Here is a 54509-nt window from a genome sequence, read left to right as displayed (position 1 = left end):
TCCCGCAGCCCCGAGGGCTGGGCGTCGGTCGCCCCGGACTGGAGGCCGGCCCCTGCGCCGCAGCCCGGCGGCGAACTGGTGCCACCCATCCAGGCCGCGGTGAACTACTCCTTCACTCCCATCGAGATGGACCACCCCAACCCGTTCGGCGTCACCGTCGTGCTGATGGAAGAGGACGGCTACCGCATCAGCCTGACCGAAGCGTTCGCCCCCTGAGCCGGCGCATGAGAGAAAGGAGAATCCGTGCCCCGCAGTCTCGATGACGACGCACCCCGCCGTATGAGCGATGCCGAAGAAGCGCTCAGTGCCGAACAGCGGGAGACCGCCGACAACGAACGGACCACACTGCGCAACCTTCGACAGATCGTGAGGAACCTGGAACGAGGCGTAACCCGCCGCAGACGAAGAAGGTTCCACCAGTTCGTGATGCTGCTCATCGCAGCCGCTTCCTTTCTGACTGGTGCCCTCTGGACGGCCCTGTTCTGGGGCTCCCCTTCTGAGTTCGTCCGCGTCGACATCGTCTGCGGCGCGCTGCTGCTGCTTTCCGGTGCAGCAGCTCTCATGGCAGGGAAGGGCCAGACAAGCGCCACCCTGGGCGACCTTGAGGAAGCTCTGGACACCAACCGTGATTCCCTGCGGTTCTTGAGCGCGCTCTACCACCCGACCGTGCAGGAAAGGCGCAGTTTCTACAGGGAGGATGTCGCCGGAGTCATTGAGCAGCACCGGACCGATAGCCGCAAGTACCGACGTGTCCACAACACGCTGCAGAACCTCATCATGATCGGTTCCGCGTCCACAACGGTCGTCGCGGCTCTGGATACCCGCAACCAGTACACGTGGCAGAACATCACCATCGTGTCCATCGGCTTCACCGTCACGGTGGCAGCCGCGTTCACCGGCTACTACAAATACCGCGAGCGCAGCTACTTCCTACTCCAGACCGCCGACGCTATCGAGGAAGAAGCCAACGCCTTCACGCTTGGCATCGGCCCCTACAGCGAATACGGCGAGGACCGGGAAGCCGAGGCACTGAAGCTGTTCACCCAACGTGTCGAGGACCATCGCAACGAGCAGCGCCGCCGCCAGCAGCAGCTGGACCAGCCCGCCGACCATGCCGCCCCCTCAAGCCAGCCGCCGGCGGCCTGACCCGGCCTCAGCCCCGCCGCTGGCCTCCTTGGCGCTCGGACCGAACGGGCTGGGGCATCGGCAGGTCAAACCATGTACAAGCGGATGCGGTGGAGGGTCCCCCGGCATGCGGTGCGGCCGCAGCTGATGCATGCCGGGGTATAGCTACAGCAGCCTGCCCGGCTGCGCCTCCGGATGGCGGACGACCTGCCGCAGCCGCTTTTCCACCTCGTACCGGTTGAGACCTTGCGACCTTGCGTGCCTGGTGACAGCAGCCTGCACAGACTCAGCGGCGTCGAGCCACACCCGGCGCTGCCGGTCACGCTCCTCGTTGTCATCGAGCTGGTGTAGCTGAAGATGAGCGTCATCGGCCGCCTGCTGCAACGCAACGAGCTCATCGGGCAGACCGCTTGGGTGCAGCGTGGGGTTGGGGCCTGGCTGAGGACCTGTCACAGGCTGGACGGGTGCCGTCTCAGCAGGGGGAGGAGCATGCTGGGCCGGGACTCGGGCTGCGGGAAGCTCCGGGACAGAGGCCGGAGCCTTCGGGGCATGGGACGGCTTGCAGGTCGGCCGGTTACGGCTGGCATGAGCAGGGGTGTCGGGCTCCTGGATGGGCGGCAGCTTGGTGTCGTCGCTGCGTAGATCCTCGAGGCGGTCGCGGTCAGTGTCAGTGACCCAGAAGCGGTGGGTCGTGCCGCCGACGCGGAACTGCACCGGCACGACGGTGCCAGCCGCCGTCCGGCGCACCAGGTCATCGAACAAGACGTCACGCGGCTTCGGCGTGGCATGGAAGCGACCGCACCGGCGCACGCCGTCCGGGCAGGGGTACAGGGCGCGGATGTCGCAGCGCCAGAAGTCCAGGGCACGGAAGCCCGAGACGACGCGCAGATCACCGGTCTTGGCGATCACATAGGCGGGCAGGTTGTCACTGCGGGTCCACTGCGTGTCGTTGCGGCGTGCGTAGTCAGCCCGATCGGTGTGCCAGGCAGGAGTGATCCCGTTCTTCTCGGCCTTCCCCGCACGGGCCCGGACGCTGCGAGGCCCGTCGGTACCAGCGGAGGACAGCTGGACCTCCCAGCCGATGCGCAGTCCGTGGGCTCCTTCGACGAGCGTGTCGGTCTGGATCCAACTGCGGCCCACGCGGGTGCGGACCTCGCTGTCGCCGTGGAAGCCGCCTTCGACCGCGGCTCGCAGGATCCGTTCCTGGTACGCCTTGTGCTCGTCACTGACGGGGACGATGTGGCGCTCTTCGTCTTCTCGCCGTTCGTGAACGGCTTCGCGCCGACCGTTGGCCCGCAGGCGCAGGTACATCGGCGCCTCCACGCCGGCCTCCTGGCACACGCCTCCGCACTGCAGATCGCGTTCGGCGACCGGAACCCCGCGGGCGGCGTACATCTTGTCCATGCGGTAGACCATGTCCCAGAGCCCAGAATGTTCCTCGTGCCCGAGGTCATCCTTGTTCAGGTCCAGATGGATGCGCAGTTTCGTATGCCAGACGATGTTGGCCAACCCACTACCTGCCCTTCTGCATGAAATGCCAAGGGTGATCGGGCCCTCGCGGCGCTACCGGAAGGCCGGCCCCAGCCGCTACCAAAGCCACGGTAGGGGGCAGCACTGACAACGGGGCATGCCGTGTTACTGCGCATCGCCTGGCACCGTCTCCGGCGGAGGGACCGTGCGCTGGTTGAGCTGCGCCGTTCGTCGGAACCGGCGACCCACGCGGTCGCTCCCCGCACCCAGGCCCACCACCTCGGTACGAGTAGGGGCAGGATGCAGGTCGCTCCTCACACGTACGAGCCCGAGGGGGGCGGCTGCCGCCGCCCTGGGCTGAGCTCGCGCATCACCCGGCTATGCCGGTCGGCGGCCGGAGGCGCTGGGGTTCACCGCCCCAGCGAGGCGGCGTACGGTCTGGGGATCCGGGCGCGCCCAGGGTCGTTAATGGGAGGCTCGATGTCAGTGCCTCGTGTTTTGATCGCATCAGTTCGGCGTGGACACGCCAGCCGAAGGTGTCCCGCCGCTTCTGACCATGCGTCAAACACGGGGATACAAGATGAGAATGCGAGAACTGCTGTGTACGGGCGCCGTCGCGATGACGGTGCTCGGCAGCCTGACCACCGCACAGGCGGCGGACAACGGTTCGGATGATCTGCGGGTGGAGTCGTACGTGCTCCCGGTCGGAGCCGCGAAGCCGTCGCTGGAGGACCTGCAGAGCGGGCGGGGAATGGAGCAGCTGCGGCAGCTGGCAGGTCAGTCCGAGCCTGGGGTGGGTCTGGCCGCGGAGACGGTGGGGCCGGCGGCCTCGTACGCGCTGCTGTCCCGCAGGGCATCCGGAGTTCCGGCGCCGGTGGAGCAGACGCTGGAGGGGCCATCGGTAGGACCGATGGCGACCACTGCCCCGGAACCCGCGCGGACGATGACGTTCGAGGAGTGCAAGAAAGGACTGGGCAGCAGCAAGGCGTTCTACGTGAAGTCCCGGTTCGCGGTGTGCAACGGGGCGTCGTTCCTGCAGACCTGGGTGCGCAACAACCAGCCCGTCGGCGAGAGCATGTTCAACGTCCGGGTGGTCGGCACGATCGCCAAGAACAGCCGCACCATCAACTTCCAGTATTACTTCACTGACTTCGTCACGGCCGGCACGACCGGCGCGGCCACGATGCCGATCACGACGAAGGGCAACATCCCGCAGAGCTGGCCGGCCGGAGCACGCTACACCCGCGGCGGCAACAAGCCGGGCACACAGACGTTTACCCAGCTGAAAGCGCTGCGCACGTTCAGCGAGACGGTGAACGCCAAGCCGGGGCAGGGCCAGAAGGGAACGGGCCTGAAGGGCAAGACGGACTTGCTCTTCGCGGTGTACGAACCGGCCATCAGCTACACCCCGCCCGCGCCATGGACGCTGAGCGGGAGCCAGGGCGGCAAGCTGTTCATGCTCGCACCACGCTGGGAGACTGCGCCGTACCTGGCCAACTCCACCGGCGGCGGCAAACCAGACAAGAAGGGCGCGGCCACCTTCAGCTACGTGCCGACGCTCACCCTGAGCGCCAAGGCGGGAGCCGACGAGCGCGCTGAGGCCCAGCACATCAGGCAGGCGTTTCTGGTCCCGGAGGACACCAAGCCGTACATGTCGGCGAAGAAGGTGCCCGGTCAGACGGCCAAGGATCCGTTGCACCGGACGGTGAGCGCCGCCCGCATCGACAAGAACCGCGGAGAAGCAGTCAAGCAGTGCAAGCGCTACTGGGGAGCCAACTACACCGCCGGCGGGACGAAGGAGTGCGACGAGTACCCCTTCGCGAGCACCTATGAGGGGGCCGCGGAGAACTACTACGACGCGGAAGCGAAGAAGTTCAACTTCTCCGCGAAGCCGATCGCGAAGGACGACAACCAGGCAGGCGGGTCCATTCTGAAGAGCTTCTACGCCAAGAACCGCATCCTCGACGGCCTCGACGGCGTGGACGATCTCGACGGCTTCATCGTGAAGATCGTCAGCTGATCCGGTTCAGAATGCGGCGGCAGCGGGCCATTGACCGGGGCCTGCTGCCGCCGTCTGCTCACGATCGGGCCGGCCAGAACTGCACGAGGTAGCGCTCGACACCATGTCCGGTGCCCTCGCCCTCCGACAGAGCCGCAGCGGCGGCGCGGCCCGCACAGCTGACACGCACCCGCCACGATCCGCCGGAATCAGCCAGCGTGATCAGGGCATCAGTCCGGCCGGTGTGCATGGACCACACTGCCACCTCACCACTGGTGGAGGCGAAGTCGGCTTCGGCCTGCTTGTCCCAGTCGGCCGGATCCGTCGCTGCCGGAGGGCCGTCCCACACCTCGACCGTGACAGCGGCGGTGTGAGTGTGGCCGCCGCTGGTGATGTCCAGCCGCCCGGGATGAGTACTGAGAAAAGCATCGAAGTCGAAGTCGTCCGGGAACGGAACGGGCAGGTCGGCGTCATCACTTTCCTGCAGCCCGAAGGCGTGGAACCCCACATAGGCATCCACATGCTGCTTCCGGACAAGCTCAGCCACGAGCCCCCCTCACCTCAGACAACACGTCACCTTCAAAACTCTAGCCCCATCGTCGACTTCGCTGCGGCCGAGCAGCAAGCAGTCCTCGTACAGCCGTCGCCACGCTTCTTCCGCTGATGGAGCGGCAGCATCAAGCCGTGTGTTCGGCATGGCGCGAGTATCCGGGCGGCACTGACACCGGGCACCAGCGCCGCCCCGTTGGAGAGCGCCTTCGCCACGGGCACTGTCGCGAACGTGACGAGGTATCCGTCGCTACTCGTTCAGCGGTGTTTGCCGAGCGTGGGTAGCCCGCCCTGATACGGGTGGAACGCGCCGGCGTTGGCGCGGGGGTCGATGCCCAGCTTCTTCTTCAGCGCGGCCAGGTGATTGGCGTCCTCCGCGGCCTGCTTCTGCTCGTCTTCGGCGGCGCGGAGCCGGGCGGCCTCGGCGTCGGAGACGATCCGCTTCGGCTTGCCGGTGAGGTAGTGCTCGAGGGCCCACAGGTACTGCATCCCCCACTGTTTGTACTGCTCCGCTTGAGGGCCCGAACGTGATCGAACCCTCAGCCTGAGGCGCCCTCCAGCGGAAGGTGGTCACGGAAGTACTCCGACTCCAACCACTCCTCCTTCACGAACAGCGGACGGGTCAGGCGCGCTGCCCCGACCTGCTGCGAGCGCAGAAGAACCCCGATATCAGTCAGGGAAAGCGAATCATCAGACGTGTAGAGCAGACAGTTCCCATGCTCCGCAGCGTGGGACAGCAGGAACTGCTGGCCCTGCTCCGGATCGCTTCCCGCCAGCGGGAAGCCAGACAGGAAGACCTGCGGACCGGTGACCGCATCCAGCGCAACACAGGCGAGCTTGCCCGCGTCGTAGAACGCTTTCACTCCATCCGGGAAGTCCTCCTGTGCATACGGACCGCCAACCCGTTCCTGCGGCCCAGGGACCAAAAGCGCCTGGGCGACCTCGGCTGGAGACATCCCGAACCGCAACGGACCCACACCGGCTCCCGACCGCAGCTCCCAGCACTCCCGCTCCGCGTCCCCGCCCATCCACCCACTCCTACATTCCGACCGGTCCGGACCAAGCCGCACGCACAAGGCCATGGGCCAAGGTGCCAACTCAGCTGTACAAGTGCCAACAGGATTGCTGCGATCGACCGGAGTCATTCTGAAACGATCAGTAAGCACCAGGCAGCTGAAGGCCGCGCAAGGAGTCGACTTCGCGGATCGCGCCCCGCTCGGGTCCGAGTGCGCCGTACGGTCGCTTCTACGGATGGCGACCAGGCAGTGACGCCGGGTCAGGTGTGGGAGGGGATCCGAGGATGGTCAATGCCCGTACGTACCCACTGTGGCGGGATCTAGCGATGAGCGAAGACCTCCCCAAGGAAGCCCTCAAGACGGTGATCGGGGCCTTGTGCGCCCCGGCGACGACGCCGCACGGCTTCGACGCCCAGGCCGACCGGTGGCGGGAGGAAGCTCTCAAAGGCGCGCTGCCCGCGCTGCTGGCCCGGACCTCTGCCAAGCGGCTCCGCAGCCAGCTCCTGGTGCACGCCGATGAGAAGACGCTGGCCGCCCTGGTGGCCGACGGCACCGTGACCGCCGCCGACGTGCCCGCCATCCTGCGGCACCGTCGGGCCTGGGTCGGGTTGATCTCCGCGCTGGCACGGCACCCCCGGCCAGGTCGAGGCGGCCATCGCGCTCCTGCCCCGCCTCCCCCGCCACGAGGTGGAGCAGGTCGTCCGGGACTGGGATCCCGACCGCTACACCCGCGCCAAGGGCGCCGCGCCGGCCCCGCCCGTGCCACCAGAGCTGTTCGACGCCGTCCTGGAAGCCTGCCTCACCCCGCTCGCCGCTTACCTGCTCCACCCGGAGCCCGAAGAGGGCTGGGAGGCCGTGTCCGCGTTCTCGAAGGACTGGTCGCTGGAGCTGGGCGGCCGCGCCGACTGGGCGATGCTGTCCCGCTGCCCCCAGCGATGGGCACAGCTCACCGCGCACCCCGTGTTCGGGGCAGCTGTCCAGCACCTGCTGCTAGACCACGCCGAGACGCAGGCACTCGAGGACGCCCAGCTCCGCGCCGCCGACTCCGATGGCGAGGAACTCCACGCCGACCCGGCTCCCGCACTCAGCGAGGACCTGCTGCTCGCCTGCGTCCCGGCCTTGTGCCTGCCCGAACTGGACGACCTGCCCAACCCGCAGGTGACCGCCCGCCGGACCCTGCACCACATCGCAAACCGCGTCCACAACAACCCGCGCCTGGCCGAACTCGCCGCCGATCAGCTGCACGCGGCCGCCGACGCTCTCGTCGCCCGCGGCCAGCTGCTCACCTGGTCCGACAAGCAGGAGGGCGACCACGAGTTCGACGGCCGTGTCCTCCGCATCGCCGAGGACCTGGCCCTCCTCAGCGCCAACCCCGACCACCTCGCCGGGGCCTGCGCCCAGCTCGCCCGGCTGGATCAGCCAGCTGTCGTCTCCCCCAAGCCGAGCCGGACCCTGATCCGCGTCTTCGACAACGTCGATCCCGACAACGACAGCCCGGCCCGGCTCCTGGAACGCCACTCCGAGCACCGCCGGGTCCAGACCCTGGCCACCCTCGCCGCCAACCCGCACACCCCGCACACCGCCGTCGCCGACGTCCTGAACGGGCTGCACCCTGCCGAACTGGCTTGGATCGCCGAGAAGGCCGATGGCCCCGACTGGTTTCTGGCCGCGGCGGCCGCCGTCCCGGTACCAGAAGACGAGGACGACGGTGTGGTGCGGCTGCTAGACGACGATGAACTCGGCAAGTACCCCGACCCCGCGGCCGTCCTGCAGTCTTGGCTCGACTCCCCCGCCACCGGTGAGATCCTCTCCCGCTCCGAGGTCTACCGCGCCGTCGTGAAGTCCCGCTACCGCACCCTGGAGCACCTGCGCCAGATCCCCGCCGACGAAATCCTCGCCCGCCACGAACCCGAAGTCGCCCTGAAAATCCTGCTGGACCACTGCGGGCGCAGCACCGACCAGTGGGAAGCCCTCGCCACCGCCATGACCTTCGACTACGACAGCGAGAAGATCACCTTCGGAGAGCTCCTTGACTCCCTGGCCGGCGCGACCGCGGAAACATAGAGGGGGAACAGCACAGCGCCACGGCGCTCCTCTGGCCTTGTATCTCAGTGCGCGAAGTGACACAGCCACTCCTCACACGCGGGTACGGCCAGGGCCTCTTGCTCTGTTCCCACCGGTGCCTCCCAACGCGGCCGGGTGCACTCAGTACTCGTACCGGACAAGATGATCGTCCACGCCCGTCAGGCACTGTGGGACCACCGGCGGATCGCCGTCGCGCATGGCGCCGCCACCGCCCTGGCCGCCCTCCTCAGCCCGGACACACACCCTCACCGAGGGGAGGCGCCGGCACCGTCCACGCAGACCACCAGCTACCGGCCTGCCCCCGGTGAGAAGGTCGTCGTGGTCCTGTGCGGGGCCAACACCGACCCCTCCGACCTCGTCACCCACTAGAACCGATCCACCCGCACGAGGGGGCAGCCAGCCGGCCGGCCCGGCTGCCCCTCCGCCATGCAGTGGACAGGGGCCCCGCGTAATCTCCGTCGGGACGCGCTCAGGGCACGGGCGACCCGACACGCCCACCGCTCAGTGCGCCCGGCTGATCGCCGCGATACGGCACGGCCAGCCTCAGGAACGTGGCCACCGCACAGCTGCGGCCCGCCCTGGCCGCCGCACGGACCCCGGCTCGTGGTCGCGTTCGCCGGCCGCGCCCCGGACACGCTCGACGAGCACGGACGGGAAGCGCGCACGCCTGGGACGCCCCCGTAGCCCTCCTCGGATGACAGCCTTCTTCCAGGCATCCCGATCCTCCCCACCACCGGACTTGCTGCGAAGTCGGTACGGCGAACCCCTGTAGCCATCGTCAAGTTCGCTTCCGGGGAGACTGGGAGCGGCTGGGCATGCTCCGGCCCCTGAACGGCGCCCTTGCGTAGCTCCGGCACGGCAGGGCACACAGGCGATTCGTGGCGCCGCGACAACAGCACAGAGCGGGAGAAGAAGATATGAATGAACTCGACACACTGAATCTGCTCGGCCTCGTCTTGGCAGCGGTGTTTCTTACTATGGCGTGTGTGAAGGCGGATTGGGTACGAGGGTGGCGTGAGAGGCTCAACCCGGGCGCCGAGGAGGTCCCCGACGCCGCCTTCATTGCCGCCCGCATTACGTTCGTTGTCATGGCTGGCCTGTTCGTGTACATGGCCGTTGCAGGATTCGGCGTTTCTGCTCGCCAGCCCTGACGAGGTCACTTCAAGGCGGACGGAGTCGCGGGCACGTTACCGTGACGGCATGTCCTCCGCCTGACGCTTCACCGCCCCGGCCGTCCCAAAAGCAGGCGGATGCGACGAGCAGTGCTGATCCGGTGGGGCAGCCCGGTGCGTGCGACATCCGTATCTGCGGCGTCCCGGTACGGACGCCGCCACATCCGGGTGACGAGTTGCCACATGGTGGGGCAGGTTGTGCAGGCGGAGGCCAGGAGTCTCAGCGTTTGCCTCGGTTGGAGGCTGGCCAAGGCCGTGCTGGACGCCCTGGGCCAGCGGCGCCGGCCTCCCATGTGCGCGCCATGCTCGACTACGCCGACAGCACGTCGGACGAACAGGTCGCCCGTGACTACGTAACGCTCAGGAAGGCGTTCGAGTCCGGGAAGGTCCGCCTGGCCGCCCACCAGACACGGCCCGGGGTCGCCAAGGCCCTGGAGAAGGCCGCCACCGAGAAGGACCCACAGCATCGCCGCCAGGCGGTCACGCTCCACTGGCAGGAGCACCACGCGCCGCAGCCGTCCATCCCGGGCAAGGCGAAGCCCGAGCCCGTCGGCGCGAAGCCGAGCGCCGCCACCGCACCGCCCATGGACACCGCCGATCCCCTCGTGGCGGCCCCGACGCTGCAGAGGAAGCCCTGGAGCAACTGAACCGGGCCCTGCTGGACGAGAACGCCACCGAGCGGCGGCGGGCCGTCGATGCGCAGCACCTGCAGAAGCGGCTCCGCAAGGTCGGCCGCATCCTGGCCAAGGTCACCGTCCACCGTCGACGACATCGTGGAAGCGGAGATCGTGGAGGACGACTCCCAGCGACGTGCTGCGCTCGATACCCGAAGCGGTGGCCTCCGCGGAGTGCGGGGCGCCCGTCGTCCCTGCGCTGCGTCTTTCGAGGTCGGGGCCAGCGGCTGGAGGCTGCACCAAGGCGTGTGCGCTGCCCAGGGCCGACTCTTTCAGTCCGCGATCTCCTTTGCGGCGCGGATTCCCGACAGGTAGGCGCCGTGGACGGTCTGGTAGGAGGCGCGGTGCGTCGCCTCACCGGCGAAGTGCACACACTTGTCGACGCTCGCGGCGAGATGGTCGCGCATGGCCGGGGTGGAGCCGATCTTGTTGTACGAATACGAGCCGCGCGCGTATGGGTCGGACGCCCAGCGGGTGATCTGGTAGTCGACGGGCGCCGGGATGTCGCTGCCGAAGATGGCTTTCAGTGTTCCCATGGCGCTGTCGACGATCTGGGCGTCGCTCCAGCCTTCGATCGTGCGGCCGAAGTCGGCGGCGTTGAGGCCGAGCAGGACCGGCTTGCCGGTGGGGCGGGTGATGTTGATCCACTGATCCCACTGGCCGAACTTGTCCAGCTCCGGGATGTAGGTCATCCAGTCGGTGTTCGGCCAGAACACCTTGGGGAAGCGCAGGTAGCACTTGTTGAGCACGCCCATGCCGAGCGTGGCGATGGCGGTGCGCTTGGCCTTGGGCAGGCCGGGGCTGAAGGTGACCGCGCCGCTCTGCAGCACGCCGAGCGGCAGCGTCACCACCACGTGGTCGGCGTCGAAGATGTCCTTGTCGGTGGTGACTGTTACGCCGCTGGAGTCCCAGTCGATGTGCTTGACCACGTGCCCGGTGCGGATAGACCGCCCTCGTGCGAGCAGATCGGTGATCTGGTGGTAGCCGCCGGGGAACAGCACGTCCTTGCCTTTGATGTTCGCTCCGCTGTCGAAGTACAGGGCCGACATCTGGTTCACGCTGCCCGAGTACTCATGCTCGTAGTCGTTGAGACTGAAGGAGGCCAGGGTCTTGTCGGTGTCGGACAGGGAGGACCAGTTCAGGGAGCGTTCCACGGCGCTGCGTACCGAGGCGTCCTTGTCTGCCTTGTCCTGGTACGCGGCGAGGGCGTCCTCCATTTTCGTCTGCCAGCCCTCGAGCGCCTTCGCCTGGGCGTCGTCGACCTCGTTGCCGTCGGGAAGGTAGTCGGTGGAACTGTCGGGGTTGGTCACGACCATCCGTGCCCTGGCTTTCGCGGCCAGTGCGGCGATCGGGTTGTTGTCGATGCCGTGGATCCAGGAGGCGCCGAGGTCGAGCGGCATGCCGGCCCATTTCTCACTGGTCCAGATGCGTCCGCCGATCCGGTCGCGCGCCTCGAGGACCACCACGTCCGCACCGTGGTCGGCCAGGTAGCGGGCCGCGGCCAGGCCGCTGATCCCGGCACCGACGACGATTACCTTGTCGCGGTCGGACGAGGCCGACGTGGAACCCGTGTCGGTCGGGCTGACCCTGCAGGCGGCCAGAGAGGTGAGCGCGGCGCCAAGGCTCGCGCTCTGCAGGAAGCGTCGACGGTGCATGGTCATGAGTGATCTACCGACCTGTGATCTGTTTTCTACAAGAATCTCGACAAACGCTCAGCCGCGCGCGGGCGCGCAGGCTTCAGCGGCGGCCTGGTCCGTTCAGGGCAGCCGCTGTGAGTCCGGTGCTTATGTATAGGCTCGACCGCTACTTGCCGGTGTACTCGGTGAGGACGAGGAGGTTGCCCTCGCTGTCGGTACCGACTACCTGGGTGTAGCCGGGGAACCGTGAGATGCCGGCTTTCCCTTCGTTGATGGCTGGGATTTCCGGAAAGCGTGAGCCTTCGCTGCGCATCCACTCATAAGAATGGCAGGGAAGATCTTGGATGACTGCGAGCAGGCCCTCTCCCGGGCGGAGGTGGAAACCGCCCCCATGGAGCAGGTTCTGGCTGCACTGGTGAGCGATTACGCCGCATTCGCCCAGTTGTGGAACTTTGTCTACGTCGAGCCGGACGTCCTGGGCGTGCCAGAGGCCAGCGCCCGGGCCGATGCTGTCTTCGACCGAACGGTCTCCATTGTTGAACGTGGTCAGACGTCTGGGCTGCTGCGCAAGGACATGCCGGCCACGTGGCTGGCCTCGACCTACTGTGGCCTGGCCGAGACAGCATGGGAACTGGCACTCGAAGGGCACATGGGCCCCCGACAAGCCCCAGACTTCATTACCACCATCCTGCTGCACGGCGCGGCTGGCTGATGCCGCTGAGGGCGGCGGGCCTGTCAAAACGAGCCGCTTTACAGACCCGCCGGGACTTCAGAAACAGGCACTCAGCGATGGCGGGCGAGCGGGGACCTGGCCCGCATCCATGCCGAGCTGCACCAGATGGTCCGTGTTCACGACGGCCTCAACGCCCGCACCGTCGCGGTAATCCTGGACTCCCAGTCCGTCAAGGGTGCCGAGACCGTGGGCCAGGACACCCGCGACTTCGACGGCGGCAAGCTCATCAACGGCCGAAAGCGGCACCTGGCGGTCGATATGCGCGGCATGGCGCTGGCCGTAATGGTCACCAAGGCATCGCCGCACGACAGTATCCCCGCCCGTGACCAGCTGTTCCGTCTGCGCCTGACTCATCCCGAACTCACCGTCGCCTGGGCGGACTCCGCCTACGGCGGAACGCTCGTCGACTGGTCCCACTCCTTCCTCGGTATCACCCTCAAGACGGTGCCCCGCCGCAAGGACCAGGACGGCTTCGCCGTCCTCGCCAAGCGTTGGAGAGTCGAGCGGGCGATCTCGTGGATCATGAGAGCCAGGAGAAACGTCCGCGACTACGAGCGACTCATCTCCCACAGCGAGGCCCACATCACCTGGACCTTCATCACCCTCATGGTCCGCCGCCTCACCCGCCCTCCCCGACCACCGCGCACTACGCCACACCCCGTCGAACCGGTGAAAACGGTGGGGAAACCAAAGCCCATACGCATCCGGATGCAGCAGCCGCAGACGATCCGCCTGGCTCCTACCGCCTTGCGTTGATCGCAAAACCAAGACCGCTGGGCAACGACGAAGCCTCCGGGGCCAATTGGCCCCGGAGGCTTCCCGGTCCTTCAAGGCCGCTGGGCAAATGGGAGCCCCTCGACAGGCACCCGGATTGTCGCTCCGAGTACGTGAATCAAGGAGCGCACCACCGAGGAAAATACTTGCCTGCAAGGAAACCTAATGCTACTTTCCCTCTAGGAAAGTACTGCGAGGAGGGCACATGACTGACCAGGTGCGGCCGGAGGAGGCCGCCCGCGCACTCAGCGAGATCGACCAGCGGCAAGAGCAAGTCATCCGGATGGCCAGCCTTCCCCACTGGTTCTGGGGGGCCATCGCGTTCCTGATAGTCGCGTTCGCAGCGATCGTCGATACCTGGCAAGGTGGTCTCGTCCAGGGGATCGCCACCGTCTTGTTCGTGGCCGGCGTGCTCACCACTGTCGGGTTGGTAGCGTTCCGCTCGGTCCGTAGCGCCCAGCCGCGCAACAACCTGCTCGCCCCCCGTGCCGTGGTCGCGGACCTGGCCTTCGCGGCGGTCATCGTTGGCGTATCGCTAGTGGCCACGCTCATCCTGACGGCGTTCGGGGTTTCGTACGCCGCGACCATTGGCGCCTCGGCCACCGCCGTGATCCTTCTGATCGGTGGACCGATGTACACGCGGTACCGTCTGGGCCTCATGCTCGCGAACCGGTCCGGGAGCCGTCGGTGATCACGCCCAAGTTCGACGAGCTAATCCACGCACCCACTCGGCTATCGCTCGTCTCCCTCCTCGCGGCCACCGAGTGGGCGGACTTCCGGTTCCTGCGCGACAGCGCCGGCCTGTCGGACTCCGCCCTGTCGAAACAGCTCACGACGCTCGAGGGCGCCGGCTACATCGAGATCCGCAAGGGCTTCGTCGGAAAGCGGCCACGCACATCGGCGAGGCTCACCAGCGTCGGCCGGGCGGCCTTCGACCAGCACGTCGCAGCCCTGCAGGAGATCGTCGCCAAGGCGGGCGCGTCGGTGCTTCCTTCGACCTGAGGGACGTAAGGAAAGGGCGATCCTTCCCAGCACATGGGTCTGGTTCAGTAATACATGGGCCTTCAGACGTGAAAGCCCGGACGGCCCGACGGGTTCTGGGCAGGAAAGGCCCCTTCGACCTCCCCAGACGTTGTGGCCCTTCCCTGCTGGCTGCGGACGACTACCCGCCTGCCCCGGGCTCATGTTCACGCGACCGCCACACCTGGACAGCGGCCTGCAGATGGCCTTGCAGGTCGGCGGGAATCGGTTCCTGCCCGGTCGCCGCCGCGGTCACCGTCCGCAGCTTGACGTTGCCGTTCTGGGAGGCCTCCACCTGGATCTGCCATGCGTCCTCGGCCTGACAACCGAAACTGGCCATCAGCACACCTCGCGCTCAATCGATCACCCGGCCGGGTCTCGATCGCATGCCTGAGCTGCTCGATCTCCTGCTCAAGCTCTTCCTTTCTTCTACTCCAAGGCTGACGCGCCAGGGACGACACCGAAGCTCGTCGGTCCGCCTGTCGGCCAGCTGGACGGCATGCTTCGGGGTCGTCGGGAGCGATTGTGGTGGGGAGGTCGCATGAAGGACGCCTCCCCGCTCGCCGCCAGCACACGCCACCGGCGAGTGGACCTCCGTCCAGATGGCCCCGCCCACGGCATCCGACCGCAGCACGTTCTGATCGAGGAACCGGCACAGCCAGCTCCTATGACAGAACGTCACAGATCACCGGTTCTGACACAGCTTCTGAAGGGCATCGCCGTCGCGGTATGGGTGAACAACCTGCCCGGCTCCAGCGGGGCGAACCCTGGTACGAGATCGGCATCGACGACCCGGACCGGGGCCGTGAGCGCTACCCCGAACCCGTCAGCCGCTGACGCCGCGCCGGGCAAGCCCTGCGCGCGAGGGGGCTTGCCCGGGGTCGGCGGCCCAGCTACACCAGGGCGGCGGCCACAGTCTCCAGGACGGCGCGCTGCTGCGGGTCGACCGGGACGTCCATCTGGCGCAGCGAGCGAAGGGTGGTGCCTTCGGCGCACAGCCTGCATAGCCCGATCACCGGCATCGGACCGGCACGGATCAGGGTGTGCGAGGAAGAGTTCTCGTAGACGGGCCGATAGCAGCCGGGGCACAGCAGGCAGTCCTCGAGTTTGTCCGCCGGCGGTGCGTCGGGACCGAGCAGCGGAACGATCCACAGCCCCATCGGCCGCTCTGCGGACCGCTCGAAGACGACGTCGCCGCCCGGGCCTCCGTCGGTGCGGACCCGGGCCAGCGTGCCGACGCCTTCCTCGGGGTGGTTCGGCATGAACGCCAGGACAGTCCTGTGCCCAGGCCCCTCGGACGCGGTGGCGCTCGAGCGTCCGCGCGGCGCAGCGCCTCAAGCACAAGGACCACCGGTACGGGGGGACTCCGCCTGATCGCCGCAGGCCCTCGTGTGAACCTGGCTGGCGCGGCGTGGGGTTTCCTGTCCCCGCCACCCTCGCGTCGGCGGGGACATCTCCGGTGGTCCTTGCAGAAGGGTGTGTTCAGCTGTGGGGCAGGTGCTGCAGCAGCCAATCGACGAGGGCGCGCACGGCGCCGGCGATCAGTCCGGTGACGGCCGCGGCGGTCAGCCGGCCATGGTCGGGGCGGCGACGTTCATGACGTTCAGGCATCGGGCGCTCCTGAGTTGGTGAGGTCGGACAGTTCGCGTCGCCGGCGCCGGCGGTTCGTCTGTCCTACTTTGAGGGCACCCGTGGAAGGCATTTTCGGTTGCGATGAGCGGGCTGCGCGTTGTGCTGGTGAGCGGGGATGGCCGATGCTGTTGTGCGATGAGTCGCGATGAGCAACGGCAGCCACCCGCCTCGACGAGAGGGTCGCAACGACTGGTGAGCAGGCCTGAGGTGCGCGCGGGCGCGTTAAAGGTCCTCAAGGACACGTTGTACGGGCTGTATCTGGGCGCGGGCACGCCGCGTCTGAGCGATATCGCCAAGGCGATGAACGAGAACGAGGATCTTCCTGGGCTTCGGAGTACCCACACGATCCGTCGGATCCTCAGCGAGCCGACGTACCCGCAGAACGATCTCGATGTGAAGGCGGTGGCCGGGGCGTTGGCCATCTTGGGCGGTGGCGACTCCCAAGAGCAGCAGGCACGGGTCTGGCAGCTGTGGCAGGAGGCCGGCAAGGATCCGAGGCCGGGGTTCGTGATGGCCGGGCCGGATGATCCGCGGGGGCATTTCACCGCACGATCGCAGGGCTACCAGGGCCGCGTGCAGGGTGGCGACCGGTTCCGGGGCCGCCAGACCGCGTTGGAGGCGGTCACGGGCTGGCTGCAGCAGGATCAGCCGCCGGACCGACCGCTGGTGATCACCGGACAACCGGGGGCAGGGAAGTCCGCGGTGCTGACCCGGGTGGTGCTGGACCTGGAGAAGACCACCCGGGTGCCGGGGGTGGCGGTCCACGCCCGGGGCCTCACCTTCGACACACTCGTCGAGGGTGTCGCTGTGGCGGTCGGGATCGACGACAGCGTCTCGGCCAGCGAGCTGTACGACATCCTCAAGACCGATCCGGGGGTGCCGTCACGGCTGGTCGTCGCCCTCGACGCGCTCGACGAGGCGGCCGAGGGCCAGGTCCCGCGGATCGCCAGCCTGCTGGCGGACCTGGCCCGGCTGCCGCGGCTACGGGTCGCGGTCGCGACCCGCCCCTTGACCGCCGGTGACCGGTACCGGCCGGAAACGCTGCTACACCAGCTGCGCGTGACCGGCCCGGACAGCGACAACCTGGTCGACCTGGACACTCCCGGCTACCTCGACCCCGACGGGCTGCGCCAGTTCATCGTCGCGATCCTGACCGACGAAACTACCGGCCGACCCAGCCCGTATCAGGCCCAACCCGAAGTCGCCGACCGGCTGGCCGAGGTGATCGCGGGGCGGGCCAGTAGCAGCCATCAACAGCCCGGCAGCAATTACCTGGTCGCTGCGCTCAATGCGACCAGCCACGACAAGGTCCTCGACCCGGCCGTGCCCGGCTTCGACGTAGCCCAGATCCCCGCCACTGTGGATGAGGCCATCACCAAGTACACCGACGGGCTCGGCGCCCGTAAACAGGTGGTCATGGGCCTGCTGACCACGCTCGCCTATGCCGCAGGCAGTGGACTGGACCAGGACCGTTGGCTTGGTTTCGCTACGGCGCTGGGCTACCCGGTCGACGCCGTCGCGTTCGATACCCTGCTGGACTCGCCCGGCGCGGACTACCTGCTGTCCACCATCAGCGGCGACGGCAGCGTGCACTACCGGTTATTCCACCAGGCGTTGACCGACGACCTGCTCGCCCGCCGGCGCGAACGCGGGCTGTATCAGCGTGATCAACAACGCATCACCGGCAGCCTTCTACCGCAGAGCGCCGGCTTTCCGGCCAGCGCCCAGGACTGGTCCGACATCGACGACTACACCCGCCATTACCTGCCCGACCACGCCGCCGCCGGCGGGACCCTCGATCGGTTGATGGCTGATCCCGGATTCCTGCTGGCCTGCCCACCCGAACGGATCCTGCATCACCGGGACACCCTGTCCGGCGAACCGCGTGCGGCCGCTGCCGCGCTGGAAGCCGCCGCGACCGAAGACTGGCCCGGTTGGAGCCATGACCAACGGGCCTGGTGGCTGCACGTATGGGCCCGCAGAATGCGAGCCCACTCCCTGGCCGACACCCTGATCACCGACCACCGCAGCTGGCCCTGGCATGCGGATACCGCAATCCGGCCCGGCATCACCGTGCCCGGCCAACAAATCGAGTCGGTCAACGCGGTGGCGGTGTTCGCCGGGGCCGACGGCCGAACCCGGATCGTCACCGGCTGCCATGGCGCGTTGGTGCGGGTGTGGGACGCCGAGACCGGCACCTTGCAGCACAAGCTGGTCGGCCACAACGGGGCGGTGCGGGCGGTGGCGGTGTTCGCCGGGGCCGACGGCCGAACCCGGATCGTCTCCGCCGGCGACGACGGGTCGGCAGTGCCGGAGTGGGCCGGCGGGACCGGCCGTTATGCCTCGGTGCTGGTGTGGGACGCCGAGACCGGCACCCTGATGCAGGAACTGACCGGTCACTACTACGGGGTGTGGGCGGTGGCGGTGTTCGCCGGGGCCGCCGGGCCGACCCGGATCGTCTCCGCCGGCCGCGACGCGTTGGTGCGGGTGTGGGACGCCGAGACCGGCACTGCGCTGCAGGAGCTGGCCGACCACCCCTGGGGGGCGGTGGCAGTGGCGGTGTTCGCCGAGGCCGACGGCCAGCCCCGGATCGTCTCCGCCGACGGCATCGGGTCGGTGCGGGTATGGGACGCCGAGACCGGCACTGCGCTGCAGGAGCTGACCGGCCGCCCCGACACGGAGGTGGAGAAGGCGATGGCGGTGGCGGGGTTCGCCGGGGCCGACGGCCAAACACGGATCGTCTCCGGGGGCCGCTACGAGGATTCGCTGCAGGTGTGGGACGCCGAGACCGGCACCCTGCTGTACGAGCTGATCGGCCACGCCTACGGGGCGACGGCGGTGGCAGCGTGGGCCGGGGCCGACGGCCGGACCCGGATAGTTTCCGGCGACGGCCGTGGGTCGTTGCGGGTGTGGGATCCCGAGGCCCGCACCCTGCTATACGAGCTGACCGGCCACAACCGCCCAGTGAACGCGGTGGCAATGTTCACCGAGGTCCACGGCCGGACCCGGCTCGTCTCCGCCAGCGCCGACGGGTGGGTGATGGTGTGGGCGCGAGTGCCTTAAGGATGTCCTGCCCCGCCTGGTGGGATCCGGCGGGCAGAGCGCACTCGGCATCCGGCTTGGCTACGAGTGAGCCTTCTTCAAGCGGGTGTATTCCTTGGCCAGTTCGACCCGTGAGCGGTGCGGGCCGCCCAACGTGGTGCACCGCTGCTCGGGTTCCTGGCCGCAGTCAGGGCAGGTCACCTCGTACACCCGCCACGACCGCCGCAACCGTTGCTGTTCCTTGCGTTCGTCGATGATCGGCTTCAAGCCGCTCGTCGTGCGGCACCCGCCGCATCTCACCCGGCATAGTGTCGACGGCGCATTGCTGGCCGCTGTCCGCCCCGCAGCGCGGGCAGCGCCTCTCCAGCCACCTCTTTCGGGTTACCTGCCGATGGAGCTGCGGAAGCCGCTTCTCCTGTCCGGGCTGGAGAGGGCCTGCGGTGCGACGTACCCGCCCCCTCCAAGCCTCGACCTTCGCCTGACGATGCGGCCCGATACTGCCGGCCTCGGCCGCTGCCCGAAGCAGCTCACGGACCTTGATCCGCAGTACGTCCGGGTCCGGGTCGGGGGGAAGCTGGTCAAGGTCGTCGAGGAGGGTGTTCAGGCGCTTGCTCCTGGCCGCCGCGATGGCGGTGAGGCAGCCGTCAGCCGCGTCGATCACGCGGCTCTCCTCCTCGGAACAGGCGTCTTTGGCGGCCGCCTTGGCATGCCGCAGCATCTTCTTGACCTTCCCGGCCCGCTTCTCAGCCACCGCCTGTTCCAGGCGGGCGAACAGCTCCCTGCGGGCCTCGACTTCCTTCTCGATCCAGAGAAGGCCGGAGCGCAGGGCGGCATCCAGCTGCTTCTGCAGCCGCGGGCTCACGCCGGCGAGATCCGGTATCTCGCGGCACACCGACTCCGCCAGGGCGATGGACTCGGTCCGGCGGGCGCCTCGGTACCGATCCGCACCCGCCTGCTCGTGCCCTCGCTGTCCAGGCGGATCCGGTGCACGTACCAACGCCGGATCAGCGTGTCCCGGTCGACCGGGACGCCCAGGCCGAGCACCGGCTCCAGACCGTCGTCCCATACCGGCGCCACCGTCTGGTCCAGGTGCACCCGCAGCGCGCCGCGCGGCCAGCGGATGTCGACGACGGAGCCGAGCGGTGCCCCGGCCGGGCCGGTGTACTCGAAGCTCGCCTCCTCGCCGTGGCCGGCGAGCCAGGCCGCGGCCGCCGACCGCACATACAGGTGATCCGCGCTGTTCACGCCGCGGGCGCGGCGCCCGCACACATGCGGTTGCCCGTCCGGATCCGGGTGATGGGCGAAATGACAGGCGCGGTCCGTGTGCGCGCTGCTGGACATCGGGGCCGCCCGCGCGGGTGTACGCGGCTATCTCGCCGTCTCCGGCGGCGTGAACGTCGAGCCGGTCCTCGGCAGCCGCTCCACCGACCTGCTGTCCGGTCTGGGTCCTCCCCCGCTGACGGACGGCACCGTGCTCCCACTGGGACGTCCGACCGGGGGGCACGCGTGCGTGGACGTCGTTCCGCATGTGTACAACTTCGTGGTCAACTGACCACCGCAGCCACCGAGCAAAGTCCCGCACCAGAAGGTCTCGCCCTCGTAGCGGTGGCGGAACACGTCCAGCTCGATGGCCTCCATCGGCAGCATCAGCGGCTCCTCCGACTCCGCACTGCTCAGCACCGCCGTCTGGATCCGCCGCCTGTCAGCCTGCACAAACGCTCCCATCACGTCTCGCCGATCGTGCCAACTCATCGTGTCACCAGGGGCGTTCACCAACCAGAGGGCCCCGTACGCGAGGGCGATGCCGCCACCTGATCCGTCATATCCGTCTCCGTTCTGCTGGTCATGCCGTTCTACTCAACGACTGGGGCACGTCTTTGCTGGGCAGCGTTCCGGCCTTCTCCGCGCGGGCCCGGCGCAGGGCCGCGGCGCGGGAGACGTCGGCCTGACAACGGCGCTCGGCACGGACCTGCTCGATCGAAGCCGACGCATCGTCCGACACGACGTCGGGCTCGGGGAACGCGCGGCGGGACAGCTCCCGCATCGCAGCGGTCTGCCGCTCCACCGCTTCCGCGATGTGCGGGTCCACCCGTGACGGCGGCGCCGCCTCCTGGTGCGCGGCGAGCGCGCGGCGGAGGCCGTCCGAGGCGGTCTCCCGGGTACGCGGCGGCCCGGCAGCCGCGGCCGCCGGCTCCGGGCCGGTATCGGCCGGCTCGGGCACCGGCACCGCGCCGGGCGCCAGGATCCGCAGGGACCGGACGACCGTCCGGCCTGCCGACTCGTTGGCGGCCGCGATGATGCGGGCCTGCTCCAGCCGGGCCTTCGTCGCCCAGGCCGCCGACTCCGGGCACACGGTGAGCCGGCCGGAGTCGGCGTCGTACCCAACGGCCACGACGTGCCCGGCGAGCTCGGGGGCGATGGCCGCCCAGCGTTCCCGCAGCGTCGCACCGGCGGCCGGGAGCTCCCAGGCCCGCTCGGTCACCAGCGCGCCGATCGCGGCACCGAGCCCCATCGGCTCGCGCCCGCCGCGCCGGACCACCGACGCCGTGCGAGTCTTCGGCTGCGCCGTACGGCCGCCGCCGTTCTTCTGTGCCGCCACCTTGGCGGCGCGCAGTGCGACGCGGGCCAGGTCGACGCCACTGAGCTTCGGAGTCTCGGTCATCACGCGACCTCCCCTGCCAGCTCCTGGACGCGGTGGATACCGCAGACGCTGCGCGACGGCAGGGGCTTGCGTCCGCACGGCACGTCTCCGTCCCGCCCGGAACAGGTCTCCCGCCCCGCCGGGGCGGTCTGCGCGGGTACGGGGGTGGTGCCCAGCAGGGCGGCCTCCTCACGGCAGAGTTTGCACAGGCCGTCCTCGAGGGCGCGGCCGATCACGACGATCCGGGCGCCGCAGTCCCCGCAGGAACCGCGCGGCGGACCCTCCGGCTCGCGCTGCGCCGGGACCGGGGCCGGCTCCAGGTTGCGGGCCGCGTCGTCCAGCACGCAGTCGACGCAGCGGCCGCCCGGGCCGGGGCGGGTGCCGTGCTCGGGGCACAGGCCCTGCTCGATGCGCTGGGCACGGCGCCGGGCGGCGGCCTTGTCCTCGACGATCTCGGCACACACCTCGCAGTCCTTGCCGGTCGACCACAGCACGCCCGCCTCGCAGTCCTGGTAGCCGCAGCCCCAGCGCGGCAGGGCCACCCCGAGGAGCCACCGGCCCGGGTCGCGGATCTCCGAGAGCATCACCTTGGCGAACCGGGCGGTCAGCCTGTGGTGCAGGCGTTCGGCGTCGGTGCCCTCGCGCAACTGGCGGCCCACCTCACGGGCGATCTGCCGGGCGACGAAGTCGCTGGTCACCCGCTCCAGCAGCAGGTGCACCGGCTCCAGCACGGCGTAGATGTGCGGGCTCATGGCCAGCTGCGGTCCGTCGTACGACGACCGCGCAGCCCCCCCGCCCCTGCTGCTGCGCTTTTCCGTTTCCGGCTTCGAGAGGGAGGGCTGGCTGTTTCCACCCGCGCGAAGCGCGAGACCACCACCGGCTTCCGTACGCGCAGCAGCGTCAGCCGGGATTTCCCCAGCCCCAGCGCCCTCAACTACCGGTACCTCGCCTATGGCGGGTGAGAAGAACGCGCGCTCGTCATCCGGTGAGTCAGTCCTAAGTGATTCCTCATTCGCGAGGGATCCCTCACCAACCGGCGAACCCGATCCCTCACCAACTTGGGAACTAGCCGACTCCTCAGAACCACTGGTCACAGCCGCCTCAGCAACCCCGGCGACCGCCGCGCAGCCACCATCCGGACGGGCCTCCGGGGCGATGTCGTGCGCGACGTACCGGTTGCGCCCCTGCGCCCCCACACGCCGCTGCACCGTCACCCAGCGCGCCGCCTCCACCGCGTCCACAACCGCCGACGCCGCCGTCACCGAGATCGGCTGACCCGCCCTCTTGCCCGAGTGGTGGAGCAAGCCGGCCGCCAGCTCCGCCTCCGTCAGCGCGATCCCCCGAGCCTGCGCATACGCGATCAACGCGAACGCGCGCAACTGCCGGGGCGTGAGGTCCTCCGCGGCCGCCACCGGCACCCACACGAACGCCTCCGTACGGGACATCGCCCGCACCGTCCGCACCGCCGACGTGCCCATACCGCCCGGCAACGTCCGACGCTCCGAGACCAGCTCCACCACACCGTCCGGACCCGGACGGCACAGCTGCGTCATCCCCCGCTCCACCGACGCCACCGACATCCCTAGATACGAGGCGATCGTCGACGCCTTCGCCTGGCACCCCTCCGGACGCATCCCGAGCGCCTTCACCTTCACGTACACCGACAACGCGACATCCGCGTACGCCGCCGACCACATCAGACGCATCGGCACCCGCACCCGCTGCCGCCGAACCGGCGCTGTCGCATCCAGGGCAGCGGCCGACGCCGCGACCCCGCTCATCGACCCGCCCCGAACGACACACCAGAAAAGATCATCAGGCGAGCGTCATCCGGCCGGGCTGTGGACAGAGTCCGGCGATCGGCGGCCGCACTGTGGACTACTGAGGGCTGGACATGGGCTCGGTGTTGCGTCGCAGCTCGAAACACGTGACGAACGACGGGACTTACGGAACGAATCGGGCTGTGAAATCGGTCAAGGCATGACTTCACAGGCCCCCAAACAGGGGTAAAAGGGGTGTATGTGGGCTGGCGAAAGCCCGAGCAGTCGTGCAAAATGACGACGTCCTCCTTCTTTGAAGGCGGGCACAACGAAACTCCCAGTCGGGAGCTTCGCGTTCGAGGGAAACGAACGAAAATCGAACCGCTCGCAGCCGGCGGCAACCGGGACGAGCAGCTCCTCCAAGAGGCGGCAACCTCACGGAGAGCAGATGGGCGCTGGAACTGGTGACGGGCAATCACCGGGCCAGGCCCGGGGCGGCCAGAAGACCTGCAGTGCAGGCGCCGCCCCCAGAGACCTACGTCATCCCGACCCCCTCATTCGAGGGGCGAACCGGGGTGGGCTCGAACAGCACAAACGCCCCGCCGAAGGGCCAGCGGTCGCTCACGCGCTGCTGGCACCACGGCGGGGTGCTGTGTGTCTGGGGCAGGGTACGGGTACCCTGATGCATGTCGATCACCTGGACTCGCTGATACGGGTGGTCGGCAGGCCGAGGACCCCCACTACAAGGTCCAGTGGCCCGCCCCCTCGACTTGCTCAAGGTCGCGGGGGCCATTTTCATTTTGATCAAGCTCGGAGACACGATACTCCTCTGCCTCCCCGATACGGGCCTCAGGGGCTCACGTGTCGCAGCGCCCAGCGTTTGCTGTCGGACAGTCAAGTACGGCACCCTCCTTCCTGAAATGAAGAACATCCACGCAGGGAAACGCCCTGGTCAGTGGCCAAGTTCCCCTGATTCCAGCAGAACTCATCCCCAGATCAAAGAGGCTTTGCGTGTAGTCGCCTGCGAATCCCGCGGGGCGGGCAACCACCTCTTCCTACCTCCCTTCAGGCGGGATGGGGCGTCGTCTTCCCAGGACTGTTGTGCCGCTCCCCTGAGCAGTGCGCACGAGACCCTCGGCTTCCAACGCTTGGTAAGCCCTGTGGACGGTTGCCGTCGCACCCTTCCCCTCCATGACCTGATCCTGAACAGACGGAAGGCGATCGCCTGGCGCGTAGATGCCGCGGTGGATCTGGCCGGCGATCTCGTCAGCGATCTGTCGCCACTTCGGGAGTCTCTTCAGGACTGGGAGATCCCGCGCGGGAGGACTGGTTGATGGTTCCTGCTGATCCTGCACACCTTCAGGGGTGGAAGCCGAGACGCCGAGCGCTGCGAGAATTGCCTGGGCGCGCGAGGCCTGCATGGGCGGAAACCGAACGTCCCAGTCCGGCGCTCGGCGCGTGGATGCCTGCAACGCAACGTTGAGGGATTGGGATCGGGCGGCCCCAAGGCCGTACCTTGGGTTACCAGAAAGCAGGCCAGGGACACCGAGGTTCACGGCGGCCCGCACAGCCTCTATCGGATCGGCGCCAAGCTCATACCACTCGCCGCGCCTGTGAAATGCGGCGAAGTAGCGGTGCAGTGCTGCCTCTAGTTTCTGGCCGCCTTCGAACGTGGCAAGGAGGCGCAGCTCGTCAGGGGACCCGACCTGGAGGAACCACAGGCGCTTGGCGGGGTTCCTGCTCAGGCCGATCTTCACTGTTTGTGAGCCAGGAGAGCCGATCACGTACACCAGTCCGGCATCGTGGCTCTCGTTGTGCGCGCCCTCTGCCATTCACCAGCTCCACTCTTGCGTGAGCACGGAGTACAGCACACTGTCGCGCCAAGACCCATTGGTGAAGACGTGATCTCTCAGCACGCCCTCGTGTATGAACCCGAGGTGCTGCACCACGGCGATCGAGGTGGCGTTGTCCGGGCCGATCGCGGCGGTGACCCGGTGGAGACCGAGCTCCTTGAACGCGTACGTGACCAGAGTGCGGGCCGCGTCCGTGGCGTAGCCGCGGCCCCAGTCCTTTGCCGCGATGGCGTATCCGAGCTTCCCGGCCTGGACGCCGCTGAGCCCGATCCGCGCGAATCCGATCACGCGGTCGTCGTCGCGCTTGGTCACTCCGAGGTAGAACTCGGTCCGTGGCTCATGGCGAGCGCGCTCGATCGTGCCCTCGATCATGGCGACGGCCTGGTCCCGGTTACGGCTGTCGAAGGACAGCCACGTCGTGACCTTGTCGTCTCCGATGATTGCCAGGACGTCGTCGACGTCCTCGAGGGTGAACTCGCGCAGGACGACCTGATTGCCGAGGATGCGGATCGGATACGTCACAGGTGATCTCCTCAGGCGGCCGTCACGCGTCGAAGGTCAGTAGGGGTACGTCGTAGAGATCGGGGTTCTTGGGCCGGGTCATCACCGGGGCGGTGACTTCGACTACGAGCATCTCGACAAGGAACTGGACGCGGGCGCTGAGCAGATGGCTTGTGTGACCGGTGGCCGATCGCGCCTTCTCCCCCAGCGAGGTGTGGATGTGCGGCAAGACCGAGTCCGTCTCAGCGTCATACGCGAGCGTTCCGCACCCCATGGCCTCCACTCCGGTCAGGTGGACCTTGCTCCACACGGGAGCCTCGGGGTTCTCCAGCTTCTCGCAGGCGCCGACGATCTCGGCTTCGGCGAAGCCGGCGATGAACATAGGGATGTAGCCGTGCCGTACGTTGTTGCTGCGGCAGAAGTTGGCGAGGGTGGGAAAGAAGTCGTCTCCGTGATCGAAAGTCACGCCGAAGGTCCGGCCGGTGGTGAGTTCGTAGCTGCGCAAGATGGGATCCCGAGGCTGTTGGGTCGGTTACGAGAGGGTGCTGAAGGCCTGGATGATCTGGTCCCTGTCGGCGCTGGCCATCAGTAGTAGCTGAAGCAGAATGCGCGCCTTGACCGGGTCCAGCGTGCTGCCGGCGATCAGCCCGCGGGCGAGCAGGTCCGACTCGGAGCCGGGGAAGCCGTAGGTCTGCCGCAGTACGGGGCCGGATCCGGTGCGGGTGGCCAGGATGACCGGCATGCGCTTTGCGAGGTCGGTGAGGGCGTCCACGCAGGCCATCGGGACGTGGCCGGCCCCGAACGCAGCGACGACCAGGCCGTCGACGTGGTCACCCAGGACCTGGAGGAGCGTCCCGTCGTCGCCGATTCCGACCGTGAAGACGGTGGTGCGGACGGCGGGAGCGGTGGCGCTCGGGAGAACAATCGTTGGGGCCGCGTCGGGGCGGGCCAGAATGCGTACGCGGTCTTCCGCGACGTAGCCGATCGGACCGGGGTACGAGGTGAAGGCGGTGGGGCTCGTGGCGTGGGTCTTGCGGACCCAGCGGGCAGCGTGGATCTCCTCCCCGAACACCACCACACAGCCTGTGCCCCGTGCTTCGGTGCTGGCCGCGGTGCGGATCGCGGCCAGCACGTTCGCGGGACCGTCCGCTCCCGCCATGCTTGCGTTGCGCATGGCGCCGGTGACCACGATCGGCATGTCGACCGTGGTGACGAGATCCAGCAGGTACGCGGTCTCCTCGATCGTGTCCGTCCCCTGGGTGACGACCACGCCGTCGAGCGCGAGCGTCTCGATCGTCGTGGCGAGTTCGAACAGGTCGGAGAAGGACAGCGACGCGCCGGGCAGACGGCGGAAGTCACGTACCTCCACATGGATGCCGGTGTCAGCGAGCCCCGGTACCGCGGCGATCAGGTCGTCGGCCGACAGCGTCGGCGTCGCGCCGCCGTCGGTCTGCGCGGTCATCGCAATCGTGCCGCCGAGCGAGATCACTGCGACGCGCCGGACGTTGTCGGTCATGGCCTCTTTCCCCTTCGTGAACAAGCAGGTGATGGTGCGGGATCAGTGATCGGCCGGAAGAGAGGCCACGTACGCGCAAGCGGCGTCGATGCCAGCCGCGGAGACCAGCCGGCTGCGGGACTGGATCAGCCCGGACGATCTGTACCGGGCGAGCTGGCCGCACCGCTGGATCAACCAGGACCACGGCAGATCGAGGTACTGCGCCAGAGCATGCAGCCGTCCGGCAGCCGTCGGCGCCGCGGTGAGCGAGTCCGCGTCAACGTCGCGCGCCGCGGTCGTGAACTCGCGGACGACCGAGGACCGGGCGGTCACGTCGACGTGCCACATCCCGTCGCCCCTCACCCAGTTCGCGATCACCGCTTCCTTGTCGGGCGAGACCACGAAACCCTCAACGCTCTCGTACGCAGGATCGGACGTGAACTGTGCGTGGATCCCGAGCGATTCCATCAATGCCACGGCCAGGAACAGCAGGATCCGCTCGTACCTCGGAGACGAGCGGACCACTTCTTCCGGGATGCAGAACGCCCGGGTGCTCGTGCTGCCGAGCGCCTTCGCGGTTTCCCGCAGGTACGGGTACTTGTGATCGAAAATCAGCCAGGCGCTGGCCTCCTCACCGCGCTGTTCCCTCGTCCAGAACGCGGGCAGCGCTGGCAGATCCGGCAGCGCCCGGAGGATGTGGCGAGCGCAGAAGTCTGAGCCCAGCCACATGTGGGCGACCGTGTTCAACCCGGGTGCAGCTTCCCGGCTGACCGCAGAGGCAGACAGCCGCTCGTAGGCCTTGAGATCGCTGCGGGTCTCGGCAAGAGGCTGGTCATCGGCCTGGAGCGCGTCGTCATAGTTGCTGACGGCCCACAGAATGCCGTAGGTGAGGTCATCCAGTTCGTATGCCGTGGGCGCGGCGACTTCGTACACGCCGCCGTTCTTCGCGAGCTTGCTGCGCGCCGATCGTCCGTCCAGAGCGTAGAACCGTGAGACCCCCTCGGCGTTGACGGCCCCGACCAGCAGGCTGCGATTCGGCCGCGTCAGGAATTCCTCAGCCCGCCGCTGGTCGGGTACAGACACGATCACTCGGCTTCCCTCGATGCGCGCGGGGTGGACCTGGAGTGAGAGTTGGGAGCCGAGCATGGAACGGCCTCCTGGGATGAGGGCGTGCCAGTCGACTCCGAAGTCAGGGGTCGGGCGGGACAGTTGAAGGCCCGACCAGTTTTCGGTGGCGGTTCTCGCAAACCCGAAAGGATCTTCGGAGGCGCTGATTGCTGAAGCTGCTGGCCTCCCCATGCCGGCAACCGCAGCTGCACCGACCCCCACCCCGGCGCGCAAAAGCGCGCGTCGATCGAGTGCCACGAGCACCACCGTTCCATCGTCGAGACGTGCAGGGACGAAGATCCCCTCACTGTCCGACGGTGCCGTGTGCGAAAGGGCCGTGGCCAGGCTCACCGGTGTATCGGATACATGGGACGCCGAACCGGATACATGAGTGGGCTCGGATACACCTCGGTCGATCTCCCGCCACAGCTCGATCAGAAGCCCACCAGCACCAAGCGTTCGGTCGATGAGCTCCACCTCACTCCGGTCCTGAGGTGGGCGGGCCCCGTTCTCCCAACGCTGCACCTTGGAGTGCGAAACGAACGTCCTCGCGGCGAATTCCCGCATGGACAGCCCCCGCGCCTCACGCAGCTGTCGGATCATGTAGCCAAGGCGGTGCTGGGGAGACTGGTCCGGCGTCAGCACCTTCGGCCTCTGACCCACGTTGGGCCCCCTCTATGTATCCAAGTCCCTGTATCCGCAGGACGGATACAGGGCAACCGTAGAAGTCACCCAAGATCACGCCTACACCTGGAGTACCGGCTAAGCCAGCTGGGATCCCCAACTTCGGCTCCAGGAGGGTGAGATGAACGAGCTTCGGCATGCCCACGACACGGGGCACCGTGTAGCCGACGCGCATGGCCGCAACATCGATCTCACGCCCACCGGCGCGAGGTCGACACATGACTGCACCTGCTCGAGAGTCATGGCAGGAACCCGGCAGCGCGGACACCGCCGCGGCACGGTGGTCATACGCGTCGCGGTCATTCTGACCGACGGATTGGTCGTAACGGTTCTGCTGGTGGTGATCCGCGACATCGTCACCACCGTGGCCAGCACCAGCGTGACTGGCTTGATCCTTAAGGCATTGCTGGTCCCGTCTCACCGGCGGGACCGGTGAGTTCCGTGGCCTCTTGCGATCGGCTTCGTGCGCGCCGGGCACTGTGGGTTGGCTCCCTACGCGGGAGTAGCAACCCACAGCGCCCGGGTCACGAAGCGGGTACATCAGGCGTCGAACTCGTAGTCGAGCACGTACGCGGCGGAGTCCATCGTCATTTCGTTGATCTCCACCGCTCGCCCCTCGGAGTCGATTGCCGTACGGGCCAGCTTGATGACGGACCGGTCGGCAGGAATGGCCAGCCGGGCCGCTTCTTCAGCGGAGGGCATCCGTACGCGGATCTCTTCGCGGAAGCGAGCCGGGGCATGACCAAGGTCGGCCAGACGGGCGTAGATGCCGCCAGGGCCGGTGTCGGCTTGAGTGATCGGCGAGCCTGCCACAAGCGACTGGGGAAGGTAGGACTCCGCCACCATGACCGGGCGTCCTTCCATGACATACCGCCGACTGCGGACGCAGACCGTCTCGCCGGGCGCCAACTCAAGGACATCGCTGATGTGCTGAGGCGCGGCCACGTCCTCCAGAACCTTGATCTGGTCGACGTCCGGAGCACGGTGGTCGTCCGCCGACCAGACCGTTTTCCCGCTCTCCCACTGGTCACGGGCGAGTCGCTGAATGCCGCGACGACGGATGGGCTGGAACGAGATGACGCGGGCCGCGGCTCCCTTTTTGGTCTCGATCAGGCCCTCGGTTCGCAGGATCTTCAGCGCCCTGCGGGCGGTGAGGTCGGAGACGCTGTGTTGCGCGGCCAGTGCGCTTTCTCCCGGCAGGCGATCGCCAGGGCCGTAGTCCCCACCTTTGATCGCTGCTTTGAGCTCAGCAGCGATCTGCTGAGCCTTGGTGAGCTGCGCGCTCGTCTCATCCGTCATCTGTCTCCCAACCTCGGTATCGATCCTAGGGCCGCTGGTTACCGAGGTACCTCGCGGGACGGGTGGAACACGCTGGGAAGAGCCCGTACATGGTACAGCCTCGGTACCGATGTTATTGACATCGGTACCGAGGAGAGCTCTACTGGAGATGCAACCTCGGTACCGAGGTTGTGAACTCCCCAGTTGGGTCCCCTGCGGACCCGGCTCCCCCACCCGGAATCGGTGTAAGCCCGACGCCGGATGGGGGAGCCGGAACCTCGGTCCCTATCAGCACCACCGCTGCAGATCGCCACTTCGGTGGCCGGAGTCCAAAGCCCTAGCCACCTCGGTGGCCGGAGCCCGAGGCACCTCTAACTCCTCCGCCCATGGTCTGCAGCGAGTACCACCCCGCAGCGCTGATGCGTTGTCTGTCCTTCAGGACGCCGGTTCGCCGTGCGGCCTGGAGGGCGGAGACAGCACCTGCGATGCACTCCTGTCACTTCTTAGAAGGAGGCCTCATGCCTACGCGAACCCGCGATCTCACCGCTCAGAAGCGTCCGCGCCGAGCCCGGTCCCGCGCCATCAGCACGCTTCCCTCACTGGTCGTCTCCAGCCTCAAGCCGCACGAAGTCGACCTCGCGTACTCCACGCTGGTCTGCCCCACCTGCCGCACCTGGGTGCCGATTAACGCGCCGCACAGCGCGCGGCCCAAGCTGGTCCCCCACCACACGGAGAAGGCCGGCACCGAAGACCCGGTCCGCTGCCTCGGCAGCCACCGCCTGGTCACCATCAACCTCACCGTCGACCAGTGGTTCCGGCGGCTGGAAGAGGGCCTCACTCAGACCGCCGGCCGACGCTCCACCCGCGTGATCCGCAAGCCGAAGACCGGTTCGACCCCCGCCGTCATGCAGATCGTCGGCGGCACCGTCGACGACAAGACGGCCCGCAAGCTGGACGAAGCCCACGTCCGCGGCTGCTCCACCTGCTCCATCAAGGACGACAAGGGCAACATCCTGCGCGCCGCCGACCTCACCTCCCGGTGCACGGACGGCCGCCGCCTCGCCCAGCTCGCCGCGCACACCAAGCGCCTCGCCCCCGCCCGCCGCAAGGCACAGATGGACCGCGAGGACTGGAACGACCGCCGCGCGTGGGGCCTGCGCCTGCTGCACGAGCAGCAGTGGCAGAACCTCTCGGAGTCGGTCGCCGACGCCGACCTCCGGCGCGTCCGCGACACCCTGGCCGCGCTGATCCAGACGCTCAACCCGCGCAAGGCCGACGCCCCGCAGCTCACCGACTGGGAGCGCGCCGACCTGATGAGCGCGATCACTCTCCTGGCGACGCAGGAAGAGCAGCTCACCCGGTAGGACTGCACGACGAACGACCACGGCCCCGGCCGACCCGATCACCTCGGGTCGGCCGGGGCCGTGGCTGCTCGTACGACCAGCCAAAACGAGCGGCCCCGGGATTCCGCCCCAGGGCCGTTCAGCAGGTCACTCCGTGAGAGGAAAAACCTTGAGTCCCATCATGACATCTCCCGCGCCTCCCGGTGCACGGGGAGACAGCAGCCCGGACATGGACGACATGTTGCGCCGGGCCCGCATGGACGACCAGCGCCGTTCGCAGCGGCCGGAGCTTCCGTCCTGCGTTCCCGGCCTGTACGTCCAGCACCGCGACCGCGGCATCGTCGCTCACATCACGGCCTCCGAGTCCGTCTTCAGCACGGTGCGGGGTCTGACCGCGTCGGTGCTGAAGGCGTACGGGGCCGGCCAGGCGACCGCCGACACCGCTGAGTGGCTCGTCTCCGAGCTGCTCGGCAACGCCGTGCGGGCCTGCGGTGATCACGTGCCGCTGGTCGTCGAGGTGTACGTCACCGGGCGCAGCGTCCAGGTGAACGTGCACGATCCCGCCGGCGATCTGCTGCCGCGCCGCAGCGCGGTGGCGATGGACAGCGACAACGCGGAGTCCGGGCGCGGCCTGGGCCTGCTGGACATGCTTGCGCCCGGCTGGGACATCGCGCCCTCGCCGGTCGGCAAGCAGATCCGCTGCCGCATCAACGCCAGGTAGTTCAGCCCGACGCCAACACATGAGCCAGCCCCGGGGATACCGCCCCGGGGCTGGCTCGCACACAGACCTGCCAGGAGGCACAAATGAAGATGCGAGTGTCCGTTGCTCTCGTACGCAGCTACGCTTACGCGCCGGTCTCCACCGACGCGATCGAGCGGCCCCGTGCGGCCTGCGTCGATGAGGACCCCGAGCTGTTCTTCCCGATCGGCGACACCGGCCCGGCGCTGCTCCAGATCGAGGAGGCCAAGGCCGTCTGCCGTCGCTGCCCGCTGATCGGGAGTTGCCTCCAGGGCGCGCTGGAGCGGGGCGAGGCCGCGGGCGTGTGGGGCGGGCTGTCCGAGAAGGAACGCCGCTCCCTCAAGCGCCGCGCGGCCCGCGAGCGCGCCGCTGCCTCCGCCTGAGTCCCGCCGGACGGAAGCGGCGGGCAACTCGCTGCCCGCCCTGCGGAACCGCCACCGAACGGCCGCCCACGCTACGGGCGGCCGGCCTTTCGCACGCCTCCAGCCCGGGAAAGCCTCGGGCTCGCTTCCCCTCACCAGGAGAGCCCATGCAGCGCAGCACCCAGCTCGACACCGCGACGACCGCCGGGACCATCCGACTGCCGGACTCGCTGTGCACGCACACGCCGAAGTGCCCGACCGCCGACAGCTCCGACGCGGAGGCCGCGCACGTCGTGGCCGCCCACCCGAAGCAGGGCTGGAGCCTGCTGTGCAACGCCGTCGTGGTCTTTGACGACACCGGCGACCTGCTCCCCGACGGCCGGGCCATCGCCCCGCACCGCCCCCTCGCGGTCACGGCCTGACGGCTGCCTGATCCGCCCGCACTGTCCGCCACCAACACGGCGGCCCGGGTCGGGCGGTGCGGGGAGGGACAGTCCCGTTTCGCTCCCACCGGGCGGGAGCCACGGACAGTTTCGAGCCCGCCCCCTGCGCTCCCCCGGACCGGCCGCCCGCACCACGGGCGGCTGGCCTTTTGGTGCGCCCGGAGCGGGTACAGCCGGTGCCAGTTTCGTGATCAACCGACCGCACCGACCGCCGCTTCGGGAATGCGCCGCCGCGTTTCGGGAGCAGCCCCCACCGTTTCGCGCACGCCCTGAACGACCCCTTCCGGAGGCCCCCATGACGATCACTGACATGCCGCAGAGCGCGGCTCCCGACGCCCCCGCTTCGCACCCCTCGGGCCTCGTTTCGGGCGCACCCGAGAAGTTTTCGGGTATGGGCCGGGGCGTTTCGAGCCCGGACAAGCGGAAGACGATCAAGCCCACCCGTGACCGGCTGATGACCGCCCTGTCTCTCGTCGCCGCGTTCGGCGGCACGCTGGTCGGCGTCATCGGCTTCGCGATGTCCTACAGCACCCTGGCCAAGGTCGCCCTGAGCTGGGGGTTCAGCAAGGAACTGGCCCCTTGGTTCCCGGTCGGCGTCGACGCCAGCATCATCGCGTTCCTCGCGCTGGATCTGTACTTGATCCGCAAGGGCACCCCGTGGCCGCTCCTGCGCATGGCTGCGCACGCCATGACGGGCGCGACGATCTGGTTCAACGCCAGCTCACAGGGCCACATCGGTACCGACCCGGTGCAGGCCGCCAGCCACGGCGTCATGCCGATCCTGTTCGTGATCGGTGTGGAGGCCGCCCGCCGCCTGATCATCCAAAAGGCCAGGCTGGAGGCGGGAACGGTCACCGACCGGATTCCGCTGCACCGCTGGATCCTCTCCCCCGTCGCCACGCCGCGGTTCTACCGCCGGATGCGGCTGCACAACGTCACCTCCTACCCGGAGATGGTCCGGCGCCAGCAGGAGCTCATCGGGTATGAGCAGTGGCTCAAGCGCAAGTACGACGGCGACCTCGGCAAGGCGACCGAGGACGAACTGCTGCCGATGAAGATGGCCGCCCACGGCTATACCGTCGCGCAGGCCCTCGCGATGCCTGAAGAGCAGGAACGTGCTGCTGAGGCCCGGGCGGAGGAAGCCGAGCGCCGGCGCCTGGACGCGGAGACGCGCCGGGAGCTCGCGCGCAAGAAGGCCGAAGCCGACCGGCTGGAGGCGCAGGGCCAGCTCGAGGCCGTCCGCGCCCGGGTGGAGGGCGAGACCGGCCAGGCCCGCGCGCACGCCCGAGCCCAGGTCAGCGCCGCTGAGCGGGCCGCTGAGCTGGAGGAGGCCGCGCTGGAGACGGCCGTCATCGCCGAAGCCCGCGCCCGTGCGGCGGAGGCGGAGCGCAAGGAGGCCCAGGAGCGCGAGGCCAAGGCCGCCGCGGACGTCCGCGCAGCGGAGCTGGAGCGGCAGGCGGCGGAGAAGCGGAGGCTCGCGGCGGAGGCCGACCGGGTCGCCGCGGCGGAGGCTCAGGCCATCGAGACGGCGGAGATCGCGGAGGCCCGGCAGCGTGCTGCCGAAGCCGATCGGGTCGCCGCCGAAACGGAGAGGGCCGCTGCCGAAACCCGCCGCCGTGCCGCCGAAGCCGACCGGCTCGCGGCGGAGGAGAACGAGCGCAAGGCGACCGCAGACGCGAACACTCAGGCGGCCCGCGAGCGTGAAGCCGAAACCGAGTACGCCGCTGCCGAAAGGCGGCTCGCCGCCGCCGAAGTCGAGCGGCGCGCGGTCGAAATCGAGGACGCCGCGAAGCTGACACCGCGCGAGCGGGCGGTCCGCAAGGTCGCGCGCATGGCGCTCGCGGCCGACGCGGTGTTCGTCGGCCTGGACGCCTACGAGATTCACCGCGAGCTGTGCCGGGTCGTCACGATCGCCGACGTCCAGCGCGAACTCGACGTGTCGTCCACCGACACCGCCTCCAAGTACCGCCAGGAGGCCGTCGCGCTCATCGCCGGCGGATACCGCCCGGAGCAGTGACCTGCGCAAACGAGCCGTTCGACGGTTTCCACCGGCCCCCGAGCTGCTGATGACAACTCGGGGACGCGGTGAAGGCGCCGAAACGCCACCCCACAGCTTTCCACCGATCCGGATCGCACCACCCTGCAGAGGAGAAAAAGCCCATGAGCAGCAAGGACATCGCGACTCGCGTGGCGTCCGGTGTCCAGGCTCTGCGCCTGGACGGAACGCGCGAGGCCTGGCAGGCGCAACACAACGCGGGCCTGCTCAACGACGCGCAGAGCTACGACGCCCTGGCCGATGCCATCGAGGCGGACCTGAAGCAGCGCGACGTCGAGGGGGACATGCCCTGGTCGGCGGCCCTTCGCGCGAAGAAGCGGGTGAAGCCGCTCAGGGACGCGGCCAAGGCCATGCGTAAGGCCGCGAAAGCCATCAACGGCACGGCGGGCGCGTATGAGAAGACCGACCCGAAGAAAGTGGCCGACGACCGTGAGAAAAAGGCCCTGAAGAAGGCACAGAAGAAGGGCCAGATCCACGGAATCGCGCACAACTCCGTGACCCGCAGCCTGGAGCGTCTGGCGCCCTCGCAGAACGAGGCCGAACAGGCCGGTGCCCCCCAGGTATTGGGGGACTTCTTCAACCAGAACCGGAGGGGCGCCTAAATGCAGGCTTCTGGGATGTCGCAGAAAAAGGCGGCGTACTGGAACGAGAAATTTGAGGCGGCGCACAAAAAGGGAGAAGGCGCGCCCGAAGAATTCATGCGGGTGTGGCTCGACCTCGTGAAGGTGTCGGCGCTGCAGAAGGCCCGGAAGACGGGCGACAAGAACGTGTTCAACGCGGTCTCCGGTGAGCTGGAGCGGATCTACCGCACTCACCTTGCGTGACCGTCATCGTCATCATCATCACCGCCGAAGTGCCGGGTTGTGGGGGCCCAACCACGCGTGCTACGTACGCGTGCGAGGAACCCCCCTCCCGGTGACCGGCCGTCACCACGAAGGGAGGGCACGTGTCCGATGACGAGAGTCCGGACAACGTGATCCCGATCCCTCGGATCGGCTCTCTGCCGCCCCCCGCCACCCCGCCCGTTCCCGCCCTGGCAGCGGACGGCGACGCGGATCCGGAAGGGAACAGCGCAGCGGATACCGAGGGAAACGAGGATCCGGAAACAGACCGCATTTCCCCGTTCGACCTGCCCGCTCCGCCCGTCACGCCGCCTCCGCCCGGAATCGTTCCCGCGACATTCCGCAGTGAAGGAACAGGCGATAACCCGGCCGATGCCGGACCTCCCCGGACGGGAGCGCTGTCGATGGCCGCGATTCTGGCTATCGCCCTCGCTGCCTTCGAAGGAATCCACGCCTGGATTCAGGAATCCGGGCCGTGCCGGGCGGAAGCCGCCAAGCACAAGAGGGAAATGGAACTGCTGGCGGCCAAGGCCGATGCGGACGCCACGAAGCTGACTGCGGAAGCCGGGGCCGAACGCGCCAAGGCGCAGCGGAACCGGGGTGTGCAGTCGTCACACGACTACGGCAAAGGGGCCCTTGGGCGGTCCTCTGGAGGCTCTGGACGCGGCGCGGGCCCCTCCGGGCCGGGCGGGTCACGCCGGGCCCTCAGCGGGCCGTCTGGCGGCTCGAGCGGGGGGCGCGGACAGGGCCCCGGAGGACCCGGTGCTCGAGGCGGGGGCGGCCAGCGGAACGCCCCCGGCAAGCCGGGGTCTTCCGGCGGTGCTTCGTCCGGCAGGCCCAACGGCCCTACCGGCAAGCAATCGGGCCATCCAGGCTCCGGCTCCGGCGGCTCTGGAGGCGGTGGGCGCGGCCCCAGCAGCAGAGGCGGCGGCTCGAACGGGCCTGCGCCGTCCGGTCCTTCGGGACCGTCCGGCACGTCGAAGGGCGGCTCCAAGCACGGTCGTACGACGCTGCCCCAGGCGGTCGGCAACACCCTGCGCGACCGGTGGAACCGCCGCGCGCCCGCCACACCGGTCCTGAGCAAGACCAGCCAGCCCGGCAGCGCGGGCAAGGGCGCGCCGGGCAGCGTCAATGGCACCGCGAGGAGCGGTCCGAAGACCGGCGGCAGTGTGCCGGGCGGCGTGAACGGTGCGCCGAAGGGCAGCCCGAAACAGCCCGGCGGTATCCCGCCCGGCAGTGTCAACGGGACGGCGAAGGGCGGTGGCAAGGCGTCCGGGCCGGGATCACCAGGGGCCGGAAAGGCTTCGGGTAAGACCGGCGGTCGTACGACGTTCTGGCAGGCGGTCGGCGAAACCATGGACGACCGCTGGAAGAAACGCCGCGGCGCGGTCACCGGCTGCATCAACAACCCCAACCCGAACGCCAAGTCGTCGCCGAAGGGAGGCACGAGCACTGCTCCGCCCGGCGGGGGAAGGGCCGGCGGGCCGATGAACACCGGCACCCCGAAAGGGACAGGACCGGGATCCGGTGCGCAGGCCGGTAAGGGGCCGTGGAAGCACGGGCCCTCCAGCGGTCCCGGCAGCACGGGTCCGGGTGCGGGCCAGACACCGGGCCCGGCCGGCTCCGGTCCGGCCGCCGCGGGACCTGCGGGTCCCGGCACCGGACCGAACCCCGGCTTCACCTGGGCGCGGGCCTCGCCCTGGGACTTCGCCCAGCCTGCGCCCGCGACGCACACCGTGGTCCAGGACGGCCCGGCCCGCCGTAACGGCACACCGTGGGAACCCACGCCGATCGCACCCGCCCGCCCCAGCCTGCCCGAGTCCGGGCCGCCGGCCCTACCCCGTGCCCCGCAGCGCGCGGCCGGGCAGCGGCCCGGCACCACCCGCAGAAAGGAAGCCATTCCTATGGAACCGGCCCCGGTCGGGACGTACTCCGTCACCCCGAGGTCGGGCAGCCAGGCTGCCCGGCACGCCACCGAGATCACGGCAGGCGAGGCCTGCCGGGCCCTGGAGAAGCTCACGACGCAGGGCATGGAGGCACACGACGACTACGACGCCCTGTCCAAAACGGCCCGCAAGCTGCTCTCCGCGCTGGAGAACATCTCCGCGGACCTCGCCAGCGACCACAACGTCGCCAGTAACAAGATCGCAGCCGCGCTGGCCGAGCTGATGAACCAAGTCACAGGCCTGATCCGCTCCGTCGACCGTGCAGCCAAGGACTGCCTGGATGCGGCCGAACTGTCCGAGGCGGAGGAGCACGCCCTGAAGCGTGACCACCAGCCCGTCACCGCTGCGACGGCCGACGCGGGCCTTGCCACGCCCAGCGCGCGCCTGCACAACGAGAACTGATCGGAGGCAACCAGATGAGCAGCCTTCCCGCCGTCGGCGCCGACGGCGCCTCCAACGGCTACCAAGCCCTCCAGGCGAAGCTCACGGCGCTCAAGGCCGCCGCGGAGCAACTCACGGAGGAAGCACTGCTGAAGGCCCAGCGCACCAAGCGCAACGCCGACTTCGCGGACATCGTCACCGACCTGTCCGCGGCCGCGGAGGTCGACCCCAAGCACCTCGCCGTACTCGGTGAGGTGGGCGCCGCGTTCCGCCGGGCCGCCGGCAGCGGCGGGTCGGTCGCGGCCGCCGCCGACGGCGTCCGGCTGGCCATGGCGCACCTGAAGTCCGTCCACCAGGCCCAGTACGGCGGCATCCACGCCGCCGTCAACGCCTCCAAGGCCCGTCAGGCCAAGCCGGGCTTCTACCGGCAGACCTGACCCGCCCCCCATCCACCCCTGATCGAGGGCCGCGCTCCCCCGCCGGAGCGCGGCCCTCACCCATTCCACCCACGAGAGAAGGGACCACTGCCGTGATGAAGCGGATGCCCATGAAGGCGAAGGTGGAGCGCGCCGTGTACGGGGCGTCCGTCATCGCGCTGCCCGTCCTGCCCGAACTCGGTGAGGCCGTCGTGAACGCGCCGGTCGCCGTGGCCGGCAGCGGCTGCCTGTGGTGGCTGTACCGCCGGGTGAAGGCCGGTGACTTCCCCAAGGCGCTCAAGACCGCCCAGCGGGCGCTGCCCGTCCTGTCCGGCACCGCCCTCTATGCGACGAACGCGATCGCGCCGGGCACCTCGTGGTGGCAGATCGCCGTACCCGTCGCCTGGGGCGGCCTGATGGCAGGGTGGCTGCCCGTTACCCGCGCCGGATGGACCCCCACCGACGAGAGCGAAGCGGTGGAGCCCTACCCGACGGACTTTGCCGGAGTCGTCGCCCGGATGTGGGCCGATGCGAAGGTCTCGCAGGAGACCTGGCTGGAGAACATCGAGCAGCTGGTCGGCGCCGACCAGCCCGACTTCGTCGCCGATGTCGTCGCTCCGGCCGGAACGGCCGTGCCCCGCATGGACCTGGTCGACGTCGCCGCCGTGTACGGCTACCCCGTCACCACAGTGTCCTTGAAGGAAATCGACGGCGTCGGCCCCGGCCGGATGCGGCTCACCGTCGCGCCGACCCGCGCGCCACAGAGCCGCTTCGACCAGATGTGGCACGACTACATCGCCGCCCCCGGCGGGGCGATCCCCGGCGCGCAGGTCGTCGCGATCGACGACGACGTGCCCGGCCGGGTGATGATCCTCGCAGCGGTCCCCGCCAGCCAGATCGCCCGCGTCGACCACGAACGGCTGTGCAGCGCCTTCGGTATCAACCCCTCCGAGATGCGGCTCGTGGCCGACGCCCAGGGCCGCGAGGTCCTCATCTCGCTGTACGACGAAGCACCGTTCAGGACCTCCCGCAGGGCCACCCGTGAACTGCTCACCCTGGACGCCTACGGGCGGTTCACGATCGGCACCGGCCACGACGGGCGCGACGCCAAGGTCCACATGCGGTCCGCCTCCGGCACCCTGCACGGCTTCCTGGTCGGGGTCACCGGCTCCGGCAAGACCGTCGCGATGGCGCTGATGTGCGCCGCGTACGCCAACGCCGGCGTCGTCTCCTGGGTGACCTCCGCCCGCCCCGACGCGCAGATGACCGCGGTCGGCCGCTACGTCGACCGCCAGGGCTCCGGCCCGCTGTTCACCGTGCGGATGCTGCGCGCGGCCGTCGCCCTGATGGGCGTGCGCGGTGAGACCAACTCCGAGGTCGGGCACGACTTCTCGCCGCACTCCCCCTACCCGGCCCTCGTCCTGGTCCTGGACGAGTTCAACTCCCAGGTCGGTGACCCCGAGTACGGCGACGAGATCGCCGAACTGACCGACATCCTCGCCCGCGAGGGCCGCAAGTTCGGCATCGGCGTGCTCTTCGCCGGCCAGACCCTCAACCTCGACAAGCTGGGCGGCGCCGCCTCCCTGCGCGAGCAGGTCCAAGGCGGCGTCGGCATCGTGCTGCGCATCGCCGGCGGAATCGCCGCCCGGCAGGCCACCGGCGGACTCGCCGGGGACGCCGAACTCGCCCCCGTCCCCGACCGGCTGGGCGCCGCCGTGTCCCTGATGGACCGCATGAAGGGCACCGAGGACGACCGTCCCGGCCAGTCCACCCAAGGCGCCGGCCACGTCGTCACCGGCTCCGGCGCACTGTTCATGCGCACCCTGCACGTCCACCTACCCGACGACGGCTCACCCGACGGCCTCGGCGACATCTTCCCCGCAGACAGCGCCATCAGCACCCTCACCGACCGGGAAGCCGACGCCCTGTACGACCTGGGCGACCTCTACGGCGACTGGAACGCCCCCGCCCCCACCCCGGACGGCGAGAACGCCGGTGGTGCGCCGATGCCGCCCATGTTCACCACGGCCAAGCCGAAGAAGACGACCGTCAAGGACCAGATCCTCGCCGTCGTCACCCGCCGCATGACCGCCAAGGAGATCCGCGAGGCGGTCGACGCGGCGGGCGGCACCGTCCGCAACGCGCTCAGTGACCTCGTCCAGGACGGCCAGCTGCTCCTGGTCGACCACGGCCTCTACGCCCCCGCCCACGGAGCCGGAGCCGAACACGCCAGCGCCAACGTGGGTCTCAGCCTGCCCGACGGCATCGACGGCGCCATGGTCGTGGATGCCGCCGAGCTGATCATCACCAGCCAGTTCGGATCACCGGCGATGGTGCAGCGCAAGCTGCGCATCGGCTTCGGCCTGGTCGAACAGCTCATGAACGTCCTCGAGGAGCGCGGCATCGTCGGCCCCGCCGACGGCGGCAAGGCCCGCGAGGTCCTCGCACGCGCCGATGCGGCAGACGACGTGCTGCGCGAGCTGCGTCACGACTTCGGAGTCGAAACCGCCGACTGACCACCACACGCGCTGCCCGGGGCGGGACGGCACACCCGTCCCGCCCCGGTCACCAACACCCGGCCCACCTGCCTTCAGGAGCCCTCATGGTCATCTCCTTCTCCCTCGCCGTCATCGTCGGCGTGCTGGTCAAGACCGGCTACCAGCGCATCTGGCCCGGGATCGGCTGCCTGCTGCTCGGCTTCGCCCTCGCCTCCACCGGCCTCGCCCCCGGCATCACCACCGCGATCCAGGTCGTCACCGGATGGATCAGCTCAACCTGACCCCTTCCTCTCTCACCGAGCTCACTTCGGCCACCGAGCGCCGTAGACGCTCACCCCTGCCCGGAGCCTCCCCATGCAGAACCTCACCGGTGCCCCCGCACCCGCCAGCCCGGCCAGTACCGGCACACGGCCGGTTCTCTCCCTGGAGGACCGGCTCGCGGCCCTGGACGCGGCGATGACCGTCAAGCTGGACGAAGCCGCCGTCGCGTTCGAGGTCAACACCGCGCACATCCCCAGCGCCCTGGTGGACCTCGCCGACGCCGTCACCCTCCCCGGCGCCGTCGAAACCGCTGCTCATCCGATGCCGGACCTGTACCCGACCCCCGTCGCTGCCCTGCTGCAGCGCGCCCACCACCGCATGGTCACCGACGGCTGGTGCGCCGGTGCCCTTGTCGACACGGACGGCGCGGTCTGTCTGCTTGGAGCCATCACGAAACAGGCCGGCGGCGACCACAGCCTGGCAGGACGCGCCCTGGACGTCCTCATGGACGTCATCCGGCGCAACTTCGGACCGGACGTGGACTCGGTGCCGTCGTTCAACGACGCCTTCGCGACCGGCCGCGTCCCGACGCGGATGCTCGAAGAAGCCGCAGTCCTGGCCGACGCACGCGGACTATGACCTCCTGCCCCGGCCCGGGGACGCAGGTCAGATGTCGATCCGCAGCTGGCCGTGGTCGTCGATCCACGCGTCATAGATCACGCCGTCGACGATCGCTCCGGAGACCGCGACCTCGAAGCCCTCTTCGGCGTCGATCCACAACTGACCGGCGTCATCCGTCCAGGCCGGCCAGATCACCCCGTCGGTGTCGACCACCGACTCGAACTCCACCACGGGCTCCTCACGAGAGAACAGCCCCATCGCGCCCCCTCTCCTTCTCCGTGTCAGCCCCAGCGTGGCGCACCAAGGGGGCGCTGCACCAGATCCCGGATCACCCGCCTCGTACCCGAACCACGCCCCGCCGGGCGGACGTCGGGTGCGGGCCAGGCCATCCGGCCGACCACGCACACCACGCCCAACCGCATCCCGTGAAGGAGCAGCGACCATGCCCGCCAACGACACGCCCCCCACCGGCCAGGACCGCCCGACCGGCATCTTCGACATCACCGAACTGCCGCCCGCACCCGCCCTCCAGGGAAAGCAACGCCTCGTACGGCTGCGCACGGCATGGCGGGAATCCTGGAAGGAGGGCGGCTTCCTCTACCAGCGCTGGGAGGACCTGTCCCAGGCCCGGTACGCCGACTGGCACGAACTCGCGAACTGGATCAAGGCAACCGGCCTAATGGCCGGACTCTGCCTCATCGTCATCATGGTCGACACCGCCGGCGACATCATCGGCACCGCCCTCCAAGGCATGTCCGCCGCCCCGGCCACCGGCACCGGCGACCGAAACGGCCTGTGGGGAACGATCGACCAGCCCATCCGGGTCTTCCTCACCCAGCAGGCCGCTCACCTCGCCGTCACCCCGGCCGCCCTCTACGCCTTCTGGCAGCTCACCGGACTGCTCGGACTCATCGGCGGCTTCTTCGGCAACGCCGGCGCCCGCATAGCCTGGGTCCTGTTCGGCTGCACAAGCCTCGCGATGACCTGGTCGGCCACCCCCGCCGGAGGCCGCGCCGCCGCCACCGGACTGGCCGCCCTCATGTGGGCCCTGGCCAGCACCGTCGCCCTGCGCGGCCTGACGCTGCGGCCCATCGTCCACAACCACCCGCCGCAGTACCAGTTCAACCCCGCCCTCCACCTCCACACCCTCCTCCCTGACCCGGCGGGCGACGACTTCGGCAACACACCCGACAACGCCCAGCCGTTCCAGCGCTGACCTCCGGTCGCTCCGCCTGGTCCTGGCCCACCCCCACCTCGGGCGGGCCAGGACCGGACAGGCCGACCGGCCGCCACGCACCACCTGGCGCCCCGGCCGACGAAACAACGCGCCGACGCGCTGCAAACCCCCTGTCCCGCACCGCACGGGACGGCTGTTTGGGTCCGGACAGTCCGGCCCCACCCGCTGGAGGAATTCATGCAGATCACCGAGATGCAGAACAGGGCCGCCGCCCTCCTGACCGCAGTCCGCACCGAGGAAGGCGAGCGCCGCAAGCAGATGCTGGAAGAGGCACGGCTGTGGATCAACCTCGCCCACACCGTCCCAGCGCCCCCGACCGTGCAGCAGGCGAAGGTGCCGGAGGGCACCGTGATGCGGATCCGCACCTGCGGTGGCGCTCTCACCGTCGTCGTGGAGAAGCACGACCGGGTCTACCACTGGCACTGCCTCGGCTGCGGCATCGGTGACGACAACAGCACCTCGATCAGGCACAACGCGCGCGCCGCCGCCACCGAGCACGCACGAGACTGCTGGGTCCTGCCCGAACCCGCCACCGGCGCGCAGACCACGGCGGGCGTCAACACCCCGTAGCCACGGCCGCAGCCGCACACAACACCGCGCCCCGCCGGACCACCCCGGCGGGGCGCCGCCGTCCCCGCTCCCGACCCGCTGGAGGAACGCCCGTGCTCATCCCCAGACCGCGCCGCCGCATCGGCCGACTCCGCCCTTTCCGCCCTGGCCCTCGCCACCCGCACCGCCCCGCCCGGTTGCCCGGCACCTGGAGGCAGTGATGCCGCGTCCCAGGAAGAAGCGCCGCCGCCTCAAGGCGAACCGGATACCGCGCAGCACGGCGCTCCTGCCGGAGTTCGATCGCGGCGCCGTGCCCGACGGGATGGTCACCCGCCGCCAGTTACGGGACCTGAACCTCAGCCCGGGCGACAACCGCGGCCCGGACGGTGCCCGCGGGCCGGTCGCGATCCTGCGCTGCAAGTGGTGCTCCTACCGGCCCCAGTGGTCGTGCAACCACCCCACCCGAGCGGGGCTGTTCCGCGTCGATCTGGCGAAGCACAAGAGGACGCCGACGCTCGCTCAGGAGTGGGCGCTGGACCGGGCGATGGCTGCTCGCCAGACCTGCTCCGGCTGCGGGAGGCGGTTCTTCAACTGCCTCTCCAAGAAGCTCGGGTGCTGCCTGGAATGCTTCGACGGCACACCGGTGGACCCCACCACGTACATCGCCCCCAAGGCCCTGACCGCTCTACGCCCTGCCGCCTGACCCTCACGGCTCCGCCCCGGCGATGCAGGCCGGGGCGGAACCGCCGGGCGGCCGCGCAGCGGCAAAGGGCCGGCCGCCCCGCTCCCTCACCCCTATCGAGATCAGAAGAGACACCATCATGCAGCGTCCCGCGAACTTCGCCGCCCTGCTCGGACTTACCCGCGCCGCCAGCGCGATCGGCGACTTCTGGGTCCAGAACGACTACTGCGCCCGCGTGAAGGGCGCCTCCGACGACTGCCCGGTCAGCTACGAGGACCCGGCCACCCAGGAGAAGACCACCCACGGAACGGCCGACGGCCGCAAGGCGTGCCTGCACCACTGCCTTTCTCTCGGGGGGACGGCCACGGAGAGTTCGGAAGGCATGATCACTGTGCAGCTCAGCGGGGTGTGTCTGTGGCTGTTGTGTGCGCGACAGATGTCGCAGACCAAAGCGGTGTCACAATCCTCAACATGAAGAAAGACCCGCGCGGGACACATCTCATCGCGATAGGGCACCAGACCGTGTCGTGGGCGGTCGCAGAACTCATACGGGGAGTGCAGACCGACGAGCTTGCAAAGCTGAAGGTGGGGTCGGGCGAGCATCTGGCCGCGCTGCTGGCGACCGCGTTTCTCGGGACCGCACCGACGTCGGTCGACACCGGGGGAGGTCCAGACCTGGTGTTCGACGTGACGACGTCGATCTGCACCGACCTCTCCCTCAGTGACCTGGTCGGGCGTACTGATGTTCAGTTCGCGGACTTCGAGGTGAAGTCATTGCCGGGATCCTTTCGGCAGTTCGATGCGGAGTTTGACAAGGCGACCGCTGCGGGGGTCGAGCCGAGGGAGACCTGGCATTGGTCAACGTTCGTAACGGCCAACGACGTGGTCCGCACCGCTGGCGGGATGATCGAGAAGGCGGGCAAGCAGCTGGCGCGGAAGTCAGCCCCGGAGCGTGCACGGGGTGTCTTCCTCATCGCGCATTTCTTTGACCACCCATTCGTCGAGTGTTTGCAGCCGGTCATCGCGCACTACTTGGAGCCGCCCGAGCTCCCTGAGGGGGTGGACAGTGTGTGGGTGCTCTTCGCCCCGTACAACCTTGTTGTCTGGTCGGCCGACCTCGGACGGTGGACGGAGTTGGTCTTTGGAGCAGTCGATCCCAGCGAGGGTGTGCTTGAGATCGACGGGGACATTGCGCTGCTGCAGCACTTCGAGGCCGCATACCTGGAGCAGGCCGGGACGTCGACGCCGTCACCCTTCTTCTACAAGCTCACGACTCATGTAGTGGAGTAGGAGATCGCTAAGTCGCCGACGGTCCCGTTAAGGGCTATCGACGACATGAGGTTCGCGGGGGTGACGGAATGAAGCGGCCACAAGCGCCGGATACTGAAGCGTTTCGTGCGGTGGACGTGCCCCACATCGCCGACTTCATCAGCAGGAGCGAACATGAAGCCCTATCCGAACTCCCTACCCCCCGTCGACCACAGGGTTTCCTTGAGGAAGCCTCCACGTCCGGGACCGGCGATCGTCCTGTCAGGCATCGCAGAGCGGCACGGTTGGAGGGCCAGCGATCACTGGCACTACGAACCGGGCTCGTATGCGAACCCCGTGTTCATGCTGTTGCTTACCCATCCCGATCGAAAGCTCCGCTTGGAATATGCGGTGCAGTGGAAACGTCGCCAGCCGACGTTCGACCTCGGCTGGTGGAGCCGAGGAAAGGTCGTGCAGCGCCCTTCGGCCTGGCCAAGGGTCGGACGGCTGTCAGACAAGGCGATACGGCGGTTGCAATGGGTGATCAGCACGAACGGCGTGGAGGGCTAAGCCCATTGAGTTGTGCCATCAGCTCACGGTTTGCCGTCCGCGCCGCAGCTAGGTCGTCGTTCCGTTCTTCCAGCTCAGCGCGGAGGCCGAGGATCTGTTGCTCCAGTTCGTCAATCCGGCGCGTGAGTGTCTCGACGTCGGCGGGGGCGCCAAGGCCGGAGGCTTCCCAAGCGGCCTGTCCGAGTGTCTCGGACAGGCGTCGTTCGAGCCGGGTGATGTGCGCGGACAGGCGCCCGTTGCGGGTCGTGAGGTTCGCGACGTCGGCCAGCAGCGACTGACGACTGACCTGGGCCCCGGTGGTTGCGCCGGGCGGCGGTTCGGCCGCGCGGGCAAGGACGGCTGCGTGGAGGTCGCCATGACGGTGGATCAGGCTGCGGTGGACGCCAGCCGCGCGAGCGACCGAGGAGACGGTGATCTCCTCGCCGTTCGCGGCGAGCTGGTCGAGAACCCTGTAGACCCGTGCCCGGCGGCGTTCGGAGTCCGCAGCCCGCGCCTTGGCCAGATGATCCGGTGACGCGGTCATGCGTCGCGCTCCAGCCGCAGGTCCGGCTCCGGGGGCCGGCTTCCGGGCATACCGAGGGAGACCGTGCGGGTCTTGCGCAGTGTCCGCGTGGCTTCCTTGATCTGCGCACGTTCGTCGTCGGTGAGTCCTTCGAGGTCGGTCTCGACGCGACGGATCAGGGTGCGGATGCGCTTGATCTCCTCTTCGGACGGGGTCGATTCGGTGCGGGCCCAGTCGTCCAACTCCGTTGCGGCGGTGAGGCGTTCGCGATCTCTCAGCAGCGTGTCGAGGTAGGCCTTCAGCTCTGGCAAGTACGACGGGTCGGTGCGGAAGTGATCGCATCCGACGCAGCGGAACCGGAACGGGCAGCCGTGGCCGCCGGCCTTGACGTTGCTCGGTTCGACGCAGATGCCGTAGGGGACGGAGACCTGACCGATCCGCAGGCGGGCGTGCGCCGCCAGGACCGGCAAGGCCAACTTCTACCGCCTGGCCGACTTCGGCATGAACGGCGCCTTCCACCTCGACAGCACGTGGCACCACGGCTGGGAGACCGTCGCCGCCCTCATCGCCACCACCAAAGCGACCAACCGGTGACCGGCCACTCCCGTACGCGCCTGGAACGCGTCCGCGCCTCGGTCGGCATCGCATCCCTGGCGCTCCAGCAGATCCAGGACGACCTGGGCGCCGACGACGTCGACACCGCGGAGCTCGCCGCGATCCTGCGCGAACTGTCCGAAGACACCGACCCGCCGGCGGGTTCATCGCGGCCCTCGCGCAGCTGCTCACCGTCGCCGCCCGGCGAGCTGAGCAGATCGAGCCCGACCGTGACGGCGGCTTCAACGAGGTCCTCTTCGCGGACAGCCTCTACCGGCTGGAGCCGTTCCTGGAGCAGATCAGCAACATCCGGATCCTCGAGCTCGGCACGGGCGGCAGCGACGGCCTGGGCGACCTGATCCTGCCCCGCCGGTACTTCGGCGCCGAACCTTCCGCTGTGGCGGTGGAAGGACGGTTCCCGCCTCGCCGGGGACGACCGCGTCGCGGAAATCCGTATCGGCCAGCAGTACCTCACCCTCGCCCTGCGCACGGACATCGACGGCGAGGGCAGCGTCGGCTTCGAGGTCCTGCTGCCCTGCCCCTTCGGCGACGAATGTGAGGGCGAGGCGTGGGCGCCGGCCTACACGGTCACCGACCTGTGGGGTGCGCTCACCGGCGACCGCGACCAGGACCCGGACATCGTCTGCACCGTCCACGGCGGATTCGACGACGTCGACCAGGAGGCCGACGACCACGACCAGGACGACGACCCCGAGGGCCGCGCCGACCTCGAAGCGCAGGCCAGGGAAGCGATCCACGCATGAGCTGACGGGCGCTCCGTGCCGCCCCGACCCCGGCCACCACGCCGGGGCCGGGGCGGTCACGGTGGCCCCTCAACCACCGCGAGCACGAGAGGAGATGGACGTCATGACCCTGCCCTACTTCGAGGTCGACGTCCCGACAAAGAGCACCACCCAGCCCGGCCTGGAAGGCGTGCACGTCTTCACCGGCCGGGCCGACAGCCGCAGCGCCGCCGTACGGATCGCGCACGAGGTCTACGACGCGGCACGCGCCGCGCGCGAGGCCGGACTCGAGATCCCTCACGACCGGCCGGACGGCTGGGGCGCGTGCGGTTACCGGCCCGGCTGGGAGCTCGACTGGCCCGCCGCGACCGTCGGCCGCTGGAACAACCCGTACAGCTGGGGCCGCACCGCCGACGACGGTGACTTCGAGCTGTAGCTACGCCCCGGGACAGCCGCTCTGCTTGCCGGCTTCGACGGCTGCCCCGGGCCCATCCATCCCGTACGAGACGAGACGGAGAACCCAAGTATGTCGTCCCTCCTGCGCGTTCAAGGCCGGATCGGCCAGCGCACCCTCTTACTGACAGCCGCCGCCGTGCCACTGACCGGCTGGGCGGTCCACGCGGTCGCGCTGCACCGGCAGCTCGCAGCCACCCGTCGCGACCCGCTGACCGGCCTGCTGCGCCGCGACTCCTACACCGAGCGAGCCCGCCGGCTCCTGGCCCGCCGCGACGACCTGGCCGTGGTCATGGTCGACCAGGACCACTTCAAGGCCGTGAACGACGACCTCGGGCACCCGGCCGGGGATGCTGTCCTGGCCGCGACCGCCGCCCGGCTCACCTCGTGGGCGGGCCCGCGCGCGTCCGTCGGCCGCCTCGGAGGCGATGAGTTCGCCGTCGTGTTGCCGATGTCCCCGTGCCGCCGCGAGGCCCGCCTCGCGACGCTGGTGAGGATGCTGCGCACGCCAGTCGTCCTGGACGACGGCCGCACCGTCGACGTCGCCGCCTCGGTCGGCGTCGCGACCCCGGACGTGATCGGCTCCCGCGACCTGTACCTGCTGCAGCGGGCCGCCGATGCCGCCCTCTACAGCGGAAAGCACTCGGGCCGCGCGCACCTCGCGACGAAGGAGCACGCAACGGTGGCGGCCATCAACGGCCGGCGCGCGGGCCGCCCGGGCACGGGTGTGTGGGGGCGAGCCGCATGAGCCTGGACACCCTGCCCGAGGGCGACTGGATCCGCAGCATCACGATCCGCCAGCCCTGGGCGACCTGCATCCTCGCCGGGAAGAACCCGGAGAACAGGCCCGTGCATTGGCCGTGGCAAGGCTGGGTCCTCATCCACGCCGGGAAGAAGAAGCCGGAGCCCGCCGTGCTGCGCGAACCGCTGGTCGCCACCGCGATCCGCGGCCGCGAACTGCATCTCGGCGCGGTCATCGCCGTCGCCCGCCTCACAGGCTGCCACCTGGACCAAGGGCCCGAGCGGTGTACCAGCCCCTGGGCGGAGCGCGGCGCGCACCACCTGGTCCTCGACGACGTCTGGGAGCTCGCCCTTCCCGTGCCCGCCACGGGCGCGCTTCCGGCCTGGAAGCCGACGCCGGACCTGCTGGCGCAGGTGTTCCAACAGCTGCCCGACTTCCGGCCGTGACCCGCACCCGAGGCAAGAAGCCACTGTCGAGCCGGGCCGCGTCCCGGCTCCCGGGGCTCTCCTCGACTGGCGCGACAGCCAGCACTTCGACCGCTGCCAGGACCGCCCCTGCGTGCTGTGCGACAAGCCCACGCCCATGCGCTCCCACTCCGGCGAGCCCGTCCACAAGGCGGGCGCTGAGGACTGGATCGCCGCGAACCCCGTTGAGGCCCGCCTCGGCAGGTTCGCCTTCGACCTCCAGTCCAAACGCCGGCGCGAAGACGACCACGCCCGAACTCCTCCACCTGGAGGCACCCCGTGAGACGCACTCAACGCGACGTCGACCCCGCCCTGGCCTACCCCGAGCCGCCCGCCTCCTCGCTGTGGCACCGCCACGGCGCGAAGGCCCGACCGCTCACCGATGCCCAGAGGAAGCGCAACCGCGAGCTCCTGGACATCGCGCAGCGCAAGCCCCGCACCAGGGCTGCGTAGGAAGGCCGGTCATGTTCACCGACATGAAGGAGGCCCTCGCAGCCGAGGGCCTCGAACTCACCGAGCTCGGCAGCGACCAGAGCATCGCCGCATCCCTTGCGGTCGCCTACCACGCCCGTGACAAGGACGACCTCACCCACCTGCTCGGCGCGCTCGGACTGCCCTGCGACGAAGACGATCTCGTGCCCCTGCTCCCCCACCTCACCACCCGCGAGGACGCCACCCCGACGACCGGAGATCCGATGCCCACCAACGCCTTCACCGCCACCGCCGCCTCCATGCTCAACAACGGCTCCAGCCCCGAGTACGTCCGTGCAACCCTCGGCCTGTCGGAGAGCGAACTCGCCGAAGCCCTCCACCACACCGACCACGACACCCCCACCCCGGACCCCGACACCGACTCGCGGGCGACGGCCGATCCGGCGTCCTGTGGCACGCTGGGCAACGACGGGATCGACGCCCTGCTCACCTGGGCGAAGCACCACCCGGCCGCCTCGATCCGTAACAAGGCAGCCCGGATCCGCAGCGACCTCTATGAGCTGACCGTCCGCCGCCAGGCCGACAACGCCCAGCGCGAGGCCGAAGAGCGCGTCGCCACCCTCAAGGCCGAGCTAGAGAAGGCGCAGGAGACCCTGCGCACGGTGAAGGCCGGAGGCCGCCCCACCACTCCCCCGGTTGCTCCCGCGCCGACTGGCGACAAGCGCAGGAAGGCGCTGGCCGCGATCCGGACGTGGGCGCGCGCCAACGGCCAACATGTCGCCGACGCCGGGGTGATCCGGAAGTCGGTGGTAGATGCCTACGACGCCGCCCACCGCACCACCGCCCGGGTCGTGGGCTGATGGACACCAAGTCCCTCACCATCGACGGCTTCCTCGACACCGTCCCCACGTCCGGCGATGCGCCGGGGACCGCCCGGTTCCAGCTGGTCGTCGTCTCGCCCACCGGCGACGTCGTGGACGACGGGGCCTGGTCCTGCACCACCAACACCTGCCCCGGATCGCGCTCGTACTGCTCACCGAGGTCCAGTCCGGCGGCCTGCTGCGCGTTTCCGGCGTCCTCGCCGAGTCCGTGGCGGAGCCCCCCCGGCTGACCGTTGACGCCGTGGAGGTCCTTGCCATCCCCCGCGCGGGGGTCCCCCCTCGCTATCGGGTGTACGGGAGGCCGGCACCGAGGCGTTGACCTGACTACGTGGCAGTCAGATTGAGCGCCCACGCCTCCACCGTGTGGGCCCTCAACATGTCGGGCGCTCCGCCTGGTCCTTGCACCGCCCCGTGTTCCGGCGGACACGCGAGGATCGGACAGGCCGCCTGGCCTCCCCCGCAACCAACTGCCGTTCCAGCCGCCCGCAGACCTTTCGCTACAGCGGCCCGGCCCACGCATCCAGCAGCTCACCGACACGAGAGGCAGCTCCATGACGCTCGTCAGCCCGAACACCGTCCTCGCGAACGCCCTGACGAACGTGGAGGACGTTCTCGCCCCGCGCATCCGCTCAAGCAGGACACAGCGGATCGCCCTGGTGGTTGGCACCCAGATCAACGGCGCACCGCACGCCGGTACTTCGCTGGTGCAGTCGATGGCCTTCGCCACGGCAGCCCGGCTCCGCGAACGCCACAGCCTGCCCGTGGAGATCCGGTTCTCGGCACTGGACAACGCGCCGCACGAGCTCGTCACCGACCCTGTATCGGGGAACCGCTACCAGCGGACATACGCCCAGGCCCTCGGCACGGACGGCATCGCCCGCTTGGTCGACGCCCTCTACCGGCCCATGTTCGACGCCCTGTCGGAGCGGCTAAGCGTGCCGTACGGCGTGGAAACCTACTCGCAGCAGCAAGAGACCATTCCGTTCCGGGAAGCATGGCTGCGGGTGCTGCCGCGCCTGGAAGCCGCAAACCTCTGGCTGGCTCCCTCCACAGGAGTGCCGCACCTTCGGGTGCCCTGCCCGCACTTCTGCGGGTGAGCGGAGAAATATGCACAACGCACCAGCGTGGAACTCCTCGGCCGCGGCCTCGCCCGCGTGTCGGCGGTCTGCCTGCACCACGGCCCCTACACAGCCACGATCACACCGACCGGCGGCGGCTATCTCGACCTCGCCACCCTGTACCGGAACATGGTCAAGGAACTCGCCGCGCTCGCGGAGACCGGGGTTCTCCAGGTAATGGTCAAGGGCACCGACTGGATGCCCGGGAGCCTCCTGGTTGACGGTGCACTCCAGGCGGTGGGCCTGACCCGGGGCCAGCTGCCTGCGCGGCTGTTCTGCCCGATGATCGTCGCCGAGACGGGCGCCAAGCTCTCCAAGAGCCTCATCCACTCGGGGGACGCGTCATTGCCCGCAGGCGCTGAACCCTGGATGCTCGACACCCGGAAGTGGCCCGGCACCGTGGAAGAGTTTGCGGACCGCCTGCTGAATCTGGCGGAGCTGCTGCTGTCCCACCCCCGGCACTTCTTCCGCTCGTACTCGGCTGCGGAGCTGTCGCGGCTGATGTCCTTACCCGCAGGGAGCCCGACCACATGAGCACCACCTCAGCCCGCGTCATCGAGCTGAACCTGTACCCCCAGTACTTCGATCTCGTGGCCGCCGGCCGCAAGACCCGGGAAGTCCGGGTGAAGTACCCGAAGTTCGACGGCTTGGCGGTAGGTGACCTGATCAGGTTTGCCGTGAAGAACACCGCCCGGTCATGCCTGACGCGGGTGACGCGGGTCGCCGTATACGCCTCGTTCGAGGAACTTCTGGACGCCGAGGGGCCGTCCCAGGTGAATCCCGAGGCGACCCGTGAGGAGCAACTGGCCAACGTCCGGTGCATCTACCCGCCGGAGAAGGAACGGCTGGGGTGCCTGGCCATTGGTATCGAACTGGTCGACTGACCCCAGACAACGAGGCTCCCGGCCGCCCCTATAACAAGGGGGAGCGGCCGTGGGCCACTGGCACAAACCCCTCATCGGCAAGACTAGGAAGACCACCCGCCACGACGCGGCAGCCGTGGCGATCGGAAGGCGCGCCCTCTGCACCCGGTCCGGCGATGGACGACACCGCCCTGCTTACCGGAGTGATGAGCAGGGGCATCGGACGGTCCAGGCCCGACCGGGCGTCCCGGGGCGTGAGGGACCTTGTGCCCGCATCCCCGGACCACGGAGACGATCTGTGCCGCCCGGACGCGGAGCGAAAGCGGGCGACCAGGAGACCCAGATCATGTGACTTTCTGCCGGCAGCGGCCAACAGGATCACTCGCGACGGCGGTCCGCGTAAGATCACCGCTCGAGGGGTGGTGGCATGGCCATGAGGAACTACCGGTGGTGCGTGGCGATCGCGGCGGCACTGCTGCTGGCCGGCTGCGACGGTGGCGCGGAGAGCGACAGCTGGAACGGCAAGGCGGTGGCGCTCACGAAGGAACAAGTACGGGAGACGTTGCCGGATGGCGGGGCCATGAAGGGTTGGAAGGAGTCGGCTCGGCCCACGACCGTTGAAATGGACAAGCTCTACCGTTCGGAGGCCTGCCCCATCAAGGGCAACGCGGGCTGCGAGAACTCCCGCTTCTTCGGCGGCTCAACTTTCCGGCGCAACGACACCGCCGCCACCGTCACCTTTCTGATCATCGCCTACGATAGCGAACAGGCTGCCCGTAAGGCGTACGACGTGCTCTGGGACGGCTACTACGGCAAGAGGGCGGGACAGCGGGCCAAGACGTTCAGCCTCGGCCCGATTGGTGACGAGCGTGACGCCCGGTTCGGTTCTTCCGGCTACTTCGGTGAGCCCGGCGCCGTGACCCAGACCCGGGTCGGCACGACGCTGCTGTGGACGCTGGCGGGTTCCATGGATAAAGACAAGGACGGCGTCAACGAGGACAGTGTCCGGGACCTAGCCACGGTGCTCGCCAAGCGGGCCCGACAGGCCCAGAACGGGGACGCGCCTTCCGCCGCGCTCGAGGGCTGACCGGGCGGCCACGCCGGGACCGCCCCGCTGCTGGAGAGCAGAGGAGCTAATCCACCCGAACTTGGTCCCGCTGCACGAGCTACCGGTAGGACCTCTTAGAACTCCTATCGCAATGACTTCAGGCGTCTCCAGCAGATGAGTGCGCATCCGAGGGTGAGGAAGGCTTCGTGGATGTCGTCGCGTATCTCC

Annotated in this window: 63 protein-coding genes and 5 pseudogenes (1 of these 68 running past the window's edge); 44 read left to right on the top strand and 24 right to left on the bottom strand. The window is 69.1% G+C overall.

The window, feature by feature from the left end; genetic code table 11:
• Both ACZ43N_RS36350 and ACZ43N_RS36345 read left to right on the top strand, forming a co-directional pair.
• Window positions 1-216, top strand: partial view of a hypothetical protein gene (locus tag ACZ43N_RS36350; RefSeq protein WP_468103384.1) — the 3' end only. 345 nt of this gene lie to the left of the window's left edge; only the last 216 of its 561 coding nucleotides appear in the window; its start codon lies beyond the left edge, outside the window; its stop codon occupies window positions 214-216.
• Between the two features lie 27 nt (window positions 217-243).
• Window positions 244-1146, top strand: a complete 903-nt coding sequence (locus ACZ43N_RS36345; RefSeq protein ID WP_468103319.1) for a DUF4231 domain-containing protein — start codon at window positions 244-246, stop codon at window positions 1144-1146.
• Window positions 1147-1290: 144 nt separating this feature from the next.
• Here the strand turns inward: ACZ43N_RS36345 and ACZ43N_RS36340 are convergent, their stop codons facing one another.
• On the bottom strand, window positions 1291-2634 hold the full coding sequence (locus ACZ43N_RS36340; protein WP_468103318.1) for a hypothetical protein: 1344 nt from the start codon (window positions 2632-2634) through the stop codon (window positions 1291-1293).
• A 547-nt stretch (window positions 2635-3181) separates the two neighbouring features.
• Here ACZ43N_RS36340 and ACZ43N_RS36335 point away from each other — a divergent pair.
• Window positions 3182-4615, top strand: coding sequence for a NucA/NucB deoxyribonuclease domain-containing protein (locus tag ACZ43N_RS36335; RefSeq protein ID WP_468103317.1), 1434 nt, complete (start codon window positions 3182-3184; stop codon window positions 4613-4615).
• 58 nt (window positions 4616-4673) lie between these two features.
• Here ACZ43N_RS36335 and ACZ43N_RS36330 read toward each other — a convergent pair whose 3' ends face one another.
• From ACZ43N_RS36330 to ACZ43N_RS36320, 3 genes are all read right to left on the bottom strand, one after another.
• Entirely contained in the window at window positions 4674-5141 is a 468-nt protein-coding gene (locus ACZ43N_RS36330) for a hypothetical protein (RefSeq protein ID WP_468103316.1), read from the bottom strand.
• Between the two features lie 260 nt (window positions 5142-5401).
• Entirely contained in the window at window positions 5402-5632 is a 231-nt protein-coding gene (locus ACZ43N_RS36325; RefSeq protein WP_468103315.1) for a hypothetical protein, read from the bottom strand.
• A gap of 50 nt (window positions 5633-5682) precedes the next feature.
• On the bottom strand, window positions 5683-6006 hold the full coding sequence (locus ACZ43N_RS36320; protein ID WP_468103314.1) for a hypothetical protein: 324 nt from the start codon (window positions 6004-6006) through the stop codon (window positions 5683-5685).
• A gap of 840 nt (window positions 6007-6846) precedes the next feature.
• On the opposite strand from ACZ43N_RS36320, the gene ACZ43N_RS36315 reads away from it, so the two are divergent.
• The 4 genes from ACZ43N_RS36315 to ACZ43N_RS36300 all read left to right on the top strand — a co-directional run bounded on the left by ACZ43N_RS36315 (window position 6847) and on the right by ACZ43N_RS36300 (window position 10063).
• Window positions 6847-8223 (top strand): hypothetical protein, encoded by a 1377-nt coding sequence (locus tag ACZ43N_RS36315; protein ID WP_468103313.1) that lies wholly within the window; start codon window positions 6847-6849, stop codon window positions 8221-8223.
• Window positions 8224-8358: 135 nt separating this feature from the next.
• Window positions 8359-8613, top strand: coding sequence for a hypothetical protein (locus ACZ43N_RS36310; RefSeq protein WP_468103312.1), 255 nt, complete (start codon window positions 8359-8361; stop codon window positions 8611-8613).
• A gap of 548 nt (window positions 8614-9161) precedes the next feature.
• Complete coding sequence (locus ACZ43N_RS36305) at window positions 9162-9395, top strand: hypothetical protein (protein ID WP_468103311.1); 234 nt, start codon at window positions 9162-9164, stop codon at window positions 9393-9395.
• A 323-nt stretch (window positions 9396-9718) separates the two neighbouring features.
• Window positions 9719-10063, top strand: coding sequence for a hypothetical protein (locus ACZ43N_RS36300; protein WP_468103310.1), 345 nt, complete (start codon window positions 9719-9721; stop codon window positions 10061-10063).
• Window positions 10064-10362: 299 nt separating this feature from the next.
• Here the strand turns inward: ACZ43N_RS36300 and ACZ43N_RS36295 are convergent, their stop codons facing one another.
• Both ACZ43N_RS36295 and ACZ43N_RS36290 read right to left on the bottom strand, forming a co-directional pair.
• Complete coding sequence (locus tag ACZ43N_RS36295) at window positions 10363-11745, bottom strand: flavin monoamine oxidase family protein (RefSeq protein WP_468103309.1); 1383 nt, start codon at window positions 11743-11745, stop codon at window positions 10363-10365.
• Window positions 11746-11893: 148 nt separating this feature from the next.
• Window positions 11894-12040, bottom strand: a complete 147-nt coding sequence (locus tag ACZ43N_RS36290) for a hypothetical protein (protein ID WP_468103308.1) — start codon at window positions 12038-12040, stop codon at window positions 11894-11896.
• Window positions 12041-12052: 12 nt separating this feature from the next.
• On the opposite strand from ACZ43N_RS36290, the gene ACZ43N_RS36285 reads away from it, so the two are divergent.
• The 4 genes from ACZ43N_RS36285 to ACZ43N_RS36270 all read left to right on the top strand — a co-directional run bounded on the left by ACZ43N_RS36285 (window position 12053) and on the right by ACZ43N_RS36270 (window position 14236).
• The gene (locus ACZ43N_RS36285; RefSeq protein WP_468103307.1) at window positions 12053-12439 is read left to right on the top strand and encodes a hypothetical protein; all 387 of its coding nucleotides are present in this window, start codon (window positions 12053-12055) and stop codon (window positions 12437-12439) included.
• A 126-nt stretch (window positions 12440-12565) separates the two neighbouring features.
• A complete protein-coding gene (locus tag ACZ43N_RS36280) occupies window positions 12566-13216 on the top strand; it encodes a transposase (RefSeq protein WP_468103306.1) in 651 nt (216 codons plus the stop codon).
• A 223-nt stretch (window positions 13217-13439) separates the two neighbouring features.
• Window positions 13440-13925 carry a hypothetical protein gene (locus tag ACZ43N_RS36275; RefSeq protein ID WP_468103305.1) on the top strand — a complete coding sequence of 162 codons (486 nt, stop codon included), beginning with the start codon at window positions 13440-13442 and terminating at the stop codon, window positions 13923-13925.
• Complete coding sequence (locus ACZ43N_RS36270; protein WP_468103304.1) at window positions 13922-14236, top strand: winged helix-turn-helix domain-containing protein; 315 nt, start codon at window positions 13922-13924, stop codon at window positions 14234-14236. Before ACZ43N_RS36275 ends, ACZ43N_RS36270 begins: the two co-directional genes overlap by 4 nt.
• Before the next feature lie 160 nt (window positions 14237-14396).
• On the opposite strand, the gene ACZ43N_RS36265 is transcribed toward ACZ43N_RS36270, so the two are convergent.
• The 3 genes from ACZ43N_RS36265 to ACZ43N_RS36255 form a co-directional block, all read right to left on the bottom strand.
• Window positions 14397-14594 (bottom strand): hypothetical protein, encoded by a 198-nt coding sequence (locus ACZ43N_RS36265; protein WP_468103303.1) that lies wholly within the window; start codon window positions 14592-14594, stop codon window positions 14397-14399.
• Between the two features lie 553 nt (window positions 14595-15147).
• Complete coding sequence (locus ACZ43N_RS36260) at window positions 15148-15516, bottom strand: hypothetical protein (protein WP_468103302.1); 369 nt, start codon at window positions 15514-15516, stop codon at window positions 15148-15150.
• Between the two features lie 220 nt (window positions 15517-15736).
• Window positions 15737-15865, bottom strand: coding sequence for a hypothetical protein (locus tag ACZ43N_RS36255; protein ID WP_468103301.1), 129 nt, complete (start codon window positions 15863-15865; stop codon window positions 15737-15739).
• 213 nt (window positions 15866-16078) lie between these two features.
• On the opposite strand from ACZ43N_RS36255, the gene ACZ43N_RS36250 reads away from it, so the two are divergent.
• Window positions 16079-18949: a WD40 repeat domain-containing protein gene (locus ACZ43N_RS36250; protein WP_468103300.1), complete on the top strand. Its 2871-nt coding sequence runs from the start codon at window positions 16079-16081 to the stop codon at window positions 18947-18949.
• A 60-nt stretch (window positions 18950-19009) separates the two neighbouring features.
• Here ACZ43N_RS36250 and ACZ43N_RS36245 read toward each other — a convergent pair whose 3' ends face one another.
• The 3 genes from ACZ43N_RS36245 to ACZ43N_RS36235 are packed head-to-tail and all read right to left on the bottom strand — an operon-like array spanning window position 19010 to window position 20173.
• On the bottom strand, window positions 19010-19129 hold the full coding sequence (locus tag ACZ43N_RS36245; RefSeq protein WP_468103299.1) for a zinc finger domain-containing protein: 120 nt from the start codon (window positions 19127-19129) through the stop codon (window positions 19010-19012).
• Window positions 19116-19790, bottom strand: coding sequence for a zinc finger domain-containing protein (locus ACZ43N_RS36240; protein ID WP_468103298.1), 675 nt, complete (start codon window positions 19788-19790; stop codon window positions 19116-19118). Before ACZ43N_RS36240 ends, ACZ43N_RS36245 begins: the two co-directional genes overlap by 14 nt.
• Entirely contained in the window at window positions 19787-20173 is a 387-nt protein-coding gene (locus ACZ43N_RS36235; RefSeq protein ID WP_468103297.1) for a hypothetical protein, read from the bottom strand. The genes ACZ43N_RS36240 and ACZ43N_RS36235 overlap by 4 nt, the downstream gene beginning before the upstream one ends.
• A gap of 82 nt (window positions 20174-20255) precedes the next feature.
• Between ACZ43N_RS36235 and ACZ43N_RS36230 the strand changes: the two are divergent.
• A pseudogene (locus ACZ43N_RS36230) lies at window positions 20256-20453 on the top strand (allophanate hydrolase subunit 2 family protein); the annotation flags it as partial.
• A gap of 318 nt (window positions 20454-20771) precedes the next feature.
• On the opposite strand, the gene ACZ43N_RS36225 reads toward ACZ43N_RS36230, so the two are convergent.
• The 8 genes and pseudogenes from ACZ43N_RS36225 to ACZ43N_RS36190 all read right to left on the bottom strand — a co-directional run.
• The gene (locus tag ACZ43N_RS36225) at window positions 20772-21590 is read right to left on the bottom strand and encodes a DciA family protein (protein WP_468103296.1); all 819 of its coding nucleotides are present in this window, start codon (window positions 21588-21590) and stop codon (window positions 20772-20774) included.
• Entirely contained in the window at window positions 21590-23275 is a 1686-nt protein-coding gene (locus ACZ43N_RS36220; protein WP_468103295.1) for a hypothetical protein, read from the bottom strand. The genes ACZ43N_RS36225 and ACZ43N_RS36220 overlap by 1 nt, the downstream gene beginning before the upstream one ends.
• Before the next feature lie 1109 nt (window positions 23276-24384).
• On the bottom strand, window positions 24385-25161 hold the full coding sequence (locus ACZ43N_RS36215) for a GntR family transcriptional regulator (protein WP_468103294.1): 777 nt from the start codon (window positions 25159-25161) through the stop codon (window positions 24385-24387).
• Window positions 25162-25704 carry a GNAT family N-acetyltransferase gene (locus tag ACZ43N_RS36210; RefSeq protein ID WP_468103293.1) on the bottom strand — a complete coding sequence of 181 codons (543 nt, stop codon included), beginning with the start codon at window positions 25702-25704 and terminating at the stop codon, window positions 25162-25164.
• A 22-nt stretch (window positions 25705-25726) separates the two neighbouring features.
• The gene (locus tag ACZ43N_RS36205; RefSeq protein ID WP_468103292.1) at window positions 25727-26188 is read right to left on the bottom strand and encodes a PPC domain-containing DNA-binding protein; all 462 of its coding nucleotides are present in this window, start codon (window positions 26186-26188) and stop codon (window positions 25727-25729) included.
• Window positions 26189-26215: 27 nt separating this feature from the next.
• Window positions 26216-27199 carry an asparaginase gene (locus ACZ43N_RS36200; RefSeq protein ID WP_468103291.1) on the bottom strand — a complete coding sequence of 328 codons (984 nt, stop codon included), beginning with the start codon at window positions 27197-27199 and terminating at the stop codon, window positions 26216-26218.
• Between the two features lie 42 nt (window positions 27200-27241).
• Window positions 27242-28636, bottom strand: a complete 1395-nt coding sequence (locus ACZ43N_RS36195) for a hypothetical protein (protein WP_468103385.1) — start codon at window positions 28634-28636, stop codon at window positions 27242-27244.
• Window positions 28637-28723: 87 nt separating this feature from the next.
• Window positions 28724-28888 (bottom strand): annotated as a pseudogene (locus tag ACZ43N_RS36190) (helix-turn-helix domain-containing protein); the annotation flags it as partial.
• 202 nt (window positions 28889-29090) lie between these two features.
• On the opposite strand from ACZ43N_RS36190, the gene ACZ43N_RS36185 reads away from it, so the two are divergent.
• On the top strand, window positions 29091-29405 hold the full coding sequence (locus ACZ43N_RS36185; RefSeq protein ID WP_468103290.1) for a hypothetical protein: 315 nt from the start codon (window positions 29091-29093) through the stop codon (window positions 29403-29405).
• A 104-nt stretch (window positions 29406-29509) separates the two neighbouring features.
• Here ACZ43N_RS36185 and ACZ43N_RS36180 read toward each other — a convergent pair whose 3' ends face one another.
• On the bottom strand, window positions 29510-30268 hold the full coding sequence (locus ACZ43N_RS36180) for a GntR family transcriptional regulator (protein ID WP_468103289.1): 759 nt from the start codon (window positions 30266-30268) through the stop codon (window positions 29510-29512).
• A 497-nt stretch (window positions 30269-30765) separates the two neighbouring features.
• On the opposite strand from ACZ43N_RS36180, the gene ACZ43N_RS36175 reads away from it, so the two are divergent.
• From ACZ43N_RS36175 to ACZ43N_RS36120, 12 genes are all read left to right on the top strand, one after another.
• Window positions 30766-31611 carry a hypothetical protein gene (locus tag ACZ43N_RS36175; RefSeq protein ID WP_468103288.1) on the top strand — a complete coding sequence of 282 codons (846 nt, stop codon included), beginning with the start codon at window positions 30766-30768 and terminating at the stop codon, window positions 31609-31611.
• Window positions 31612-31819: 208 nt separating this feature from the next.
• The gene (locus ACZ43N_RS36170; protein WP_468103287.1) at window positions 31820-32311 is read left to right on the top strand and encodes an ATP-binding protein; all 492 of its coding nucleotides are present in this window, start codon (window positions 31820-31822) and stop codon (window positions 32309-32311) included.
• Window positions 32312-32400: 89 nt separating this feature from the next.
• Entirely contained in the window at window positions 32401-32712 is a 312-nt protein-coding gene (locus ACZ43N_RS36165; protein ID WP_468103383.1) for a WhiB family transcriptional regulator, read from the top strand.
• 209 nt (window positions 32713-32921) lie between these two features.
• The gene (locus tag ACZ43N_RS36160) at window positions 32922-33113 is read left to right on the top strand and encodes a DUF5999 family protein (RefSeq protein WP_468103382.1); all 192 of its coding nucleotides are present in this window, start codon (window positions 32922-32924) and stop codon (window positions 33111-33113) included.
• A 316-nt stretch (window positions 33114-33429) separates the two neighbouring features.
• Window positions 33430-35151 (top strand): DUF2637 domain-containing protein, encoded by a 1722-nt coding sequence (locus ACZ43N_RS36155; protein ID WP_468103286.1) that lies wholly within the window; start codon window positions 33430-33432, stop codon window positions 35149-35151.
• A gap of 143 nt (window positions 35152-35294) precedes the next feature.
• Complete coding sequence (locus ACZ43N_RS36150) at window positions 35295-35792, top strand: hypothetical protein (protein ID WP_468103285.1); 498 nt, start codon at window positions 35295-35297, stop codon at window positions 35790-35792.
• 15 nt (window positions 35793-35807) lie between these two features.
• Complete coding sequence (locus ACZ43N_RS36145; RefSeq protein ID WP_468103284.1) at window positions 35808-36014, top strand: hypothetical protein; 207 nt, start codon at window positions 35808-35810, stop codon at window positions 36012-36014.
• 1199 nt (window positions 36015-37213) lie between these two features.
• The gene (locus tag ACZ43N_RS36140; protein WP_468103283.1) at window positions 37214-38380 is read left to right on the top strand and encodes a hypothetical protein; all 1167 of its coding nucleotides are present in this window, start codon (window positions 37214-37216) and stop codon (window positions 38378-38380) included.
• Between the two features lie 14 nt (window positions 38381-38394).
• Window positions 38395-38796 (top strand): conjugal transfer protein TraB, encoded by a 402-nt coding sequence (locus ACZ43N_RS36135; RefSeq protein WP_468103282.1) that lies wholly within the window; start codon window positions 38395-38397, stop codon window positions 38794-38796.
• Between the two features lie 95 nt (window positions 38797-38891).
• Window positions 38892-41291 carry a DNA translocase FtsK gene (locus tag ACZ43N_RS36130; RefSeq protein WP_468103281.1) on the top strand — a complete coding sequence of 800 codons (2400 nt, stop codon included), beginning with the start codon at window positions 38892-38894 and terminating at the stop codon, window positions 41289-41291.
• Window positions 41292-41377: 86 nt separating this feature from the next.
• On the top strand, window positions 41378-41554 hold the full coding sequence (locus ACZ43N_RS36125; protein WP_468103280.1) for a hypothetical protein: 177 nt from the start codon (window positions 41378-41380) through the stop codon (window positions 41552-41554).
• 73 nt (window positions 41555-41627) lie between these two features.
• Entirely contained in the window at window positions 41628-42173 is a 546-nt protein-coding gene (locus ACZ43N_RS36120) for a DUF6197 family protein (protein ID WP_468103279.1), read from the top strand.
• A 27-nt stretch (window positions 42174-42200) separates the two neighbouring features.
• Here the strand turns inward: ACZ43N_RS36120 and ACZ43N_RS36115 are convergent, their stop codons facing one another.
• Window positions 42201-42413 carry a hypothetical protein gene (locus ACZ43N_RS36115; protein WP_468103278.1) on the bottom strand — a complete coding sequence of 71 codons (213 nt, stop codon included), beginning with the start codon at window positions 42411-42413 and terminating at the stop codon, window positions 42201-42203.
• A gap of 184 nt (window positions 42414-42597) precedes the next feature.
• Here ACZ43N_RS36115 and ACZ43N_RS36110 point away from each other — a divergent pair, with 184 nt between their 5' ends.
• The 5 genes from ACZ43N_RS36110 (at window position 42598) to ACZ43N_RS36090 (ending at window position 45913) form a co-directional block, all read left to right on the top strand.
• Entirely contained in the window at window positions 42598-43371 is a 774-nt protein-coding gene (locus ACZ43N_RS36110) for a hypothetical protein (protein WP_468103277.1), read from the top strand.
• Window positions 43372-43569: 198 nt separating this feature from the next.
• Complete coding sequence (locus ACZ43N_RS36105) at window positions 43570-43962, top strand: hypothetical protein (protein WP_468103276.1); 393 nt, start codon at window positions 43570-43572, stop codon at window positions 43960-43962.
• Window positions 43963-44161: 199 nt separating this feature from the next.
• Window positions 44162-44644: an RRQRL motif-containing zinc-binding protein gene (locus ACZ43N_RS36100; protein ID WP_468103275.1), complete on the top strand. Its 483-nt coding sequence runs from the start codon at window positions 44162-44164 to the stop codon at window positions 44642-44644.
• A 118-nt stretch (window positions 44645-44762) separates the two neighbouring features.
• Entirely contained in the window at window positions 44763-45098 is a 336-nt protein-coding gene (locus ACZ43N_RS36095) for a hypothetical protein (RefSeq protein WP_468103274.1), read from the top strand.
• Window positions 45095-45913 carry a hypothetical protein gene (locus tag ACZ43N_RS36090; RefSeq protein ID WP_468103273.1) on the top strand — a complete coding sequence of 273 codons (819 nt, stop codon included), beginning with the start codon at window positions 45095-45097 and terminating at the stop codon, window positions 45911-45913. Before ACZ43N_RS36095 ends, ACZ43N_RS36090 begins: the two co-directional genes overlap by 4 nt.
• Before the next feature lie 502 nt (window positions 45914-46415).
• On the opposite strand, the gene ACZ43N_RS36085 is transcribed toward ACZ43N_RS36090, so the two are convergent.
• Together ACZ43N_RS36085 and ACZ43N_RS36080 are read right to left on the bottom strand one after the other, a co-directional pair.
• Complete coding sequence (locus ACZ43N_RS36085) at window positions 46416-46964, bottom strand: hypothetical protein (protein ID WP_468103272.1); 549 nt, start codon at window positions 46962-46964, stop codon at window positions 46416-46418.
• Window positions 46961-47413, bottom strand: a complete 453-nt coding sequence (locus ACZ43N_RS36080) for a transposase (RefSeq protein ID WP_468103271.1) — start codon at window positions 47411-47413, stop codon at window positions 46961-46963. The genes ACZ43N_RS36085 and ACZ43N_RS36080 overlap by 4 nt, the downstream gene beginning before the upstream one ends.
• A 120-nt stretch (window positions 47414-47533) precedes the next feature.
• Between ACZ43N_RS36080 and ACZ43N_RS36075 the strand changes: the two are divergent.
• The 13 genes and pseudogenes from ACZ43N_RS36075 to ACZ43N_RS36015 form a co-directional block, all read left to right on the top strand.
• Window positions 47534-47775 (top strand): annotated as a pseudogene (locus ACZ43N_RS36075) (hypothetical protein); the annotation flags it as partial.
• A pseudogene (locus ACZ43N_RS36070) lies at window positions 47776-48301 on the top strand (ATP-binding protein); the annotation flags it as partial.
• A 103-nt stretch (window positions 48302-48404) separates the two neighbouring features.
• On the top strand, window positions 48405-48716 hold the full coding sequence (locus ACZ43N_RS36065; RefSeq protein ID WP_468103270.1) for a hypothetical protein: 312 nt from the start codon (window positions 48405-48407) through the stop codon (window positions 48714-48716).
• A gap of 90 nt (window positions 48717-48806) precedes the next feature.
• Window positions 48807-49481, top strand: coding sequence for a GGDEF domain-containing protein (locus ACZ43N_RS36060; RefSeq protein ID WP_468103269.1), 675 nt, complete (start codon window positions 48807-48809; stop codon window positions 49479-49481).
• On the top strand, window positions 49478-49921 hold the full coding sequence (locus tag ACZ43N_RS36055; RefSeq protein WP_468103268.1) for an ASCH domain-containing protein: 444 nt from the start codon (window positions 49478-49480) through the stop codon (window positions 49919-49921). The genes ACZ43N_RS36060 and ACZ43N_RS36055 overlap by 4 nt, the downstream gene beginning before the upstream one ends.
• Window positions 49922-50218: 297 nt before the next feature.
• Window positions 50219-50392, top strand: a complete 174-nt coding sequence (locus ACZ43N_RS36050; RefSeq protein ID WP_468103267.1) for a hypothetical protein — start codon at window positions 50219-50221, stop codon at window positions 50390-50392.
• Window positions 50393-50403: 11 nt separating this feature from the next.
• Window positions 50404-51231 (top strand): Lsr2 family DNA-binding protein, encoded by an 828-nt coding sequence (locus tag ACZ43N_RS36045; RefSeq protein WP_468103266.1) that lies wholly within the window; start codon window positions 50404-50406, stop codon window positions 51229-51231.
• Window positions 51231-51482, top strand: coding sequence for a hypothetical protein (locus ACZ43N_RS36040; RefSeq protein WP_468103265.1), 252 nt, complete (start codon window positions 51231-51233; stop codon window positions 51480-51482). Before ACZ43N_RS36045 ends, ACZ43N_RS36040 begins: the two co-directional genes overlap by 1 nt.
• 321 nt (window positions 51483-51803) lie before the next feature.
• On the top strand, window positions 51804-52349 hold the full coding sequence (locus ACZ43N_RS36035) for a hypothetical protein (RefSeq protein ID WP_468103264.1): 546 nt from the start codon (window positions 51804-51806) through the stop codon (window positions 52347-52349).
• A gap of 27 nt (window positions 52350-52376) precedes the next feature.
• Window positions 52377-52904, top strand: a complete 528-nt coding sequence (locus tag ACZ43N_RS36030) for a hypothetical protein (RefSeq protein ID WP_468103263.1) — start codon at window positions 52377-52379, stop codon at window positions 52902-52904.
• Entirely contained in the window at window positions 52901-53254 is a 354-nt protein-coding gene (locus tag ACZ43N_RS36025) for an ASCH domain-containing protein (RefSeq protein WP_468103262.1), read from the top strand. The genes ACZ43N_RS36030 and ACZ43N_RS36025 overlap by 4 nt, the downstream gene beginning before the upstream one ends.
• Before the next feature lie 55 nt (window positions 53255-53309).
• Window positions 53310-53576 (top strand): annotated as a pseudogene (locus ACZ43N_RS36020) (IS200/IS605 family accessory protein TnpB-related protein); the annotation flags it as partial.
• Between the two features lie 84 nt (window positions 53577-53660).
• Window positions 53661-54320: a hypothetical protein gene (locus ACZ43N_RS36015; protein WP_468103261.1), complete on the top strand. Its 660-nt coding sequence runs from the start codon at window positions 53661-53663 to the stop codon at window positions 54318-54320.
• Window positions 54321-54509 lie beyond the last annotated feature (189 nt).

The organism is Streptomyces sp. NPDC030814, assembly GCF_055572155.1.
This window is presented reverse-complemented; position numbering and strand designations above follow the sequence as displayed.

Excerpts from the sequence above, each read along its gene's own strand:
- ACZ43N_RS36185 (WP_468103290.1), top strand. The coding sequence starts at position 29,091 with ATGAACGAGCTTCGGCATGCCCACGACACGGGGCACCGTGTAGCCGAC.
- ACZ43N_RS36220 (WP_468103295.1), bottom strand. The coding sequence starts at position 23,275 with ATGCGTCTGATGTGGTCGGCGGCGTACGCGGATGTCGCGTTGTCGGTG.
- ACZ43N_RS36045 (WP_468103266.1), top strand. The coding sequence starts at position 50,404 with ATGTTCACCGACATGAAGGAGGCCCTCGCAGCCGAGGGCCTCGAACTC.
- ACZ43N_RS36180 (WP_468103289.1), bottom strand. The coding sequence starts at position 30,268 with ATGACGGATGAGACGAGCGCGCAGCTCACCAAGGCTCAGCAGATCGCT.
- ACZ43N_RS36150 (WP_468103285.1), top strand. The coding sequence starts at position 35,295 with ATGAGCAGCAAGGACATCGCGACTCGCGTGGCGTCCGGTGTCCAGGCT.
- ACZ43N_RS36065 (WP_468103270.1), top strand. The coding sequence starts at position 48,405 with ATGACCCTGCCCTACTTCGAGGTCGACGTCCCGACAAAGAGCACCACC.
- ACZ43N_RS36285 (WP_468103307.1), top strand. The coding sequence starts at position 12,053 with ATGGCAGGGAAGATCTTGGATGACTGCGAGCAGGCCCTCTCCCGGGCG.
- ACZ43N_RS36295 (WP_468103309.1), bottom strand. The coding sequence starts at position 11,745 with ATGCACCGTCGACGCTTCCTGCAGAGCGCGAGCCTTGGCGCCGCGCTC.
- ACZ43N_RS36105 (WP_468103276.1), top strand. The coding sequence starts at position 43,570 with ATGCAGATCACCGAGATGCAGAACAGGGCCGCCGCCCTCCTGACCGCA.
- ACZ43N_RS36290 (WP_468103308.1), bottom strand. The coding sequence starts at position 12,040 with ATGCGCAGCGAAGGCTCACGCTTTCCGGAAATCCCAGCCATCAACGAA.
- ACZ43N_RS36090 (WP_468103273.1), top strand. The coding sequence starts at position 45,095 with ATGAAGAAAGACCCGCGCGGGACACATCTCATCGCGATAGGGCACCAG.
- ACZ43N_RS36125 (WP_468103280.1), top strand. The coding sequence starts at position 41,378 with ATGGTCATCTCCTTCTCCCTCGCCGTCATCGTCGGCGTGCTGGTCAAG.
- ACZ43N_RS36215 (WP_468103294.1), bottom strand. The coding sequence starts at position 25,161 with ATGGCAGAGGGCGCGCACAACGAGAGCCACGATGCCGGACTGGTGTAC.
- ACZ43N_RS36255 (WP_468103301.1), bottom strand. The coding sequence starts at position 15,865 with ATGCCTGAACGTCATGAACGTCGCCGCCCCGACCATGGCCGGCTGACC.
- ACZ43N_RS36040 (WP_468103265.1), top strand. The coding sequence starts at position 51,231 with ATGGACACCAAGTCCCTCACCATCGACGGCTTCCTCGACACCGTCCCC.
- ACZ43N_RS36325 (WP_468103315.1), bottom strand. The coding sequence starts at position 5,632 with ATGCAGTACCTGTGGGCCCTCGAGCACTACCTCACCGGCAAGCCGAAG.
- ACZ43N_RS36175 (WP_468103288.1), top strand. The coding sequence starts at position 30,766 with ATGCCTACGCGAACCCGCGATCTCACCGCTCAGAAGCGTCCGCGCCGA.
- ACZ43N_RS36165 (WP_468103383.1), top strand. The coding sequence starts at position 32,401 with ATGCGAGTGTCCGTTGCTCTCGTACGCAGCTACGCTTACGCGCCGGTC.
- ACZ43N_RS36300 (WP_468103310.1), top strand. The coding sequence starts at position 9,719 with ATGCTCGACTACGCCGACAGCACGTCGGACGAACAGGTCGCCCGTGAC.
- ACZ43N_RS36095 (WP_468103274.1), top strand. The coding sequence starts at position 44,763 with ATGCAGCGTCCCGCGAACTTCGCCGCCCTGCTCGGACTTACCCGCGCC.
- ACZ43N_RS36120 (WP_468103279.1), top strand. The coding sequence starts at position 41,628 with ATGCAGAACCTCACCGGTGCCCCCGCACCCGCCAGCCCGGCCAGTACC.
- ACZ43N_RS36130 (WP_468103281.1), top strand. The coding sequence starts at position 38,892 with ATGAAGCGGATGCCCATGAAGGCGAAGGTGGAGCGCGCCGTGTACGGG.
- ACZ43N_RS36335 (WP_468103317.1), top strand. The coding sequence starts at position 3,182 with ATGCGAGAACTGCTGTGTACGGGCGCCGTCGCGATGACGGTGCTCGGC.
- ACZ43N_RS36135 (WP_468103282.1), top strand. The coding sequence starts at position 38,395 with ATGAGCAGCCTTCCCGCCGTCGGCGCCGACGGCGCCTCCAACGGCTAC.
- ACZ43N_RS36100 (WP_468103275.1), top strand. The coding sequence starts at position 44,162 with ATGCCGCGTCCCAGGAAGAAGCGCCGCCGCCTCAAGGCGAACCGGATA.
- ACZ43N_RS36155 (WP_468103286.1), top strand. The coding sequence starts at position 33,430 with ATGACGATCACTGACATGCCGCAGAGCGCGGCTCCCGACGCCCCCGCT.
- ACZ43N_RS36110 (WP_468103277.1), top strand. The coding sequence starts at position 42,598 with ATGCCCGCCAACGACACGCCCCCCACCGGCCAGGACCGCCCGACCGGC.
- ACZ43N_RS36305 (WP_468103311.1), top strand. The coding sequence starts at position 9,162 with ATGAATGAACTCGACACACTGAATCTGCTCGGCCTCGTCTTGGCAGCG.
- ACZ43N_RS36170 (WP_468103287.1), top strand. The coding sequence starts at position 31,820 with ATGGACGACATGTTGCGCCGGGCCCGCATGGACGACCAGCGCCGTTCG.
- ACZ43N_RS36225 (WP_468103296.1), bottom strand. The coding sequence starts at position 21,590 with ATGACCGAGACTCCGAAGCTCAGTGGCGTCGACCTGGCCCGCGTCGCA.
- ACZ43N_RS36060 (WP_468103269.1), top strand. The coding sequence starts at position 48,807 with ATGTCGTCCCTCCTGCGCGTTCAAGGCCGGATCGGCCAGCGCACCCTC.
- ACZ43N_RS36025 (WP_468103262.1), top strand. The coding sequence starts at position 52,901 with ATGAGCACCACCTCAGCCCGCGTCATCGAGCTGAACCTGTACCCCCAG.
- ACZ43N_RS36035 (WP_468103264.1), top strand. The coding sequence starts at position 51,804 with ATGACGCTCGTCAGCCCGAACACCGTCCTCGCGAACGCCCTGACGAAC.
- ACZ43N_RS36280 (WP_468103306.1), top strand. The coding sequence starts at position 12,566 with ATGGTCCGTGTTCACGACGGCCTCAACGCCCGCACCGTCGCGGTAATC.
- ACZ43N_RS36115 (WP_468103278.1), bottom strand. The coding sequence starts at position 42,413 with ATGGGGCTGTTCTCTCGTGAGGAGCCCGTGGTGGAGTTCGAGTCGGTG.
- ACZ43N_RS36055 (WP_468103268.1), top strand. The coding sequence starts at position 49,478 with ATGAGCCTGGACACCCTGCCCGAGGGCGACTGGATCCGCAGCATCACG.
- ACZ43N_RS36275 (WP_468103305.1), top strand. The coding sequence starts at position 13,440 with ATGACTGACCAGGTGCGGCCGGAGGAGGCCGCCCGCGCACTCAGCGAG.
- ACZ43N_RS36085 (WP_468103272.1), bottom strand. The coding sequence starts at position 46,964 with ATGACCGCGTCACCGGATCATCTGGCCAAGGCGCGGGCTGCGGACTCC.
- ACZ43N_RS36145 (WP_468103284.1), top strand. The coding sequence starts at position 35,808 with ATGTCGCAGAAAAAGGCGGCGTACTGGAACGAGAAATTTGAGGCGGCG.
- ACZ43N_RS36200 (WP_468103291.1), bottom strand. The coding sequence starts at position 27,199 with ATGACCGACAACGTCCGGCGCGTCGCAGTGATCTCGCTCGGCGGCACG.
- ACZ43N_RS36015 (WP_468103261.1), top strand. The coding sequence starts at position 53,661 with ATGGCCATGAGGAACTACCGGTGGTGCGTGGCGATCGCGGCGGCACTG.
- ACZ43N_RS36265 (WP_468103303.1), bottom strand. The coding sequence starts at position 14,594 with ATGGCCAGTTTCGGTTGTCAGGCCGAGGACGCATGGCAGATCCAGGTG.
- ACZ43N_RS36260 (WP_468103302.1), bottom strand. The coding sequence starts at position 15,516 with ATGCCGAACCACCCCGAGGAAGGCGTCGGCACGCTGGCCCGGGTCCGC.